Annotated in this window: 53 protein-coding genes and 8 pseudogenes; 26 read left to right on the plus strand and 35 right to left on the minus strand. The window is 40.3% G+C overall.

Annotated elements, in window-relative coordinates:
- The first annotated feature begins 1,804 nt into the window (after positions 1-1,804).
- From IPM95_14440 to IPM95_14500, 13 genes are all read left to right on the plus strand, one after another.
- Positions 1,805-2,041: a hypothetical protein gene (locus IPM95_14440; protein ID MBK9330461.1), complete on the plus strand. Its 237-nt coding sequence runs from the start codon at positions 1,805-1,807 to the stop codon at positions 2,039-2,041.
- Positions 2,042-2,703: 662 nt separating this feature from the next.
- A complete protein-coding gene (locus tag IPM95_14445; protein ID MBK9330462.1) occupies positions 2,704-2,874 on the plus strand; it encodes a hypothetical protein in 171 nt (56 codons plus the stop codon).
- Positions 2,875-3,050: 176 nt separating this feature from the next.
- Positions 3,051-3,269, plus strand: a complete 219-nt coding sequence (locus tag IPM95_14450; protein MBK9330463.1) for a DUF2851 family protein — start codon at positions 3,051-3,053, stop codon at positions 3,267-3,269.
- A gap of 133 nt (positions 3,270-3,402) precedes the next feature.
- Complete coding sequence (locus IPM95_14455) at positions 3,403-3,534, plus strand: DUF2851 family protein (GenBank protein ID MBK9330464.1); 132 nt, start codon at positions 3,403-3,405, stop codon at positions 3,532-3,534.
- Positions 3,535-3,540: 6 nt separating this feature from the next.
- On the plus strand, positions 3,541-3,717 hold the full coding sequence (locus IPM95_14460) for a DUF2851 family protein (protein ID MBK9330465.1): 177 nt from the start codon (positions 3,541-3,543) through the stop codon (positions 3,715-3,717).
- Between the two features lie 16 nt (positions 3,718-3,733).
- Complete coding sequence (locus IPM95_14465) at positions 3,734-4,324, plus strand: DUF2851 family protein (GenBank protein MBK9330466.1); 591 nt, start codon at positions 3,734-3,736, stop codon at positions 4,322-4,324.
- Positions 4,325-4,669: 345 nt separating this feature from the next.
- Positions 4,670-5,053, plus strand: a complete 384-nt coding sequence (locus tag IPM95_14470) for a RecX family transcriptional regulator (GenBank protein ID MBK9330467.1) — start codon at positions 4,670-4,672, stop codon at positions 5,051-5,053.
- Between the two features lie 82 nt (positions 5,054-5,135).
- Complete coding sequence (locus IPM95_14475; protein MBK9330468.1) at positions 5,136-5,522, plus strand: RidA family protein; 387 nt, start codon at positions 5,136-5,138, stop codon at positions 5,520-5,522.
- A gap of 139 nt (positions 5,523-5,661) precedes the next feature.
- A complete protein-coding gene (locus tag IPM95_14480) occupies positions 5,662-5,829 on the plus strand; it encodes a hypothetical protein (protein MBK9330469.1) in 168 nt (55 codons plus the stop codon).
- Between the two features lie 210 nt (positions 5,830-6,039).
- Positions 6,040-6,582, plus strand: coding sequence for a hypothetical protein (locus tag IPM95_14485; protein MBK9330470.1), 543 nt, complete (start codon positions 6,040-6,042; stop codon positions 6,580-6,582).
- Positions 6,583-6,609: 27 nt separating this feature from the next.
- Entirely contained in the window at positions 6,610-7,635 is a 1,026-nt protein-coding gene (locus tag IPM95_14490; GenBank protein MBK9330471.1) for an anion permease, read from the plus strand.
- Positions 7,617-7,967: an anion permease gene (locus IPM95_14495; GenBank protein ID MBK9330472.1), complete on the plus strand. Its 351-nt coding sequence runs from the start codon at positions 7,617-7,619 to the stop codon at positions 7,965-7,967. Before IPM95_14490 ends, IPM95_14495 begins: the two co-directional genes overlap by 19 nt.
- Before the next feature lie 234 nt (positions 7,968-8,201).
- Complete coding sequence (locus IPM95_14500) at positions 8,202-8,801, plus strand: hypothetical protein (protein ID MBK9330473.1); 600 nt, start codon at positions 8,202-8,204, stop codon at positions 8,799-8,801.
- Here IPM95_14500 and IPM95_14505 read toward each other — a convergent pair.
- The 5 genes and pseudogenes from IPM95_14505 to recG form a co-directional block, all read right to left on the minus strand.
- Positions 8,790-9,776, minus strand: coding sequence for a hypothetical protein (locus tag IPM95_14505; protein MBK9330474.1), 987 nt, complete (start codon positions 9,774-9,776; stop codon positions 8,790-8,792). The genes IPM95_14500 and IPM95_14505 overlap by 12 nt on opposite strands.
- Before the next feature lie 142 nt (positions 9,777-9,918).
- Positions 9,919-10,371: a GNAT family N-acetyltransferase gene (locus IPM95_14510; GenBank protein ID MBK9330475.1), complete on the minus strand. Its 453-nt coding sequence runs from the start codon at positions 10,369-10,371 to the stop codon at positions 9,919-9,921.
- Between the two features lie 548 nt (positions 10,372-10,919).
- Complete coding sequence (locus IPM95_14515; protein MBK9330476.1) at positions 10,920-11,312, minus strand: hypothetical protein; 393 nt, start codon at positions 11,310-11,312, stop codon at positions 10,920-10,922.
- Between the two features lie 74 nt (positions 11,313-11,386).
- Entirely contained in the window at positions 11,387-11,785 is a 399-nt protein-coding gene (locus IPM95_14520) for a hypothetical protein (protein ID MBK9330477.1), read from the minus strand.
- Positions 11,786-11,914: 129 nt separating this feature from the next.
- Positions 11,915-14,031, minus strand: a pseudogene (gene recG / locus IPM95_14525) (ATP-dependent DNA helicase RecG).
- A gap of 308 nt (positions 14,032-14,339) precedes the next feature.
- On the opposite strand from recG, the gene IPM95_14530 reads away from it, so the two are divergent.
- The gene (locus IPM95_14530; protein ID MBK9330478.1) at positions 14,340-15,761 is read left to right on the plus strand and encodes an amidase; all 1,422 of its coding nucleotides are present in this window, start codon (positions 14,340-14,342) and stop codon (positions 15,759-15,761) included.
- Positions 15,762-15,776: 15 nt separating this feature from the next.
- Here IPM95_14530 and IPM95_14535 read toward each other — a convergent pair whose 3' ends face one another.
- The 6 genes and pseudogenes from IPM95_14535 to mutY form a co-directional block, all read right to left on the minus strand.
- Positions 15,777-16,211, minus strand: a complete 435-nt coding sequence (locus IPM95_14535) for a hypothetical protein (GenBank protein ID MBK9330479.1) — start codon at positions 16,209-16,211, stop codon at positions 15,777-15,779.
- A 37-nt stretch (positions 16,212-16,248) separates the two neighbouring features.
- Positions 16,249-16,884, minus strand: a complete 636-nt coding sequence (gene gldD, locus IPM95_14540) for a gliding motility lipoprotein GldD (GenBank protein ID MBK9330480.1) — start codon at positions 16,882-16,884, stop codon at positions 16,249-16,251.
- A gap of 27 nt (positions 16,885-16,911) precedes the next feature.
- Positions 16,912-17,067: a hypothetical protein gene (locus IPM95_14545; GenBank protein ID MBK9330481.1), complete on the minus strand. Its 156-nt coding sequence runs from the start codon at positions 17,065-17,067 to the stop codon at positions 16,912-16,914.
- 3 nt (positions 17,068-17,070) lie between these two features.
- Positions 17,071-17,961: a CBS domain-containing protein gene (locus IPM95_14550; protein ID MBK9330482.1), complete on the minus strand. Its 891-nt coding sequence runs from the start codon at positions 17,959-17,961 to the stop codon at positions 17,071-17,073.
- Between the two features lie 420 nt (positions 17,962-18,381).
- Positions 18,382-18,732: a single-stranded DNA-binding protein gene (locus IPM95_14555; protein MBK9330483.1), complete on the minus strand. Its 351-nt coding sequence runs from the start codon at positions 18,730-18,732 to the stop codon at positions 18,382-18,384.
- A gap of 60 nt (positions 18,733-18,792) precedes the next feature.
- Positions 18,793-19,811 (minus strand): annotated as a pseudogene (gene mutY, locus IPM95_14560) (A/G-specific adenine glycosylase).
- Between the two features lie 206 nt (positions 19,812-20,017).
- Here mutY and IPM95_14565 point away from each other — a divergent pair.
- The 5 genes and pseudogenes from IPM95_14565 (at position 20,018) to IPM95_14585 (ending at position 22,851) form a co-directional block, all read left to right on the plus strand.
- Positions 20,018-20,322, plus strand: a pseudogene (locus IPM95_14565) (integration host factor subunit beta).
- A gap of 13 nt (positions 20,323-20,335) precedes the next feature.
- Positions 20,336-20,674: a hypothetical protein gene (locus tag IPM95_14570; GenBank protein ID MBK9330484.1), complete on the plus strand. Its 339-nt coding sequence runs from the start codon at positions 20,336-20,338 to the stop codon at positions 20,672-20,674.
- Positions 20,661-20,933, plus strand: a complete 273-nt coding sequence (locus tag IPM95_14575; protein ID MBK9330485.1) for a hypothetical protein — start codon at positions 20,661-20,663, stop codon at positions 20,931-20,933. The genes IPM95_14570 and IPM95_14575 overlap by 14 nt, the downstream gene beginning before the upstream one ends.
- Positions 20,921-21,172 (plus strand): tetratricopeptide repeat protein, encoded by a 252-nt coding sequence (locus IPM95_14580; GenBank protein MBK9330486.1) that lies wholly within the window; start codon positions 20,921-20,923, stop codon positions 21,170-21,172. Before IPM95_14575 ends, IPM95_14580 begins: the two co-directional genes overlap by 13 nt.
- Positions 21,173-21,316: 144 nt before the next feature.
- Positions 21,317-22,851: pseudogene (locus IPM95_14585) on the plus strand (ribonuclease E/G).
- 87 nt (positions 22,852-22,938) lie between these two features.
- Here the strand turns inward: IPM95_14585 and frr are convergent.
- On the minus strand, positions 22,939-23,502 hold the full coding sequence (gene frr, locus IPM95_14590; GenBank protein ID MBK9330487.1) for a ribosome recycling factor: 564 nt from the start codon (positions 23,500-23,502) through the stop codon (positions 22,939-22,941).
- A 137-nt stretch (positions 23,503-23,639) separates the two neighbouring features.
- Between frr and IPM95_14595 the strand changes: the two genes are divergently transcribed.
- The 3 genes from IPM95_14595 to IPM95_14605 all read left to right on the plus strand — a co-directional run bounded on the left by IPM95_14595 (position 23,640) and on the right by IPM95_14605 (position 25,685).
- Positions 23,640-24,146 carry a hypothetical protein gene (locus IPM95_14595; protein MBK9330488.1) on the plus strand — a complete coding sequence of 169 codons (507 nt, stop codon included), beginning with the start codon at positions 23,640-23,642 and terminating at the stop codon, positions 24,144-24,146.
- Positions 24,147-24,166: 20 nt separating this feature from the next.
- Positions 24,167-24,349: a hypothetical protein gene (locus tag IPM95_14600; GenBank protein MBK9330489.1), complete on the plus strand. Its 183-nt coding sequence runs from the start codon at positions 24,167-24,169 to the stop codon at positions 24,347-24,349.
- 118 nt (positions 24,350-24,467) lie between these two features.
- Entirely contained in the window at positions 24,468-25,685 is a 1,218-nt protein-coding gene (locus IPM95_14605; protein MBK9330490.1) for a T9SS type A sorting domain-containing protein, read from the plus strand.
- A gap of 145 nt (positions 25,686-25,830) precedes the next feature.
- Here IPM95_14605 and IPM95_14610 read toward each other — a convergent pair whose 3' ends face one another.
- From IPM95_14610 to IPM95_14685, 16 genes and pseudogenes are all read right to left on the minus strand, one after another.
- Complete coding sequence (locus tag IPM95_14610) at positions 25,831-26,541, minus strand: UMP kinase (GenBank protein ID MBK9330491.1); 711 nt, start codon at positions 26,539-26,541, stop codon at positions 25,831-25,833.
- A 124-nt stretch (positions 26,542-26,665) separates the two neighbouring features.
- Positions 26,666-27,286, minus strand: a complete 621-nt coding sequence (locus IPM95_14615) for a hypothetical protein (GenBank protein ID MBK9330492.1) — start codon at positions 27,284-27,286, stop codon at positions 26,666-26,668.
- Between the two features lie 64 nt (positions 27,287-27,350).
- Positions 27,351-28,190 carry an elongation factor Ts gene (locus IPM95_14620; GenBank protein MBK9330493.1) on the minus strand — a complete coding sequence of 280 codons (840 nt, stop codon included), beginning with the start codon at positions 28,188-28,190 and terminating at the stop codon, positions 27,351-27,353.
- Between the two features lie 99 nt (positions 28,191-28,289).
- Positions 28,290-29,052, minus strand: a pseudogene (gene rpsB, locus IPM95_14625) (30S ribosomal protein S2).
- Between the two features lie 30 nt (positions 29,053-29,082).
- Positions 29,083-29,475 (minus strand): 30S ribosomal protein S9, encoded by a 393-nt coding sequence (rpsI, locus tag IPM95_14630; protein MBK9330494.1) that lies wholly within the window; start codon positions 29,473-29,475, stop codon positions 29,083-29,085.
- 7 nt (positions 29,476-29,482) lie between these two features.
- Positions 29,483-29,929 carry a 50S ribosomal protein L13 gene (rplM, locus tag IPM95_14635; GenBank protein ID MBK9330495.1) on the minus strand — a complete coding sequence of 149 codons (447 nt, stop codon included), beginning with the start codon at positions 29,927-29,929 and terminating at the stop codon, positions 29,483-29,485.
- A gap of 206 nt (positions 29,930-30,135) precedes the next feature.
- The gene (locus IPM95_14640; GenBank protein ID MBK9330496.1) at positions 30,136-30,828 is read right to left on the minus strand and encodes a zinc metallopeptidase; all 693 of its coding nucleotides are present in this window, start codon (positions 30,826-30,828) and stop codon (positions 30,136-30,138) included.
- Positions 30,829-30,905: 77 nt separating this feature from the next.
- The gene (locus IPM95_14645; GenBank protein MBK9330497.1) at positions 30,906-32,705 is read right to left on the minus strand and encodes a tetratricopeptide repeat protein; all 1,800 of its coding nucleotides are present in this window, start codon (positions 32,703-32,705) and stop codon (positions 30,906-30,908) included.
- 36 nt (positions 32,706-32,741) lie between these two features.
- Positions 32,742-33,119 carry a VanZ family protein gene (vanZ, locus tag IPM95_14650; GenBank protein MBK9330498.1) on the minus strand — a complete coding sequence of 126 codons (378 nt, stop codon included), beginning with the start codon at positions 33,117-33,119 and terminating at the stop codon, positions 32,742-32,744.
- Between the two features lie 61 nt (positions 33,120-33,180).
- Positions 33,181-33,558, minus strand: coding sequence for a glycine cleavage system protein GcvH (gene gcvH / locus IPM95_14655; protein MBK9330499.1), 378 nt, complete (start codon positions 33,556-33,558; stop codon positions 33,181-33,183).
- A gap of 115 nt (positions 33,559-33,673) precedes the next feature.
- On the minus strand, positions 33,674-41,005 hold the full coding sequence (sprA, locus tag IPM95_14660) for a cell surface protein SprA (protein ID MBK9330500.1): 7,332 nt from the start codon (positions 41,003-41,005) through the stop codon (positions 33,674-33,676).
- Between the two features lie 83 nt (positions 41,006-41,088).
- A complete protein-coding gene (ruvA, locus tag IPM95_14665) occupies positions 41,089-41,685 on the minus strand; it encodes a Holliday junction branch migration protein RuvA (GenBank protein MBK9330501.1) in 597 nt (198 codons plus the stop codon).
- A gap of 161 nt (positions 41,686-41,846) precedes the next feature.
- Entirely contained in the window at positions 41,847-43,742 is a 1,896-nt protein-coding gene (locus IPM95_14670; GenBank protein MBK9330502.1) for a transglycosylase SLT domain-containing protein, read from the minus strand.
- 102 nt (positions 43,743-43,844) lie between these two features.
- Positions 43,845-45,269, minus strand: coding sequence for an Asp-tRNA(Asn)/Glu-tRNA(Gln) amidotransferase subunit GatA (gene gatA / locus IPM95_14675; protein MBK9330503.1), 1,425 nt, complete (start codon positions 45,267-45,269; stop codon positions 43,845-43,847).
- Between the two features lie 17 nt (positions 45,270-45,286).
- Entirely contained in the window at positions 45,287-45,487 is a 201-nt protein-coding gene (locus IPM95_14680; GenBank protein ID MBK9330504.1) for a twin-arginine translocase TatA/TatE family subunit, read from the minus strand.
- A gap of 96 nt (positions 45,488-45,583) precedes the next feature.
- The gene (locus tag IPM95_14685) at positions 45,584-45,970 is read right to left on the minus strand and encodes an RNA-binding S4 domain-containing protein (GenBank protein MBK9330505.1); all 387 of its coding nucleotides are present in this window, start codon (positions 45,968-45,970) and stop codon (positions 45,584-45,586) included.
- 173 nt (positions 45,971-46,143) lie between these two features.
- Here IPM95_14685 and IPM95_14690 point away from each other — a divergent pair, with 173 nt between their 5' ends.
- Positions 46,144-46,479 (plus strand): hypothetical protein, encoded by a 336-nt coding sequence (locus tag IPM95_14690; protein ID MBK9330506.1) that lies wholly within the window; start codon positions 46,144-46,146, stop codon positions 46,477-46,479.
- A 5-nt stretch (positions 46,480-46,484) separates the two neighbouring features.
- On the opposite strand, the gene IPM95_14695 is transcribed toward IPM95_14690, so the two are convergent.
- On the minus strand, positions 46,485-47,633 hold the full coding sequence (locus IPM95_14695; GenBank protein MBK9330507.1) for a cysteine desulfurase: 1,149 nt from the start codon (positions 47,631-47,633) through the stop codon (positions 46,485-46,487).
- A 140-nt stretch (positions 47,634-47,773) separates the two neighbouring features.
- On the minus strand, positions 47,774-48,319 hold the full coding sequence (locus IPM95_14700) for a lipocalin family protein (protein ID MBK9330508.1): 546 nt from the start codon (positions 48,317-48,319) through the stop codon (positions 47,774-47,776).
- Between the two features lie 119 nt (positions 48,320-48,438).
- Here IPM95_14700 and mce point away from each other — a divergent pair.
- Positions 48,439-48,842 (plus strand): annotated as a pseudogene (gene mce / locus IPM95_14705) (methylmalonyl-CoA epimerase).
- A gap of 115 nt (positions 48,843-48,957) precedes the next feature.
- On the opposite strand, the gene IPM95_14710 reads toward mce, so the two are convergent.
- Both IPM95_14710 and IPM95_14715 read right to left on the minus strand, forming a co-directional pair.
- Complete coding sequence (locus IPM95_14710) at positions 48,958-49,407, minus strand: hypothetical protein (protein ID MBK9330509.1); 450 nt, start codon at positions 49,405-49,407, stop codon at positions 48,958-48,960.
- Between the two features lie 120 nt (positions 49,408-49,527).
- The gene (locus IPM95_14715) at positions 49,528-50,025 is read right to left on the minus strand and encodes a sterol desaturase family protein (GenBank protein ID MBK9330510.1); all 498 of its coding nucleotides are present in this window, start codon (positions 50,023-50,025) and stop codon (positions 49,528-49,530) included.
- 351 nt (positions 50,026-50,376) lie between these two features.
- Between IPM95_14715 and IPM95_14720 the strand changes: the two genes are divergently transcribed.
- Together IPM95_14720 and IPM95_14725 are read left to right on the plus strand one after the other, a co-directional pair.
- Positions 50,377-50,643 (plus strand): hypothetical protein, encoded by a 267-nt coding sequence (locus IPM95_14720; GenBank protein MBK9330511.1) that lies wholly within the window; start codon positions 50,377-50,379, stop codon positions 50,641-50,643.
- A 256-nt stretch (positions 50,644-50,899) separates the two neighbouring features.
- Positions 50,900-51,085, plus strand: coding sequence for a hypothetical protein (locus tag IPM95_14725; protein MBK9330512.1), 186 nt, complete (start codon positions 50,900-50,902; stop codon positions 51,083-51,085).
- Between the two features lie 218 nt (positions 51,086-51,303).
- On the opposite strand, the pseudogene obgE reads toward IPM95_14725, so the two are convergent.
- The 3 genes and pseudogenes from obgE to IPM95_14740 form a co-directional block, all read right to left on the minus strand.
- Positions 51,304-52,170 (minus strand): annotated as a pseudogene (obgE, locus tag IPM95_14730) (GTPase ObgE).
- A 207-nt stretch (positions 52,171-52,377) separates the two neighbouring features.
- Entirely contained in the window at positions 52,378-52,692 is a 315-nt protein-coding gene (locus tag IPM95_14735) for a hypothetical protein (GenBank protein ID MBK9330513.1), read from the minus strand.
- Between the two features lie 85 nt (positions 52,693-52,777).
- Positions 52,778-53,367, minus strand: a pseudogene (locus tag IPM95_14740) (adenylate kinase).
- Between the last annotated feature and the right edge of the window lie 74 nt (positions 53,368-53,441).

Genomic DNA, 53,441 nt, shown 5'->3' on the forward strand with positions numbered 1-53,441 from the left:
TTAAAATCAGACCACAGATTCAATATCGTTATATTGCAAGCGCAGTTCAGGAATACCACATACTTTCGATTTTAATTTAAGTCTAATAATTTATGATAGAGTTAATATTGGTGGTCAATATCGAACAAGTTTTGGAAACAAAAGTAACGGAATCAAATTAATAAACCCTGATTCATTTTCAGGCAATGATAGAAGAGGGCCGACTAAACAATCCTATGATAGGTTATGCAAGGATTATACTTATTAACCAAATTAGGCAACTATAAATAATGGATGTCATGAAGTTATATTAGGTTATTATCTTGGATTTAATAAAAGAAAGTAATTACTCCAAGAGGTTTTTAGAATACTATAATACTTAAATTTTGGAAATTCAATTACCCAAAGCATACCAAACAAATAGAATTCTTGCTACATATGAATACCCAATCAAACTTTCAGAACTATCATACAAAGCTATTAGTTGCTTTCCTGTTACTAGTATCAGCAAATCAACCTAACGGACAAGATATTGAAGGAGACTTTTAACTGGGCAGTATCGGAGGATTCTCCAAAGTCGAAAAGTGGGATAAAGACCTAGTTTATCACGAAGCTATCTCCCGCTTCTTCAGCATATTTAAAAAAAGCATGATAGAAGACAAGGGCCAGACGCAATTTAGGAGACTGCTACAGACTAACTTCCAAATACGATAAAGCTTGAATATTGGTATAGGGCTGTGGAAAAGGTGGGTGGAAAACCAAAGTATAAACTTTTTATGGACAAATGTTACAAATGAATGGGAAATATGATGAAGCTGCAAAATGGCATACACAATACATAGGCAGGAAGCAATTACCAGAGGACAGAATGATCTACTAACGAGATGAAAGCATGTCTAGATTGAGGACAGCTTACATTCTAGAGATAGATATAGCGGTAAAAATTTAAGCCTAACTCACCTAAGCTGTGATTTTGCTCCGCTGGATTTGATAACGGATTAATTTACTCATCTTCGAGAGACAGTGCAAAAGCTGTAAGGAGAACACACTTGGACTGGTACCAATTTTGATATGTGGTTTGTAAAAGGAGAAAAACTAATTTGGAAACCACAAGAATGAAGGGCGATGCAGTAACTATTTATCACGAAGGTGTAGCTACATTTACACCTGATAACAAAAAGCACGTATACCAGAAATAATTATTTTGTTGGTAAGACAAATCTAGTACAGATAAGGTTATTAAATTTAAAATATTTGAATCAGAAGTTGAAGGGAATAAGTGTGAAAAATGACAAAAATTTCCTTACAATAACAATGAGGAGTAGGTGAGTCATTCTGCCCTGACACCTGATGGAAATACACTTTATTTCCTTGTAAGTGACATGCCAGGAGTGATATAGTGCAATGGATATTTATGTTTCTAAAAAGAAGGAGAGCAATTCGAGTATCCCAAAAATCTTGGTCCAGACATTAATACAGAGGGAAGAGAAATGTTCTTGTATGTTGATGCAGAAGGTGGAATTGTATTTTGCTATGATGGTCACGGAGGTTTTAGGTGGATTAGATAACTTTAGGGTTAATCAAAATTCTAAAACAGGAAAATGGGGGAAATCAAGCAGAAACATTACCATTCATCAATAAATAGAGCTATGGGAAGGATTTTGCTATGCATTCTTGGCAAGGATATGTTTTGGTTATTTTGCTTGATAGACCAGATGAAAAGGTTTAGATGATATATACAGTTTTAACGATGATGGTAACTATCTGGAAGGAATTCAGTTGTAGATGCAGAAACCGGAGAACCTATTTGCAAAGTAACGTTGTAATGATAGCAAAATTTGATGCTTCCGAAAGAGGTAGAACTACAATAGAATGTGATGGTGAATTTGAATTTAACAATGTTAGAAATACAGATTATTGCTTTGCGTTAAAAGAAGGATATAGTTCAAATGATAAAGTTTGTGCTACAACCAAAGGTGTTGTAACAGGTGGTAAAGTATTTGTGAAAATCCCGTATAACCAAGAAAAAGAGTATGCAATGAGCGCATTGGTTTTGGGGTAAAACACCCAAAGTAAAGCAGGAAGTAAATCTGTTGCAGATAAATCAGTAGATGATAAATCACCCGCAGATAAATCAGTAGACGATAAATCAGTAGACGATAAATCAGTAGACGATAAATCACCTGCGGATAAACCAGAAAGTTGATAAATCACCCAAATCTGTTGAAGATTGGCGATTTTAAAGCCATTAGCAAATGCAAAAATATTATTGTCAAGTCAATGCGAAGGATGGACTAAAGCTTTAACTACGGATGAGAACGGCAAAATTTGTGAAGTAGTTAGATGCGACTGTGATTACATAATTGTAGCGAATGCACAAGGTTTCCTTCCTGGTAGCACAACTGCAATTAAGATGATGGTGAATGTATTATAGACCGCAAGTGTGGCGTTAATCCAAAAGAAGTGGAAGTGATTTGGATAAAATTCCCGGTGGTGTCGATAAGACGGTGACGGTATACCTGAGGATTTGGTCCATCAATTGAATTGAAGATATTTATTATGACTTTGACAAATGGTACATCCGTACAGAAAGTGAAAGAGAGCTAGGCAAGCTTTTAGGTTTATGGAAGAGAATCCGGATGCAGTGGTAGAGATTGGTTCTCACACGGATGCAAGCGCACCATTTGAGTATAACATTAAATTATACAACGCCGTGCACAAAGCGTGGTAGACTGGCTGATTGCGCGAGGCGTAAAGAAGAGTCGTTTGAAACCGAAAGGATACGGAGAAACGCAACCGAGAAATGCGTGTACAGATGGTGTAACGTGTTCAGAATACGAACATCAGCGTAACCGTCGCACAGAGTTCAGAGGTTCGGCGGTAGCATCAACTTGAAATCCTAGGAAGATTCGACATGCAGGTAGACCCTTGCAAAGTTTGTCCATTCTAAAAAATAAAGAGAACTTAGTTTATGGAAGCCTTCTGATACGTCAGAAGGCTTTTTATTAAAAATATCTTTTTTTTTGGAATTTGACAACAAAATGTATCTCAATAGATAGAAAGATACTATTATGCAGGAACGTTTATTACATTTTATCTGGCAAAATAAATTATTCAATACTAAAGAACTAAAAACGGTTAAAGGAAATGAAGTACAGATTCTTGATTTTGGAAAATACAATAAAGATGGTGGCCCGGATTTCTGGAATGCCAAAGTAAAAATTGATAGAGGTTATTTTAGTTGGAAATATAGAACTACATATTTATGCTTCCGATTGGAAACGGCATAAACATCAATACGACAAAAATACAAAATGTAATTTTGCATGTCGTTTATTTTAATGATGACGAAACGTTACAGCTTCCAACTGTTCAGCTCAATGGACGCATTCCGGTTATATTGCTCGAAAATATGAATCTATGATGCTTTCCAAGCAAGAATTAATATGTGAGCAAATGCTCGACGTGGTAGATAATTTTTACATTGGAAATTGGAAAGAAAGGCTGGTGATCGAACGACTGGAACGAAAATCTGATGAGATTTTAGAAGCTTAAAAGAGCATAACAACGATTGGGAACAAACATCTTTATCAACTGTTAGCTAAATATTTTGGCAGCCATATAAATAAAGAACCTTTTGAAAACATAACGCGCTTACTGGATTATAAAATAGTATTGAAACACTCTAATGATAATTTTCAAGTCGAAGTATTGTTGTTTGGTGTTGCAGGATTTTAAATAAAGATTTGTTGAAATATATCCAAGAGAGCTGAAAGCAGAATATCAGTTTTTAAAACAAAATATAGGCTATCACAATTGCAGGAACACCAGTGGCAGTTTTTGCGTATGCGACCGGTTTCATTTCCAACAATCAGACTGGCCTGGTTTGCAAAAAGTGGTGCAACAAATGCCATTGTTAACCAAAATATTGAAGATGAAAGATGAAGATTTTTTCCTAGAGGATATAGAGGTTTCCGATTACTGGAGCCAACATTATGTATTTGATAAACTCAGTAAATTAAAATCAAAATCCATAGGTGATGACTTTAAATCAATTGTTAAAATAAATGTAGTAGCACCTATATTATATGCCTATGGAAAATGCTGTGGTGAAGAAAAATATAAAGACAAAGCATTTGATGTTTTATATAAAACAACAGCCGAAGTAAATAATAAAACAAAAAAATACACAAATCAGATTTGGCAACAGAATGCTGCATTTGACACACAGGCAGTAATAGAATTAAACGACAGTTATTGTACGGGAAAAAGATGTCTTGAATGTGCAATAGGATACAAAATTTTGCGCAATAGTAACAACGAACTTTTAGCAAATAATTGCTAACTTTAAAAAATGTTAGAGAAGCCACTGCAAATATTTCATTCAAAATCTCTGAGAGACTTCATAGAGATGCGTGTGTATGGCGTCTGTTCATATCTTGGAAGAAAATTATCTATGCCATCAAAGCGGGTTCGCCTTTTTTTTATTTATACTTCTTTTATTGCGTTAGGTTCACCGGTAATCATTTATTTGATTCTGACATTTGTATTGAATCTTCGCTATATGATTAATAATAAACGCAATCCTGTTTGGGATATATAAGCTGTTTAAGCGTGTATTTATTAAGTGCTAAAATGAAATCTAACCAGCTTTCCGAACCGCAAATTATACAGAAACTAGAATCGTTTTGTGCCTATCGCGAACGCTGCGAATCAGAAGTGCGTCAAAAAATTATATCAGCTGGCAGTAGAAGATTCGGATACGGATTTTTACCTGAATTATCTGAAAGAAAATAATTTCCTGAATGAAGAACGATTTGTAAGTGCCTTTGCTCGCGGAAAATTCAACATTAAGAGTTGGGGCAAGCGCAAGATTATGCAGGAACTGCAATCGAAAAGAATCGACTCCAAAAAAATCCAACAAAGCATCAACGCCATTGATGAAGGTGCTTATTTTCTGAGATTACAGGATATTCTCGAGAAAAAAAATAAGACGATTAAAGAACAAGATAACTTTAAAAAGAAACAAAAACTCATTCAGTATGCTTTGCAAAAGGCTATGAAATGCAATTGATTCAGGAAGCACTGAAAATTATGATAACTTAAAATCTGCATTTTATCTTGAATCTCTGCCAACTAAATTCTATTTTTAAATTATGCAAAGACAAACATATACAGAAGGCTCGCCATGGGAACCCATCGTTGGCTACGCAAGAGCCGTGAAAATTGGCAATATAATTGAAATTTCAGGCACCACTGCCAGCGTAAACGGTGAAGTGGTAGGAAAAGGTGATGTGTACGAACAAACGAAATGTATTTTACAAAAATTTGAAAAAGTATTGCAGGAATTCGGCGCATCAACGAAAGATGTGGTGCGAACGAGAATTTTCTGTACGGATATAGCTCAATGGGAAGCCATCGGAAAAGCACATGGAGAATTCTTCTCAGAAATTAAACCAACCACAGGAATGTACCAGATTTCTAAGCTTATTTCTGATGATTTGCTGGTAGAAATTGAAGCAACCGCCATTCTCAGCGAATAGTTGTAAATTATAATATAGTTTACTACCTTTATTTTTATGAAAAATAAAAATGCGCTTTGGTTGCTGTTGCTATTCTTTAGTTCAGTAATCATCATGTCTTGCCGTGAAGGCGTTGGCGCCCTGCCGACCAATACAATGATTGGAAAAAATTGAAGCAGCTCGCAAACAACAATTGAAAAGTCCGAACAATCCGAATAAAAAAGGCGGTAAAAAGGAAAGGCTAATGTGGTTGGCAACGGTGTTGTCCCAAAATAAAATTCATGCAGAAATATATTTTTCTCATTCCGCTTTTTTTGTTTGCCTGTAAAAAAGGAAGATAAAACGAGTCGGATTTCAGCACGTCAGCGCCATCTAAAATTGCCATATTTTCAGTGGATACTGTAAGCGGTATGCAAACACTCCAATACGAAATAAATTATTTCTATAACGATTCTACCGAAAATTCGACAGCATCATTGTTGGTGGAATAATAAATAGATTTGACTATTCGCGTTTAGCTACAGAAAATAAAATCCTATTGAATTTTACCGATTCTGCTTCAGGATATAACGAAATTATTTTTAATCCAAATTTTTATACATTAAACGAGTATAATGAAATTCCACCATCAGGAAGCACAGCAACCAATCTGCTTCAATACGACACCTACAAAAGAGTAACTAATTTTATCTACAGCAATTATCCGAGTGCAGGTAATTTTTCTCAAACATATTCCTATAACTTTGATTCTACGATTATACACACATTGCGTCCTTATGATGGTTGTGAAACAAATGATACTATTACGAATTCATTTTATGATATGAGTACAACTTTGCCATACTTGCTCTTTACAAATATCAATAACAACTGCGGTACTTTTGGATTAAATATATTAAGAGCATTGCCTTTGTCTAATTACAGCTATAAGTTACCTTACAAAATGGTGAATAATTTATTTGAAACAAGTTTTAGTTATACCGGTGATAGTAATTCCAGACTGGCAGAAGCCGTAGTGGTTTCACGACTTAGAATCAATAATCAGATTTTCCAGAAGTTGAAGATTGTAGTATCGTATTAATTTTTTGGTATTTATCTTTAATTGCAAATGGTAAAAAGCTACAAACATCAGGTATTTATTGTTATCAGCATACTGTTGTCTTTCGTGCTTTTTGCAGTAAATCCATTGCAACTGGATGTTAAAGCTGCAAAAGTTTTAGCGATTGCTTTTCTGGTTATTTTTCTATGGATTACAGAAGCCATACCAATGGCAGCTTCGGCATTGCTGCCTCTGATTTTATTTCCATTACTGAATATAATGCCGGTTAAAGAAGTTGCGAAATCTTATGGCGATCCGATAATATTTTTATTTATGGGTGGATTTTTTCTCGGACTCGCTATAGAAAAATGGAATTTACACAAACGCATAGCACTCAATATTGTCAGGCTTTCCGGTACCAACGGCAACAGTATCATACTCGGTTTTGTTATTGCCACCGGCACAATAAGTATGTGGCTCAGCAATACCGCTACTACCATGATGTTGTTTCCAATTGCGACTTCCGTTATTTTTGTAATTAAAGAAAATCATACACAAGGCAATCAGCAGAATTTCTCTATCGCTTTGATGTTGGTCATTGCCTATGCTTCCAACTTAGGCGGTATTGCTACTATTATCGGCACACCACCAAATGTTGCGTATGTTGGTTTTATAAAAGATAAACTTAATCACTCCATAGATTTTTTTGACTGGATGAAGTTGGTGATGCCTTTGTCTATTGTCTTGCTGCTGCTTTTGTATATTGTTACCACAAGATTTTTATATCCGAATAAAATGGAAAAAAGCGAAGCCACGGCAAACTACATAAAAGAAGAAATTAATAAACTCGGAAAAATGTCTGCTACCGAATGGCGTGTATTACTGATATTTTTATTTACCGCATTTTTATGGATTACACAAAGCATCTGGAATAAATTATTTCAGTTAAAATTAGATGATGCCATGATTGCGCTAATCGGAGCGGTACTGTTATTTGCAATTCCATCTTCCATAAAAAAGACGAAGCAGAAAATTCTGTTTATTTACCCATTTTACATTGGAACGATACCAAAAGAATGGCTTGGGGAATTTTGATTTTATTTGGCGGCGGACTTGCCCTGGCAAAAGGACTCGAAGAAGCTGGTTTAATTCAGCTATTAGGAAAAGTACTGGCACAAATTGCACCTGATAATTTGTTCTTGTTAATTCTGTTAATTACGACACTTTCTATTTTTATCAGCGAAGTAATGAGCAATGTAGCACAGGTAATAATTTTTGCACCGGTTGTGACAGCTCTAGCAATTTCCTTAAATATTCATCCCTGCTGCTGGGTATACCGATGTGCCTTGGAGCCAGTTGTGCAGGTATGTTGCCAATGGGAACGCCACCCAATGCCATTGCTTTTTCCAGCGGACATATTGCACTGAAAGACATGCTGAAAACAGGATTTGTAATGAATATAATTAGTATCCTGTTTATCAGCTTAGCTTGTTATTTCTTGTTGCCGTTAATGATGGAATTAAGATAATATACATCTTCATTAAACCTTTCTATTTTTTAAAAGTCTAACCTGTATAATTTACAGTACACATCCAATTTAAAGAATATGAAAACTAAGTCCTTACTATTATTACTTGTGCTCTTTTCCGGAATAACTTTGTTTGCTCAACAACACAAAGGAAAAGGACAAAAAAGCTACCGTTACTAAAACCACCAAAACGTATAAATCGCCTAAAACTAACAAGACCTACAAGTCAACGACGGTAAAGGTGAATAAGCCAAACAATAGCACAAAAATAGTTTCCGTAAACAGGTATCCGCGCAACAATGTAGTAGTAGTGAAGCCAAGAGTAGTGCATACAGTAAAGGTATTACCGGTTGGATATACTCAGGTCTTTTATGGCAAAAGAAATTACTATTGTCACGGTGGCTATTACTATCATTATCACAAAGGAATATACAGAACTATTGCGCCACCGTTCGGTTTTCGAATTGGATTTTTGCCGGTAGGGTATCGCACGGTTTACATCAATACGTTGCCGCACTATTATTACAGAGGCGTTTATTATCGTCAGGTAAATAATGAATACGAAGTGGTGGAACCTTCAGTAGGTACTGTTGTTCCGGAGCTTCCGGAAAACGATGTGGAAGTAGTTACTATCGACGGAGAAACCTATTATGAGTTTGATGATATCTTGTACAAACCTTTAGTAACAAAAGAAGGCGTGCAATATGAAGTCGTTGGAAGATTAGATGACTGATAGTTTTTTCAATCCTTCTATGTCTTTATAAAAATGCTGAAGTTCTTTTTCTTTTGTTGCCTGAATGGCTTTTAATGCCTGTTTGATTTGCACAGCCGCTTTTGTTTTATTGCCGGAAACGATATGTGCACGAGCAGCAGATTCATACGCATAAGCAGTATAAAAACCATCGGGTTTCTCGGTTTTACAAAGCTGAATATTTTCTTCTGCAAACAATAAAGCATTAGCACCATCACCAACATGTGCATAGGCTTTGGAGATTTGCCACAAACTAATTGAAGTGTGTGTACTCGTATGCGCAGGCACTTGCTGCCATAAATAAAACGAGGTATGCACCAGATTTAATAAACTGATTTTTTCCTTTTTAGTCAGCTTCTTTTTCTCCAGATATTTCCAGGCTTCATTAAAGGTTTGCTTAGCTTTTTGCTGCAGGATGGCGCTGGTTTTTTTGTCTTGCATATTTGTGGTTATAGTTTCTTTTTTATAAAATACCATTTCTTCTGTCCATTCTTTTTCTTTGTCGTGCATGCTCAGTTTTATGACTAATTTATTTTTGGTACGCTGATAGGTAAGTCCGCTGAAATAGGCTGTTTGATTTTCTGTTTTTATCAATTTAAAGGTAGTCCATTCTGCTTTTTCTTCCCAGCCGCTGAGGTCTGCACTGAAATGCTTCAGCTTTACGGACAGCGTGCTGTCGCTTTCCTGAATGATATTCATGTATTCGGTAAACTGCAATTTCCCTTTGTCATAAATTCTGCAAATGCCCTGCATGCTGTTGTCGGCGGCAGGCATCCAGAGTTCGTCGCAGTCACCACCAAAAGCAGTGCCTTTCCAGCGACCAACCATCCAGGATAATTTCGAAATATCCGTTTTTTGCTGTGTCATGCCGTCTTTAAGTTTTAAGACTTCCTGTGCCTGACCAACCTTGCAAAAAGTAAGCAAAAGACTGATGCAAATAATTATTTTGGTGTTCATAGGTGAAATTTAAGGAGAATTTTTCAGACTGTCAAACAGCCTTTTACTAAGTAGCATGTTTATTGCAATACTAAAAGCATGAAGTAAGCAGCACATAAATAGTAAAGAGTCAATCCAGAGAAAGCGTGAATCTCATATTCGATTATCCGATAATTTTTTGCATGCACACACTGTTCTCCACGTTCTCGTATTGTCCGTAATTAGGAATTATGGTGTAGCCTGATTTCTGATACAGATGAACGGCATCCGTTTGTTTTTTGCCGGTTTCTAAAACCGCTTCTTGGTAGTTCAGTTCGGCTGCCCAGTTTTCCAGTTCTTTTAAGATAAGGCCTGCAATACCTTTGCCGCGTGATTCCGGCACTACATACATGCGTTTTATTTCTACAGAATTTGTGTCGTATGCTTTAAATGCACCACAACCAAGTGGAACTGTATCTTCATAACAAACGACGGCGTTTCGCAGCGTATCTATCTTGTTATACTGCGCATAAAAGGCATGTTCATCGCCATCAATGATGCTGAGGTATTTATCCAAATGTGCCACTAGCTGCTGAAAGTCTGCATCGTCTGAAGTGGTTCTTTTTATAGTGAGCATGTTTAAAATTAGCAATTGATTGGAATATTTTATAAAAAATCAAATGCTACATGCTGTGCCAGCGCGGTGAAAACCAACAAATGTAAATGTGAAGAAATGCAGTAAAATCTGTAAAATTTTAAGTGGTTGAGTTAAAATTTTACCAGCGACCCATAAATTTTTATAATATGTAGTTAAAATTTTAGGTGATTAAGTTAAAGTTTTAGGTCTGACACCTAAAGTTTTAGGTCCGACACCTAAAATTTTAGCTTTTTTGCTACATAAGTGGGAATTTTCTATCGTATAGAGCACCAAAGTGGGAAAATGCTCAATTTGTTATTGACAGGCTTTGTAACCTGTCAACCAATGCACATCATGAAGACCGATGAGAAAAGAATATTAGTTGTTGTAAAGTAATTTTTGGAAAACAGTTGAAAAGTGATAATACTTTTCGTTGGCTGGAAATTATTTTTTAAAATCATTCCATATTAAGTTAAAAACTTATAATACAACGCGGCGAAGTCTAAGACGTTCGCCGAGCGATGCGATACTTCGATTATCTTGGGATATTATAATACTAGATAGCAAATAAAAATAATTGTTACAATTGTTGTTGTAAGAATAGACAATAATGAATATAGATTGGTGTTTTGGGTAAGTCTTCCATGTTTGTACATTTCACTGAATTTTTTATCAGTTATTCTTGCCTCAAATCTGCTTCTTTCCATCATTCTATATTCAATGAAGATTAAAAGAATTAAATTAAAAACTGGAATTAAAATACTGAAAATAGAGATTGTATTATAGACTTTAAATAATGCAAAATAACCTGCAATTAAAATATTGTTGAACGTAAATAGTTTATCGTGAATTCTATCAAAATGCTTTAGAGTATTCTTTATGCCCTCTTCTTCAATTTGTGACAACTTTTGATCTATTTGATCTATTTCTTTGTTTATCATATAATGTTATATACGTTAGATGGCTGCAAATTGTGCAATTTTCATGTGTTTGTGTTCTGTTGTATTAATATGGTTTATTTTTTTTTCTTAAAGGTGTATTTAGTGTAGTTTTTTAATTCTTTTTGATCTTGCATTTCATATCCATTTGAAGACATAAAATTTAGAAAGTCAGTTGAATTCTTAAACTCTATTGAATTTCCATTTTTATCAATAATACGCAATGTTACTAATTTGAAATTTTCAAAAGGTTGTGGTTTTATCAAATCTTTTTCTGCCTTAAAATACTCACCATTTTTATATGATTGCAATTCTATTTCAAAATAATCAGAGTTTAATAGATATGTAGAATCTATTGTATTCATTTCTTTATTAATTTCAGTCGTTGTTGAAATGTTGATGTGAATTTCAGATTTTTTATTGCAAGAAATAATCAAAACGATTAAATATGGAATAATTTTTTTAAAGTCTTTCATTTTGGTTTAAGGTTTATTTATATGATTTATTTTAGTAGTCGCTTGTGTTTTGTTTGTAAAGTATTAATATTCTATTTAAAGCTTATTATTTGATTTATTAATTAATAAAGATAATAAAAACCCAAGCACCTAACTAATATTCCTCCAAATACTATTGCTATTCTTTTGGTGTTGTAAATAATATTTCAGTGCAGCATTTTCCGGTTTTTCTAAAGTGGCATCTTCTTCCAGTAAAGCAATCGCGGCTTTTCTGGCTTCTTCTATAATCGGTCCGTCGGTGGCAAGGTTGGCAATCTTCAAATCTACATTGCCGCTTTGCTGCGTGCCTTCCATATTGCCGGGTCCGCGCAACTGCAAATCCACTTCGGCAATTTTAAAACCATCGTTGGTATCTACCATCGTTTTTATACGCGTCTTGCCGTCTGCACTAATCTTATGCGTCGTCATTAAAATGCAATACGATTGTTCCGCGCCGCGTCCAACTCTGCCGCGCAACTGGTGCAGTTGCGACAAACCGAAACGTTCCGCGTTTTCTATAATCATCACACTGGCATTCGGCACATTCACGCCTACTTCAATCACCGTAGTAGCCACCATAATCTGCGTTTCGCCTTTCACAAAACGCTGCATTTCAAAATCTTTATTTTCAGATTTCATTTTTCCATGCACTATACTTACGTTGTACTGCGGCAACGGAAAGGCACGTGATATACTTTCAAAGCCGTTTTGTAAATCCACCAAATCTAATTTCTCACTTTCTTCAATCAACGGATATACGATATAAATTTGCCGACCTAGTTTTATTTCATCACGCATAAAATCAAACACACCAATGCGCTGTGTTTCGTAGCGATGCACGGTTTTAATCGGTTTTCTTCCTGGCGGCAATTCATCCAATACAGAAACATCCAAATCGCCGTACAACGTCATAGCCAACGTGCGTGGAATCGGTGTTGCCGTCATGACTAAAATATGTGGTGCAACGGTATTTTTCTTCCAGAGTTTTGCGCGTTGTGCCACACCAAAACGATGTTGTTCATCAATCACCACAATGCCCAAATTTTTAAAGATGACATTGTCTTCCAGCAAAGCATGCGTGCCGAGTAAAATATGAATTTTGCCTTCTGCCAAATCCGCCAGCAGTTCTTTGCGGTGTTTGGATTTGGAAGAACCTGTCAGCAGTTCAATGCGCACGCCGATTTTTTCACATAGTTCTTTAAGACCAGCATAATGTTGTTGTGCTAAAATTTCTGTCGGTGCCATCAATGCCGCCTGATAATTGTTGTCAATTGCCATCAGCATCGTTAGCAAGGCCACAATGGTTTTTCCGGAACCCACATCGCCTTGCAGCAAACGATTCATTTGTTTGTTGGACAAGGTATCTTTTCGTATTTCTTTCAGCACGCGTTTCTGCGCATTCGTCAGTTCAAACGGTAAAGCCTGTTCGTAAAAGTTTTTAAAATAATGATCTACTTTTTTCAAAGAAGATACCGGCTTCCCGTTTTCTGATAATTTTAATTGCAGTAAATTTAATTGTATCAGAAATAATTCTTCAAACTTCAGGCGTTTTACGGCTGCGGTTTGCAAGGCTAAAGTTGAAGGCAAATGAATATTTTTGATGGCTTCATACCGGCTCATCAGTTGATATTTGGACAAGATGTCTTTCGGCAGATTTTCAGAAATATGTTCCGGTTTCAGTTGCGCCAGCAAGGTCATCATCAGTTTGGAAATGCCTTTGCTGTCCAGACTTCTGGTCTTCATTTTTCCGAAGTGTTGTACATGGCACGAAAGGTGCCGGCTTCTTCCGATGTGTAAGCAGACAGCGGTTCCAGGTCAGGATGTGTGATGTTGAGTTTGCCGTTAAACCAGCTCGGTTTGCCGTATAACACGTATGTTTCTTTGGTATTCAGACTCTTCACCAGCCATTTCACGCCTTGAAACCAAACCAATTCTATTTCTCCGTCAGTATCATAAAAAACAGCAGTCAGACGTCTTGCTCTGCCTTCGCCGAGTTCGCGAATGTCTTTTAGTTTTCCTTTTAGTTGTATAAATGTTTGTGTGTTGTCGATATGTTGTGTGGAATAAAACTGTGTACGGTCGATATAACGATACGGATACAGTTTCAGTAAATCACCGAAGGTAAAAATTTCCAGTTCTTTTTTAAGAATGTCTGCACGCTCCGGGCCAACGCCTTTCAGATACTCGATTGGAGTAACCAGAAATGATTTTGTTGCGGTAGATTGCATCGAAACAAAGATAATTAATTAGCTGATGTGTGAATTTTAAAAGAATAAAAAAGTATTGGAATTTTTAAAACACATAGACACATAGTTTTAGTAAAAAAGAGCAAATCAGACCATACAATGCTGTCCGCCTGACAAGAAAATATAGAAGTAAGCTTCGCTTACCTATGTTTGTTTATGAACGATCGTTTAGGTTTCTACTAACCATTTAGCTTTCATCTCGATGTTTCTATGTGTTTTGTTTTTTGACAGCATTCATTTTTATGCAAAAGCTAATCTTTTCTTACAAATTAGTTTTGTAGATTTAAAGCATGGGAAAAAGAATCAACGCCTTTACCGATGATGCACTCGGTACAATGGATGCAACTGAATTAGCAGCTGCAATTTCAACAAAAAAAATATCCGTAAAAGAAGTAACCGAAGCAGCCATTGCACGTGCGGAAAAAGTAAATCCAACCTTAGGTGCTATCGCTATTAAGATGTACGATGATGCACGTAACAACGATAAACTAAATCAAGATGGACCATTTTATGGTGTTCCTACTTTTGTAAAAGATAATGATTTTATTAAAGGATATCCGGTGCAGAAAGGTACCGGTGCATTTGTTTCCAAAGTTGCGAAGAAAAACAGTAAATATGTCAATCAGTTTTTTTCTTCCGGTGTGAACTGTATCGGCAAAACGACCATGCCTGAGTTCGGGTTTATTTGCAGTACAGAAAATGAAAAATGGCATGTCACCAGAAATCCATGGAATACAGATTATACAACGGGTGGCTCATCATCTGGTTCTGCTGCCATGGTGGCTAGTGGTGTGGTGCCGATTGCCACAGCTAATGATGGCGCTGGTTCTACTCGTATTCCGGCATCTTGTTGTGGTTTGGTTGGGTTGAAGCCAACACGTAAACGTTTGTTTTATATGGAAGGCACGGAAACCTTGCCGGTGAATATTGTGTATCAGGGTGTGCTTACACGCAGTGTACGCGATACCGCTGCTTTTTATGCTGCTGCGGAAAAATTTCATTACAATAGCAGATTGCCAAGAATAGGACATGTACAAAATCCATTGAACAGAAAGTTAAAAATTGCCTTCTTTGAAAATTTACCGGAAGGCAAACAAGGTCACATGGATCAAGATACCTTTCGCGTGCAGTTGGAAACCGCGAAATTATTAGAATCCTTAGGTCATTCAGTTGAGATGATAAAAGTACCTTTGGATATTGAGTCACTCACCTTGCATTATTTGACCTACTATGGTTTTTTATCGTACATGTCTATCAATTTCGGAAGACTGACACATGGTGCAGCTGTAGACAAATCTGTGTTGGAACCATTTACATTAGGCTTGGCAGAAACATTTGCCAAACGAAAAACAAAATTATTAAGCAGCATAAGCACGTTGGTGCGTTCTGCAAAAAGTACAGAAGATAAATTAGAGAAAGATTATGATATCATCATGACGGCAGTAACGACCAAGCGTACGCCGGAAATTGGTTATTTCTCACCTTTATTAGATTACAAAGAAATCGCCTGGCGTGGTGCTGATTTTGCATCCTTTCTGCCTTTGTTCAATATATCAGGTTCGCCTGCTATTTCATTGCCATTAGGAACAGCGTCCAACGATATGCCTGTAGGTGTGCAGTTTGTGGCACCTTTCGGACAAGATGCGTTACTGCTTGAGTTGGCTTTGCAATTAGAAACGGCACAACCGTGGAAGTTTATTTACGATAAGTAGAGAATAAATATCTTACTAAAATTCCTTATAGCTATTCTGTTTTTTCGATTTTTTAAAACCAACAACTGTCATAGGAATGCCTGTAATTAAACATGCGGTACTTGGTGTGTATCCCATAATCCCAACTAAAGCGGCAGCAAAATCACCGATGTGATGATTGGAATAATTATCTGATACGCCATAAATAATTACGAAAGGTGTAGTGGTTAAAATACCAGCGCCACCTAAACTGGTAAATATTAGACCGGTTATTTTTAGTCGTTTTGCACGTTTTAAAATAGCGTCAATATCAGTTTTATCTTTTTTAAAATAGGTTTCAGAAATGGTAAGATTGACTTTTGATGCCATAATTTTTTTATTGTTGGCTGAAAAATCAAATACATTACTTTGCTGCGCTTTTATAGATATACTAAAAAATAACAATATGATAGATGCAATATATTTATTCATAATGCAAATGTAAAAAATAATTACTAAAATTATTGTCTTATTTCCACTGCAATGTTTCTATGATATGCTGAACGTCTTCTCTGAAATATTTTACTGCCGGTGCAATAGAATCGGCATTTGGTGAAGCAAAAAAATACAGTGAGCCACGAAGAAAATGTTGTGAACTGTCTGTAACATAAAACTGTACGGCGCTGGCAGCATTGCCACCTACATCATAGACAATTCCGCTTACGTTCTTGTTTTTTCCGCGAACGGGTGTCTCATCAATATAATCCGCTTTCACGGTATGCTTGAACGTCAGCTTGTAGCTGTCGCGGATGAGTTTATCCAGCGTATTGTTCTGGTCAATGGAGGTATAGCTTAAATAGATTTTCCCTTGGTAGTCCGGATAAATGATATTGAACCAGCAGGGGTGCGCATTGATTTCTTCCGGGTTGGACGAATCTTTCTGTATCTGGCCGTAATCGGCATATTCAAACGTGAAAGGACAAACGGTATTGCTGTAGGAGGTATATGTCCGTTCCTTCGGGAATTCTATCCGGAAATAAGCAGTACGTTTCGGGGTGTAGTTTTCCCTGCAGGATGTTACAGTTAATGTAACAATTAAGCAATGTAAGAATATAATGATGTTTCGCTGTTTCGTGGAAAGGATATTTCGTTTTATTTGTTTCATTGTTTCATTGCTACATTGTTACATTATTTAATTAATCGTAATCTTTACGCGTATCACTCTCGTCTTATCTGCTTCTAAAATCAAAAAAGTGAACTGTTCGAATTTCAGCACATCCCCTTCCACCGGAATTTCGGAATTTAATTCAAGAACCAAACCTGCTAAAGAATCCGCATCGCCGCTCACTTTTCAAAGGAATTTCCGGGAATTTCCAATACCTTGCAAACATCGTTTCAAGGCGGTTCTTCCTTCAAAAATGAAGTTATAGTTGTCAATCTTCTTGTAGTCAATTTCACTGGCATCATCAAATTCATCCTTGATATCGCCGATAACCTCTTCGAGCACGTCTTCCAGTGTCACAATGCCCGAACTGCCGCCGTATTCATCCACAACAATTGCCATGTGTACCCGCTTGGTCTGGAAGTCTTCGAGCAGATCGTCTATTTTTTTAGTTTCCGGAACAAAGAAAGCCTGTTTTATTAACTGCAGCCATTGGAAATTCTTATCTGCATCAATATAATTCAATAAATCTTTTGCGTAAATGATACCCACCACTTTATCGAAGTTGTCTTCCACTACCGGAATACGGGAGTAGCCCGACTCACTGACGGTGTTCAGCAATTCCTCGAAGGTAGCGTCTTTATCTACCGCCACCACATCCATACGGGAACGCATAATTTGCGTCACTGCTATGTTTCCGAATTTCACGATACTCTTCAGGATTTTGGTATCATTCCTGTCTGAGTCATTCTTATCCAGGGAATTAGTGATGTCTATCGCTTCATCGATATCCTTAGCCGTAACAATATTTCTAACGCCTTCCAATCGTTTTCGAAAAATTTGAAGTGAGAGCAAGGACTTTTTAATCAAAGGTGCAAAAGAGTTTATCAAAGTCGCTAAAGTTTGAATGGTGTATTTGGAAACTTTATAATGGTTTTGCGTGGCATACAGCTTCGGTATCACTTCGGCAAACAAAACGATGATAAATGTTTCAAATGAAATCTTAATAATAAATAAAAAGGTCTCGTGTGATTCTGCAAATTCCTGTTTCAGTAATATCTCTAGTATGTTTTCAAACATTACAACAACCGCGAGCGTAAATAATGTGGTAGTCAGAACAAAAGTTGCAAGAAACCGTCTGGCTTTTTTATGAAGTCTAATATCAGGATATCAGTGTTATTGGTCTCCTTTCCAGTTCCTGAATTTCATGGTGTTTAAATAAGAAGATGGCGACTTCAACAGCGCACATCATGGCGGTAAATACCAATAAAATAAAAATTCCAATCACTTCATAAACCAATGTAACGTCAAATGGGTTGAAGATATCACTCCACGGCAGCTGTAAGCAGGAAATTCAGTAAAAAGGTATGGGTATGCCGTCGTCCAATATTTTATAATTTCTTTAACCCATTTAGAATGGTAAATCATCATCAAAACTCGGTTCCGTCAACGAGCCGGGAGTAGTGGATGAATCTGTCTCTGACTTATGTTCTGTCCCTGTCACCGGAGGGCGGATGATGGATCTTTCTTATCCAGCAACTGAAAATTCTCTACGACAATTTCAGTGGTGTATCGTTTGTTGCCCTCCTTGTCTTCCCAGGAGCGGGTTCTTAGTTTACCTTCAATAAAAACATTGGAGCCTTTCTTTAATATGCGTTCCGCCCGTTCCGCCACGCCGCGCCACATGACAATATTATGCCATTCCGTCTGTTCGGTATAAGTGCCATCCTGGTTTTTGTAGGATTCGTTGGTAGCTAATGGGAAATTACAAACTGTGGTCGTCGCATTAATCTTTCTAACTTCGGGGTCTTTGCCCAGTCGACCAATTAGAATAACTTTATTAACACTCATAGTTTTACAATTAGTTTACAAATATACGTATTTTGATGTCTGTCAATGATATTCGTTAATCTAAGATAAAAAATTTAATCTATCTGCCAAATAAGAACGGATAATTTTTGGATAAGCGTACTCAAATATGGATTTTTTGGCAATCCTGAGATAGGATTCATCCGGCTTCGGCAGCTTATTCAGCCTGATTTCACAGAAATAAGCGTTAATGTGTTGATGGGAGAGGGTTTGACGGTAGGTAAATGTTGGCCCATGGTCGACGGTCGATAGCCCGCCGTGTTTTTTTAATACGGAATTAGATGGAAACTGCGGGCTGTGGTCTGCGGGCTGTGCACTTTCCTCCATCGGAAACTCAAACAGCCCTTTCCAGATGTCCTTGTCCGTTCTTTGGCGGATGAATATGTTTTTGGCGTCGTGGAGGACGAAATAATGGAAATGCCGGTCTTTTTTAAACAGTTTCTTGGATTTGACAGGCAACAGGCGGATGGCATCCGATGCCAATGCCCTGCATTCCGAACTGAACGGACATTGCCCGCACAGTGGCTGCTGCGGTTTGCATATCAGTGCGCCGAAATCCATCAATGCCTGGTTGTGCAGTGCCGGATTCTTCCTGTCCAACAGCTTGTCCGCCAATGCTTCAAATTGCTGTTTTCCCGGAGTCGTGTCAATGGGTGTCTCAATGCCGAAAACCCTGGATAATACCCTGTAAACATTGCCGTCCACCACCGCGTGCGGCAGACCGTAGGCAAACGAAGCGATGGCCGCCGCCGTGTATCTCCCTATTCCTTTTAAGTCAAGGATGGCTTGATAGCCGGAAGGGAACTTTCCGTTGTGTTCATCCACAATCTGAAGGGCGGCGCTGTGCAGGTTTCTGGCGCGCGAATAATAGCCCAGCCCTTCCCACAGTTTCAGTACTTCGTCCAGCGGCGCAGATGCCAGTTTTCTGACGGTCGGATATTTTTTGATAAATGCCAGATAATAGGTTTTCCTTGTTCTACGCGGGTCTGCTGCAGGATGATTTCCGACAGCCATATTTTGTAGGCATCCTTTGTCTTCTTCCAAGGCAGATTTCGGTGCATGGGTCGTACCATTCGAGAGTTTCCGGGAGAACGATTTCATTTACGGGGTAAAAATAAAACTTTTAAATGAATCCAACCTCGAGGGTTGAAATCCAACCCTCGAGAACGGAAAAGATACTTAATATTAAAAAAACCCTAATTTCGTGTATATTAGTAAGTTAGTTAGAAATAATTTTGCATTTTTGTAATCCAATTAAACATGAACCATGAGAAAAGCAGACATTATCACCACCATTTCTGAGAAAACAGGGGTGCCTAAAGTAGACGTATTAGTAGCTGTGGAAGCCTTCTTTAAAGAAGTAAAAGACACCCGGCCGCCGGTGAAAATCTGTATGTGCGCGGTTTTGGCAGTTTTATCGTAAAAACGCGTAAAGCAAAAATCGGACGTAATATCAAGAAAAATATCGCCATTGAGATTCCGGAGCACCAGATTCCGGCATTCAAACCATCAAAAGTCTTTGTGGAGCAGATCAAGGAATCCAGTGCCAGGCGTCTAAAAGACAGCGAATAGTTAATTTACGACAGTGCAGAAGGGACAGATAGCATTAGGTGTAGGTACAATAATTTTAGCATTAGCACTTTATTTTGGCGGCAAAACTGTTGTTAAAAAAGAACAAACAGCAACAGTTAGCACTGGTTCGTTTTCTTTTGAGCAATATGAAGAGCAACAAACTGCAAAATTATTGCCTGCAGAAAAATCACAGTTAGCTGCTATTACCGAAGCTTTGAAAGCAGTAAAACCTGCAGATACCGCTACCTTTAAAAAGCTATACCTGCAAACTTCCGATTTCTGGAAAAATCTGAATAATCCGGCTTTGGGTGCTTATTATTTCTATCAATTTGCCAAAGTTGAAGTGGACTAAAGTAGCTATGGAAAATGCCGGTGATGTGCTTGTAAGTGCATATAAATCAACGGAAGACTCTGTTATTTTAAATAATTTAATTACCTTTGCGCTCCGTTCTTACGAAGATGCCGTTCTAAAAGATGGCAGTGATGTTGAATTGAAGATAAAACTGGCGGATGTATATGTACAGGGTTCGCAGGAACCGATGAAAGGAATCGGTCTATTGCGCCGGCTCTGGACAGCCTTCCGGACAACATTCCGGTCTTGTTGGCATTAGGCAGGTTATCCATTCAGTCCGGACAATACGACAAAGCGAAAGAGCGTTTGCAGAAAGTGCGGAAGTTGTCGCCGCAAAATACGGAAGCCATGTATTTTCTGGCCATAACCGAAGCGCAGTTAGGACATACGGAGGAAGCCATCAGGATGTTTGGAAATGTGCAAAGAGTTGGTAGGAACAAAGATTTTGATAAAGAAATAGACGAAGTCGTCAAAAATTTAAAAAGTAAAAAAGTTTAACTATGCCTTGCGGAAAAAAGAAAGCTTCACAAAATCGCGACGCACAAAAGAAAGAAAAGACTGAGAAAGAACCGTCACAAGAAGAAATAAGTCACAAGCCGTGAATAAAGAATACTTGCGGCTCACAACTAATAAACTAAACACATGATAAAAGAATTAGTGATACATGCTAATTCCAAAGGTGTTGAAATTGCGCTTCTTGAAAACAAAAAATTAGTCGAATTTCATCTGGATGCTTATGACAAAGAAGGTTTTGCAGCAGGAGATATTTACCTGGGAAGGGTAAAGAAAATAAATCCGGGATTAAATGCAGCCTTTATCGATATCGGGCATGAAAAAGATGCTTTCTACACTATTCAGATTTAAGTCCATATGTCCGTTCTGTCCGGAAGTTCAGTTCGGATGCGTTCAGGGGCGAGCAATCACACTTATTGGATACCTTTGAGTTTCAGACTACCATTCAGAAGAACGGGCAGATGGTGGATGCTTTGGAGAAAGGCGATATCCTTATTTTCCAGATTTCCAAAGAAGCCATCTCTACGAAAGGGCCGCGTCTGACCTGCGAATTATCCATTCCGGGAAGGTACGTGGTGCTGGTGCCGTTCACCAATACGGTCGGCATTTCCAAAAAAATTGATAAGCCGGAAGAACGAGACCGACTGCATGACATCATGCATCAGATTAAGCCGAAAAATTTCGGCTTCGTTGTTCGGACAAACGCGGAAGGTGTTGGAAAGGATGAACTGAAACACGATGTGCAGAACCTGATGAACAAGTGGAGAATCATGACGGAAATGCGCTACCAGAATCCGCCAAAGCTGCTGAAGGAGATGAACAAGACATTCTCCATCGTACGTGATTTGATGAACGACAGCTTTTCTAAAATCATTACCGATAATCCTACCTTACATGGCGATTTAAAGGCCTATATCAAAGAACATGCGCCGGAACAATCTTCCATCCTGAATAGATACGACGACAAAACGCCTTTGTTCGAAACGTTTGACATCAGCCGCCAGATAAAAACGGCTTTCGGAAAAACCGTCACCTTAAAAAGCGGCGCTTATGTCATCCTGGAGCATACGGAAGCGCTGCACGTCATTGACGTGAACAGCGGGCCTAAGGTGAAAAGAGATGTGGAACAGGATACGCATGCCTTTAACATCAATGTGGAGGCGGCACAGGAAATTTCGCGTCAGCTCCGCCTGCGTGATATCGGCGGTATCATCGTGATAGACTTTATTGATATGAAGTCGTCGGAATATAAGCATAAGCTGTACGAGGCGATGCTGGAAGCGATGAAACCCGACAAGGCGAAACATGTCATACTGCCGGTGAGTAAATTCGGGCTGATGGAAATCACCCGCCAACGGATGAAAGAACAAGTCAGTATTGATACCCGGGAGCCGTTGCTGCACGGCAACAGCAAATATAAAGTGGACCAGCCGCTGCAGATTATCGATAATATCGAAACGGAACTGATGCACCTGAAAACGCACGATGCTAAAAATTTTCTGCTTTATGTGCATCCGTTTATCTATGCCTATATGAAAAAGGATACCTTCTCGTTCCGGATGAACTGGTATTCGAAGATCAAGAAATGGGTTCGGTTAATCCAGGATTCCTCTCTGCATCTGGCAGAATACAAACTGGTGACGAAGGAAGGCGAAAAGGTATAATTGTCCACGTATCCTATGTTTGCAGAAGACGAATTTGAACTGTAGGATTTTAAATTTAAGTGGAAGTGTCTGTCAATAGCAGAAAATCTATATCGTCATAATCTCTTCTTCTTTCAGCTGCAGCATCTTGTCCACTTTGGCAATATGGTCGTTGGTTAACGTCTGGATGGTCTCTTCCGCATCTTTGCCAATGTCCTCGCTTAATCCGTCTTTCACCAATCCTTTAATCATTTCATTGCCGTCTTTGCGGGCGTTGCGTATAACGATTTTGGTCTGCTCACCGTGGTGTTTGGCTTGTTTTACCAGGTCGCGGCGGCGTTCTTCCGTCATTGGTGGTACGGACAATCGGATATTCTCTCCGTCGTTTTGCGGGGTAATGCCGATATTGCTTTGGAAGATGGCGCGTTCCACATCGCCGATGATTTTCCGTTCGAAGGGCTGTACCAACAATGTCCTCGCATCCAGTAATTTGATGCCAGCCACCTGGTTGATGGGAGTGGGCATGCCGTAGTATTCCACCATGATTCCCTGCAGCATATCAGGACTGGCTTTGCCGGCCCGCACCTTGCGTAGTTCGTCCTCCAGGTGTTTCAGACCTTTGTGCATGGAGTCCTTCGTTTCGTCGAGTATCATTTGTACTTCTTCTTCCATCGTTGTGCAATTTATGCTGGCAAAGATAAAATAAATAGTGGACAGTTAGCAGATGACAGTTGTCAAAATATGCAGCGCTGTTTTATAATTTCTTTAGTATTTGTATCATACAATAAAATTGTATAAATTTGATAACGATGAATCAGTTCTTAAAAGCAATAACGCTGTGGTTGTTATTTTTTCCGAACATTAGTAGGATACACGCGCAACAACTGTCATTAGTGCATTGTATGGATGGCGGCAGGTCGGAAATATTGCGTTCATTTGATGTTTTGCCTACCAGAGAATATTTGATGGACATCCGTTCAAACTCGAAATCGGCTTACTTTGAAAGGGATAATGTGGATTCTTTATCGTATTACTTCGGTACAAACTGGCTGGTAAAACTGGATGCCGACGGAGATACCTTGTGGGGTAAACGTCTCGCACATACAGAAAAAGCCTTACATACTGAATATTTTCCTTCATGGTTTGGTCTTATTCATTTCACAGTTTTTGGATATCCTCTTACCGATAATTTATACAGCGTACTTGATGATGAGATTATTCTGCATTACAATTTTTTGAATCCATACAGTTGGAATCCCCGTATGGAGTCATTAATGATTCGCTTAGAAACAACATTCTGGCATTTGGCATATTGAGGAGTGATAACGGAGCAGAGATGGTTGAACCGTTCCCGATAGATACGCTGACTTATTTTCCAAAGGATACATCAGTCGATATTGGACATTGTTTTGTAAACAAATTAAATGACAGCATTTACCAGATGGCAGTAATATATTCTAAAACACATCCCTATGCTTTTGAGTATGAGGGATGGGACTTAAGAATTTTACCGGATTAATATCAATTCGAAATCAGTAATCAAACGAAGTTATCCGGGGTATAACTATAAAATTTTCAAGACTAATGAGCACTTCTACCTATTAGAAACATCCGCTACCGGAGTCAACTTTTCAATGTTGTCTGAAGAAGCCGCTATTGTGCGTTCAACTTTTGAATATGGCGAATCAAACGATATACTTGATTTGCTGACAGTATTGGAGAATGGGAATTTAGTACTGGGTGGCGTAATCAATATCAATTCAAGCGATACCACGTTTCGGTATGCCATCGTATTGTACACAATTAATAAAGATGACCTGACCTATTCCGTACAAACTTTTATAAACCATCCGGATGCCCAGTATGTCAGCATGCAGATTAGTCCGGTAATGAATACGGTTAATCTTTACCCCTGGGATTTTAATTTGAGTAATTATCCCCAGACAGACCAAAAATCAACTTATTTTCTGATGACTGAATATATCACAGATATAGATACATTTTACAGTGCTAAATATTTATATAAAATGAAAGAGAGTACGGGGGAGATGGAGTGGTCTCATGCCATTGAAAATATAGAAGCGGTTTTGGCAATTGAATTAGAAGATGGGGTATTATTGCAGGAATACAATTTGAATGGAGATGGGCTTACTATTCCTGCGTATAGGAATGTATTTGAAAAAATGAATGCGTCCGGAACGCTTGTATGGTCATCCGTATTGCCTGATACCATCATTTTGGATAGTATTGTTTATTTCAGTAAAGAGATGGCTATGCCCAATGTGAAATTAAATTACGGTGATAAAATCGTGTTTAAAGCTGATTATATTGATACCACCAACAATAACAGCTATAATACCACCCCTTTCTATTTTATCTTGTCTTTAGCTGATGGAAAGGTGGAACGTATAAAGTTGCCATCAGGGTTCACCTCTAACGATTATAATCCCGGGACACAATACTTAAAGGATATCGTGTTTTTTAATAATACGTCTGACGAATTATTTATACTGACTGAGCGAAATAATCAATGTACAGATTCCTCTATGGGTGATATTGTCATTTACAAATATCAGGATATCCTGAATAATACGGTTAACAAGCCCTTGTCATCAGCGCAGGATATTACGATTTACCCCAATCCGGCTAATACGTCAATTGCGGTACGATTCAACGTACAAGGGAGAACAGAGAATGCATTTTATGTGATTTACGATTTTACCGGAAAGAATATAACATCCGGAAAATTAAATCCGGCAGAAACAATTGTCAATATTTCAAATATCCCGGCTGGGATGTATTTGCTACAAATAAACAGCGACAGGATGACCGAAACAAAAAGTTTCAAATCATAAAATAAAGAAAAAGAGAATTGAGTAGATACTTAAAATCTCACTACTTAATGCTAATTACTCACTATTAAATCAAGTTTTCTCCTCCTTCCTCGTCGAAAGGACACAGTGTACTCAAAAAATCCTAAACCTCAAATCCCCAAATCTCTTAACTCACCAACGTCCCAATCTTTTCACCTTGCAGGATGCGCAGGATATTGCCTCTTTCCTTGATGTTGAAGACGATGATAGGCATATGATTTTCCTTGCAGAGTGCAAAAGCCGTCTGGTCCATGACGCGCAGATTCTTTATCAGCACATCATCAAAGGAGATGGCTTCGTATTTGGTGGCATTCGGGTCTTTCTTCGGATCAGCCGAATAGATGCCGTCCACGCTGGTGCCCTTTAGAATGACATCCGCTTCAATCTCGTTGGCACGCAATGCCGCAGCCGTGTCGGTGGTAAAATACGGGTTGCCGGTACCGGCCGCCATGATGATGCATCTGCCTTTTTCCAGGTGACGCACGGCTCTTCTGCGGATATAGGGTTCACAAACCTGTGAGATGTTCAGAGCAGATAACAAACGGGTATAGATGCCGCGCGACTCAACGGCTCCCTGCAGCGCCATACCATTGATGATGGTGGCCAGCATGCCCATGTAGTCACCCTGTGAGCGTTCGATGCCGATATTGCCGGCCTGCAGGCCGCGGAAAATGTTGCCGCCGCCAATCACCACGCCTACCTGATAGCCGGCCTTAATCACTTCCACTATCTCATCGGCAAACAATCCGAGTGTGTCCGCCTTGATACCGAATTGCTGGTCGCCCATCAGGGCCTCGCCGCTAAGTTTGAGTAGTACTCGTTTGATAGGTTTGTTCATGGCAGGTGTTTTATAATAAGGTGTAATCTGTTAATTCAATGCTTTCATAACGATTCCCTGTATCAATCAGATTGCCGGAGCCATCTGTGAAATCTACATTAAAGCTATTGTTGATTTTTTCTAACTAATCCTTTTGTGAGAAGAATTCGGTAGTTTCAATAGATTGCGGGAAGAACTTCCTTAAATAGTTTAATTGATATTTACAGCATTGAAAGGTGCCTTTGGGCGTTGTGATTGTTGCTTCACCCAAATTCTTTTTCTCTATTTTAACCAGATCATTTTCCCTGTAAATCCAGTTGTCGGTATTAAAGCTCAAAATGACGGATATTGTTGAGTCAGGTTCTGCTATTTTTCCCAATTCCAGTATTCCGTCCTCATAGGAAGCTGGTTTTCTAACACGTAATAACTGAGAGATAAAACCCGGTTCACTTATATATTGTACAAAGGAAGAATTCTCATTGATACACAAAGCAAAAGATCTGTATGGATTCTTATTAGAATAACACTCTATTTTTTGCATAGTTTTTCCATCATAGATGGTATCTTTTACAACCGACAGATGAATGGTATCATAGGTGGTCGTATCACGAATGGTATTGTAGTCTGAAAGGATTGTTTGTACGTATGTCCAGGAATTTCCTGCTTTACAAGGAAATGAAGTCAGGTTACAGTTTGCCGTTGTACTTTTCTTGCAGGAAAAAAGCAGTAAAGAAACAAATGACAGAACAGCAAACTTTTTACTCATAGATACTATACAACATTAAATTTAAGCAAAAAAAAAGAGAGAATAAAATTCCCTCTTTTACTATTTACGAAAGTGTTACTCGCTTGAACGATAACACCGTCAAATCTTTGTCCACAGATTTCAGATATTGATCGACCGTCTTGCTGCCGTCTTTTACAAATGCCTGCGGCAATAAGGTATTTTCTTTCAGCATGGTGTTCACCGCGCCTTCCGCTATTTTATCCAGGATGTTTTCCGGTTTGCCAGCTGCAATCGCTTTTTCGCGGGCAATCGCTTTTTCTCTTTCTTTCAGCTCCTCCGATACGCCGCTCGCATCCACCGCTACCGGGTTCATCGCCGCGATTTGCATCGCCACGTCTTTACCTGCTGTAGCTATATCCTCATTCAGCGCTTTGTTCAGCTGAACCAATACGCCCATTCTGTATCCCATGTGGATGTAGGATACGACTCCTTCGCCTTCCACCACTTCGTATTTTTTCAATTCGATCTTTTCGCCGATTTTCGCTAAGGTATCCAGCAATTTATCCTGGATGGAAACACCGTCCAACTGAGCGTTCTGTAAATCTTCCAGCGTTTTAATTCTGTTGGTTAATGCTACCTCTGCAATGGATTTTGCCAGATTGATGAAGTCTTCATTTTTTGCAACGAAGTCCGTTTCAGAACTTAAGTTTACGGCACAGCCGAATTTTCCGTCCTCACTGGTTAAGGCGACAACAACACCTTCATTGGCTTCTCTGTCGGCACGGTTGGCGGCTATCTTGGCGCCTTTTTTTCTTAAATAATCGATTGCTGCTTCAAAATCACCGTTGGTTTCTGTCAATGCTTTTTTGCAATCCATGATACCGGCACCGGTTTCTTGTCTTAATTTATTTACTTCTGCTGCTGTGATAGTTACAGTTGACATGTTTAATTTAATTTGAGAATGAATGAATGCGAGAATGAATGAATGTTATTTCAATTAAACTCCTTTTACTTTTTAATTTATCCTTTTTAGTCCGATAAACTATTCCGCTGCTTCTGTTTCTACAGATGCTTTAGCGTCCGCTTCCGCTTTCGTTTCCGCTTCTTCCTTGTCTTTTTTGCGCTCTGCCAAACCTTCTTTGATCGCTTCTACCAGGTAGTTCGTGATTAGCTGGATGGATTTGGTGGCATCGTCGTTCGCCGGGATGGCGAAATCTACTTTCGTAGGGTCGCTGTTGGTATCCACCACACCGATGGTTTTGATGCCTAAGTTTTTTAGCTTCCGCCAGAGCGATGTGCTCGTGCGTGATGTCCACTAAGAACAGTGCAGCCTGGATACGGGGCAGGTTTTCGATACCGCCTAATACCTTGTCCAGCTTTTGCTGCTGACGGCCCAGCATCAGTCTTTCTTTCTTGGTGATGTTGTTCAATGCGCCATCGCCTAACATCTTTTCGATGTTTTGTTTTTTCTTAATGGATTTGCGGATAGTGACAAAATTTGTCAGCATACCACCTAACCAGCGCTCTGTAACGAAAGGCATGTTTACCTGTTTGGCAGCTTCCTGTACAATTTCTTTCGCCTGTTTTTTGGTAGCGACAAATAATATTTTTCTGCCGGATTTGGCGATGGAGCGAAGTGCGGCTGCAGCTTCTTCCAGTTTCTCCTGCGTCTTGTTCAAGTCGATGATGTGGATACCCTTACGTTCCATAAAGATGTACGGTAACATTTTAGGATTCCATTTTTTCTTTAAATGTCCGAAGTGTACTCCGGCATCCAACATTTCTTGCTGAGATAATTTAGACATTGCCATATGATTCTTATAAATTTTTGAAGATTAACGTTTACTGAACTGGAAGCTTTTACGGGCTTTTTTCTTACCGAATTTCTTGCGCTCCACCATACGTGAGTCACGAGTCATCAGGTTTTCTGCCTTTAAGGCAGGTTTCACCGTTTCATCGTTTTTCACCAAAGCACGGGCAATACCCAACGAGATGGCTTCTGCCTGTCCTTTGATGCCGCCGCCTTTTACATTGACGGTAATATCAAATTTGGAAGCAGCATCCAGCACGTTCAGCGGCTTCAATGCCCTGTCTACCAGCTGTTTTAATGCGATGTATTCCTTGATGTCTTTGCCATTAACGATAATGGTGCCTTTGCCGCTTTTTAAATAAACACGAGCAACTGCCGTTTTACGACGTCCTAATCCGTTGATTGTTTCCTTTGCCATTTATATTTTATTTGAATTTTAAAACTTCCGGTTTTTGTGCTGCATGCGGATGATCCGTTCCTGCAAACACGTGTAATTTTTTGAACATTGCTCTTCCTAAGCGGGTGCGCGGCAACATGTGGCTGATGGCGTTTTCCAGAACGAATTCCGGTTTTTTAACAAACGCTTCTTTTGGTGTCATGAAACGCTGTCCGCCCGGATAGCCGGTATGGCGGATATACACTTTATCCGTTAATTTTTTACCGGATAGATGTATTTTCTCCGCATTGATGATGATGACATGGTCACCGGTATCGATGTTCGGAGAATAAGAAGGTTTGTTTTTACCTTGTAAAATTTTGGCAATTTCAGAGCTGAGGCGTCCAAGTGTCTGGTTTTCAGCATCTACAATATACCATTTACGCACGATGTCTTTCGGCGTAGCTGTCTTGGTTCTGTAAGATAATGTATTCACTTTATTGAAATTTTCTGTTTTTTCCTTAAAATTGGACTGCAAAGGTAGTTTTTAGTAGTTGAATTACCAACTTTTACCCTCAATATTTTATATTGATTTAACACAACTCCTTGAAAATGAGCTTTTCGATGGACAAACTTTTTTTATGAAAAAGGGCAGGGTGGGCTATTTAGCCCACCCTGCCCTTTTATCAAAATATGGATTTATCAGTCTCTTCTTCGCACACCTGCAAAAATGGAGATATAATATAATAGCGTAACCAGGGAGCCTAATGCGGCTACCACATAGGTGGAAGCTGCCCATTTTAAGCCGTTTTTTGCTTTGTCGTATTCGTCACCCTGCAAAATCATGGTGGAGTCCAGCCATTTTAAGGCACGCGAGGAAGCATCGAATTCTACCGGTAAGGTGATGAAGCTAAACAGCGTGGTCAATGCGAATAAGATAATACCTGCCAGCAACACCCACGGAACGGTGCCTTTGGTGAACATCAATACGGCGAATCCGCCTAAGATCACCCATTGTACCCATTGGGAAGAAACCTGAACGACAGGTACCAACTTAGAACGCATGGTCAGCCAGCTGTATGCCGTTGCGTGCTGTACGGCGTGTCCGCATTCGTGTGCCGCAACCGAAGCTGCTGCCACATTGGATTGGGCATATACCCAGTCGCTCAGGTTGACCGTTTTGTCCAGCGGATTGTAATGGTCTGTCAATGCGCCGGGAACGGAAACCACTTTTACGTCAAATATTCCGTTATCGCGCAGCATTTTTTCAGCCACTTCCTTGCCGGTCAGATTGATCGGTATCTGTGAGTATTGTTTGAATCTGCGCTGCATGGTAAAACTCACCAACCAGCTAACGCCCATGATAATTATCGATATTAAATAAATTCCGTTCATCGTGTAATTTTATTTTTTTGATGTAACAAAGATACCGCAAAAATAGTTCCGAACCTGAATTTGCCAAAAAGGCAGATTTAAGTGTCACCTCTGAGTTTCCTGTAACGTTTTCTGGCTTCAATGGCGAAGGTGCTGTCCTTGTATTCAACAATGATTTTCTCGTAATATTGTTTTGCCTTCTCTTCGTTGTTCAGGAATTTCTGGTTCATCTCGCCGAGATAAAAAATGGCATTGTCGGCTAAAATATCGTCTCCGTAAAAAGATACTATCTTTTCCAGGTATTCCGCGGCTTTATCATAATGCTGCCTGTCCCGTTCGATTTTATATTTCAGATAGAGGATGTCATCCTGCAGGGCGGTGCCGCTGTAATTCTTAGTGATATCATTCAGCGTGTCTTCTGCCTCATCCAGTTTATTCTGGTAGCGCAACAAGTCTGACTTCGCGAATTTCAGCAACGCATAGTCAATGGTGTCGGTATTGAGGTTGTCTAAAATAAAGACGGATAAATCAATGGCATCATTGGATATGAATTCGGAGGTATTGGCCTTAATGATCTTCAATTGTGTCTGCGCCCACTCAAAATCACCTTTGTAATAGGCTAGCTTGGCATTTCTGAATTTAGCTTCTTCGCCCAGCGGATTCCCCTTCTGCTCTTTTTCCACCTGTGTATACAGCAATAAGCTTTCCCAGGGCTGGTCTGCAATCAGGTAGTAATCGCCTAAGTACATTTTTGCTTTTGCCAGCAGGTCTTTCGGAGCGCGGCTGTTTTCCGTCACAGGAATAACATGAGCGATGGCGGAATCTATATCATGTAAGTATAAGGCTTCTAATTGTGCCAGCTCCAGTATGGCATAGGTGGTGGTGTATTCGTTCTTGAAGGTACTGATGAAATTCTGATAGGTTTGTTTTAAAGAGAATAATTGCTCGTTGCTGTAGTTGGGGGAATTGACCAATTTATCCCTTTTAACATTAATGAGTTCCAGATTCGCACTGACATACCACGGGTAATTAGCACCTTTGTTAATTACATACTGATAACCCTTAATGGCAGCGTCGAAATCTTTCTGTTCAGCCGCGGTTTTAGAAATGCGCATGAGGTTTTCCCCGTCTTCCCTTCTCAGCAGGTCCAGGGATTTGGCCTGTAAAACGGCACCATCAAAATCATTACGCTGCATGTACAGCCAAACCAGCAGGTCCTGATAGACAAAGAGTGTCTTGTTAGCCTGGATGCGGAACAGCAGCTCTTTTTCCAAAGCATCTTTTGTCTTCTCATCCACCAGAGCCTTTTGTAATCCGTTTTCAATGGATGATAAATCAGTTGCCTGATAAGGAGCTTCGTCCAGATAGGCATTAATCATGCCGGTAATGTCATTTTTTAGAAACAGCAAATTCGCCAGATCTAAATTGAAAGCGGATCTGTCTTTCAGTATATCTTTTGCTTTCAGGTAGGTTTTCTGGGCGTAATCCAATTGTTTCAGCCGGATAAATTTTTCTGCTATCTGACCGATGGTGTATCTGTCAGGTTTCAGTTCTTTAATGGTTTTGGAAAACTGTTTTTCCGCATCCGGCTCTCTGTTCTGTTTTAGGTATAAATCAGCCAAATCCAGGATGTATAAGGGATTGCTGCCGGATTGTTTGTATTGTTGTTTGATGGTTTTCTCGGCCTTTTCGAAATCCTTCAGCTGTATCAATACACTCAGGTAGGCTTCATAATATTCAGTAGGGTTTTCACGATATAACTCAGCGTAATACTCAGCTGCTTTTGCGATTTCACCGTTTTGCAGAAACTGCCTTGCTAAAAATGCATCATAATCACCATCCTGGGCAATGGCGTGGACAGATAAAAAAACAGAAAGCAGGAAGGCGGTTTTTTTCACGAATTAAACATATCAAAAATAGTGCAGAAAATAAAGTTAATTAGTCTTATGTTTTGATTGTGACACCAGGATGCCCGTTAACACACCCAATCCATTTGCCGCAATATCCCATAAATCAAAACTTCTGTCCCGGATAAACGCAGTTCCCTGAATGTATTCGATGATTACACCCTGAGTGAGGCAGAGGAATGCAGCGGCGACAAGATGGGATGGCTTTACAGACTGTTGTTTGAAGGCGTGAATGATCAGCAGAAACAAAATAAGATATAAAATGACATGGACGATTTTGTCAAAATGGATTTTATCCAGCCAGTCTTCTTTTGGCAATGTGCTGCCGGGAATGAAACACAGAAAAAAAATAAATGCCGACCATAAAACAGCCGGCAAATAATTGTAAAGTATTTTCTTGTTCATTGGATTACTGCGTTGCGGAAGAGATCGCTTCGTATCTTGCGATCGAGATGCTCCGTCCGGCTTATCCGATTAATGCCTGATAAGCAGCAGCATCCAATAACGTTGCAATTTCATCCGGGTTGCTGATTCTTATTTTTATCATCCAGCCTTCACCGTACGGGTCTGAGTTGACCAGTTCCGGTTTGTCTTTCAGCACTTCGTTGAATTCAATCACTTCGCCACCAACAGGCATAAACAGATCAGAAACTGTCTTGACCGCTTCAACGGTGCCAAAGATGGCATCTTTTACAACCGTATCACCGACAGAGTCAATGTCGACATAAATAATATCGCCCAGTTCTTTTTGCGCAAATTCCGTGATGCCGATGACAGCGGTTTCGCCATCCGCACGCAGCCATTCGTGTTCTTTGGAGTACTTTAATTCAGCAGGAAAATTCATTTTTACGTATTTTTTACGAATGTAAGATTTTTATTACAAATCTTGTGCATTACGATTGAAATATCGGAATGTTTTCTGTCAGCGTTCAGGATTATCGGTTTCCCTGAAACTGTGATTAAGGGGTCAGTGAGAACCTGAAGGTGATACCACCTCTGTGCGAACTGGTAGGGTAGGAAGCTAAAGTGGCAGGAATCGTTTTTCTAAAGTCATAAAAAAGCCGGACATTCAGCTTGTTATTGATGATATAGTCGATTGTGGCGGCCAGCGAGATTGTTTTTTGCCCTCTTGTCGGCTCTGCAATATTTTGGTCCAAACGGTAGTTTACGGTCTTGTCGTCCCGGTAAGAGAAGTCAGCCCGCAGATTGATATCGTTGTTAAGCGTAATGCGTTTCCCTCTTATTTTAAACGGCAGTTTGAATTTCGCCAGTTTGTACCCAACAGCGGCAACATACTCGGTGGAGCGTGTTTCCGTCAGTCGGTAATCGAGCAAACTCAATCCGAGTGTACGGGATTTTTTAAATTCAAAATTCGTGATTAAGCTGTTTTTCCAGGCAATTTCCACACCCAACAGCGGAGAGAGTTGTTCCGTGATCGTAACCTGCGGAATCGTGTAATAAGAAAAGTAGTTACCTGACAAGGAGTCAATCTCCTGTGGCACTACATAAAGGTCTTCGTTAAAATAACCGGGCGTTCCGACATATTTCAAATTGGTGAGATAGGATCCTATACTGAAGGTTGAGTTGTATCCGTGTGTGATGTTAAATGAGGTAAATAATTTTTTACCCCATTTAGTTTTAGCAATACCATTATAAGATACTCTCCAGTTTGGCAGCGGAATGGTTTTCAGGGGGTTTAGGCGGACTTTATTCGGATCTTTTCCTGTATAGGCCGCAATTAATGCAGGTACCAGAACATCCTGCGAGAACGGTCCGTATCCCTCTTTAAAATTAGGAAGTTGTATGCTGTCGTTAATGTAGATGCCGGTAGAGTTTGGATTCAACGCGCCGAATTTCTGTGAATATATTTCTCGCAATTCCTGGAATTTATAGAATGCATTGCTGAAGTTGTTTTTATCTACCTTCCCGAAAATTGTATTCAGCATTAAAAATGACATGGACATATTACCGGTGACCTGTGGGGTCAGATGCTGAAACGGTCCGTTTGCGGATGTTTTCTTAAAAAATTCTGAAAATGTTTCCCCTTCTGTTTTTTGCATGGAGATGTCAACACGAAAATCCCTGAAAGGCTCCAAGGTGACGCGGAGGTTGAATGATTTCTGAGTAGTCTGAATAAACTGATAATTCATGGTGGTATCAGAAGAGATCAGGCCTTTTGCGGCAATCCTGTTGAGCCAGTTCGTATCTTTCTGAGCACCGAATAAAAATCCGGCACCCGGGGCCTTGTTTTTAAAGTCCTGGCCAAATAACAGCGGTGTCGGCATAAAACCCGGCAATAAAGTAGTATTCTTCACATCGTAGCTGAAAGATGCCCGTTGAAGCATTAAGAGCGGACGGATGACCGGATCTAATGTCGGATTGGCGGGTTCCAGCAACCTGCGTTTGTCCACCTTCAATTGCCATAAGTCATTCTTCAGTCTTTTTTTATCTTCTATCAGCCTTTTGATATCATCTTTTGTTTTCGAGGTATCTTTCTGGGCAATCTCTATGTCTTCTATTTTCTTCTCAATCTCTTCCTTTTTCTGGATGATCTTTGTTTTTGCCTGACTGTTCAGCTCTTCATATTTTGAATAGGCGTCCGCATACTCCTGTTTCGTTTTTCTCAGATCCGGTTGCGTATAGGGTTTTAAAAACTTAGCCTTTTGGTATAAACTTTTGAAATTCACATCAGCCGTTATCTGATAATCCTGCCCGTTTCGGAGGGTGTTACCCAAACTCTTTAAAGCCAATGGTGCTGCCACCCAGGAGTAGGTGGCACTGTAACGGGCTTTGACACTCATCCAGTCGAGAGATGGAAATAACTGCAGCGGCAGATTGTAAGATGCATTAAAGATATGCTCGTAATTTATATTTCTGCCAAATTTCCAGAAGTTCCGCCAAACGGAATCACGTTTAGCTTTGGTGTCTAACGCTCCTGCCGGCTCGTCAATCCGTGCTTTGTTGGTAGCCGTGAAATCTACATTGATCGATTTGGTGATATTGTATTTGATACTCCAGAATCGGTCCAGGGTAAAGTATTTGTCAAATGTCGGCTGAATCACCAATCCGTCATTTCCGATATCCCTGATTTTAGAGTAGGCGTACTGTCTGTTGATATCTGTCCGGAAAGTGACATTATTGGGTTTCAGGCTCAGATTGAATTCCTTGACTGGCCTGAGATGGATATTGTTGTTTTTCAATTTCTTGAACGGCTGCCAGGATAATGGCTTGGGCGAAAAATTCCAGCCAAGGGAACCTCTGTGCACGGTTATCACCTCTTTTTCTATGACCGGATTGCGTCGGTCTGTTTGCGTAAAGGCATATGACAGGTTGAAATTTTCCACATCATACACACGTGGTTGTTTATCCGGGTTGGTTCTTACTTTCTGCAGATTGGTGACATTAATGCTTTTGATGGTTGTTACATCCTGTGCAACGTATCTGGCAGAATCTTTCAATTCTTTCTTACGCTCTTTCGATAAATTCGGATCTGCATCTATAGTGCTGAATTTATCCTTTAATTTAACGTCCAGTTCGTAGGGATCGTATTGTGGTGTACTGATTGTTTGAGAGAACTGGGTATAAACCGGAATTTTCAAACCCGCTTTTTCAGGCAATAAATTACCCAATTGCAGATTTGCAGCGATGTCATATTGGAAATAGTTATCCCTGTAACGCTGATTCAGTCTTTGTTCCAGGTCACCATAGCCGATGGTATGCATATTGCCCGCAATAACCAGATTTCCCAGATTTCCGAGTTGTAAATCAACCCTGCCCATCGCAGCCCATCCGCTCTGTTCGTCAAATCCGGACATCCGCAGCTCATTGACCCATATCTCTGCACATTTCGACAAACCGTCATCCGTGGCATCATTCTCACCTATAATCCTTTTTGGGTTTTTAATTCCAATCATAAAGACCGAAGCAACTCCCAGGTCCGGATTTCCCTTAATGCTTATTTTTGACCCATTGCCAAGAGTGACATCATACGGAAGTATCAGGGAGGCATTGCTTTGATTGCGAACTTGTTTTACCTTGGTAAGCGAATCCAGTAAGATATTCATCTGGTTGGAGTCCGGCCATATTAATCTTCTGTCAGCATCGGACTGAGGATTGTAACTGCCCGGCAAGGTTACTTTCAGCGGAAGTTCATATTCATAATAATTATCCGTGAAATCGGAGCCTATCCGTATGAAAGCACTGACATCGTTATCTTTTATCGGGAATGAACTTCCTTTGTCGCCGGGGAAATTCTCCGCATGTGTAAATAACTTGATTCTTTTGTAATTGCGTAAATCAAGGTTAGTTACCCGGTAAACGGCACGTGCATCACCGTCTTTCAATTCACATACCTGCAAACTCATGGACTGCTCGTTCTGTAAGGCGTTGTTGTAACCGCTGATATTCTGTTCCCGGTTTATGCCGGGCGGAATGGCGTAAGGAATCGGGCTCCTGCTGGAGTTTTCTTCCACACTTACGGAGGAGATGTTAAAGTCTGTGTTGGAAACATCATCACCCGGCAGTTCTTCGCCCGGATTGGCCAGTGATAAATCATAGCGTCTCCATTGGTTTCTTACGAGGGAAAACTGGGCAAAGCGCAATGTTACCGGCTGCTCAAAATCCGCCAGTAATAAACGGACAAAGCGGATAGAACGAAAATCGGAAATATTGCCGACCCTTTGCTCATATTCTTTAATTGGTATCTTGATCTGATACCAGTATGCGGAGTCATTTGAATTTAAGGGTACAGCCACTTTATCTGCAACAAAAGGGGAATTAGCCAGACTTGATTCGTCGAAAGCCACCCTATACTGAAAGAATTCTTCGGTTTCGTTGAGGGTATTATCGTTATTCAAATCTTCATTATCAGGTTGTGTCTTCGAATTTCCGTTTACATTTCCACCCACCAGGTTGTTGGAAGAGTTTCCCTGTGTGTTGGAAAAGTCTTTATAGCGCGTGATTACATTATCATTTGCCAAAAACCTCGAGTCTCTGTGAAAGATATAATCGTCATTGGAAGGGTCTGTATTGGCTTTTGTTAATATATCCGGATTGGTAACAATGGTTGCCAGTCTGGAAATAAAATCGGCATAGAAATTCTTTTCGGCGTCATCATCCAATCCGTCTAATCCTACGTCCTGTTTTGTTATTACATCCGGATCTGCATCAAATTGATTGGTTAAGGCATTCTGAATGGTTGGTGTAACACCCCAGGAGGATGTATCTACCGTGGTTGCCGCATTGGGACGCGGTAATCCGTTCTCATACTGTTTACGGGAGTCTTTTAAAATATCCTCCGATAAATTTCCGAGTTGCAAATACAGGTTCCCTTTTCTATTGCCGCCAGGGAATTTAAACGGATCCAGTACCCAGAACTGAATGAATTCAATATTGGCAGCCTCAAAATCGCTGGTGGTTTCAATGGTGCGCATGATACCGCCCCATCTCGTTTCCGGATTATTGAGTTTGCCGCTTGCCGATACCCCTCTGGAGTAGGGAGTAGGTGTTGTTTCAAAGTTATACGGACCTCTTTCGTCCGGGAAATAAGATAAATCCAATGTGAAAAGCGGAGGGTTGTTGATGGTGGCGTTTTCCCGGTTGCGGAATACATCGCGTTCAAAATACTGACGGGTATATATATTGTCTTTAGTAGCCTGTGCGGTGGCATCATCCAACGGATTACTGCCCAATGCTCCCTGAAAGACAGGGTCGATAGAATACCACGATAACTTAGCCCTGTTAAATCCGTAGGCTAAGCTGTCACTCAGCCGGGCTTCCGGGAATTTTTCTGCACCGAATCTGTCAGGCATGCCTTTTGGTGCGGATGCCAGTGACCAGGTCAAAAAACTCCCTCTTAAATCAAAATTGGTACTGGCTCCTTCGAAATCATCCACATAGACGGTACCGGCATTGTCTATATTAATTGCTTTAGAATGTCCAGGCATAAAATGTGCCGCCTCCGCAGATACGGATATTTTAGAGGCAGTGGTTAAATCCTGAGCGGTTATCTTGTTAAAGGCTCTTGACAATCCTTTTGACTCCGTGGAATAATTTATATCCAGCCCTATAACATTGTTTTTGACAGGATCATCGTTGAAGTTTACTTTTTGTGTAAACGGCCTTTCTGCCAAATGAAGGTGGGTGAAACCAATGGTAAAGTTTTTGTTGACACTGTAATCCAGACGCGTGCCCATGAGAGTTTTATTGACAACGCCGAATAGTACATTGTTTTCAAATTTTATATCAATAGGAACACCCGCGTTCAGGACACCCTGGTTCACTATTATTACTTCACCAATACCATAGTTGACGGTGTAATCCACATTTTCAGTCAGCAAATTACCACCGGCGCTAACGCTTACAGAACCTTGGGGTAAATTAAATGCACCCGGCAATCTGAATGTACTGTTGTCGGTACCGCGATAGGACCCTTTCATTAAAAAGCGGTTAAACTCCGGAAATTGAGTGGCCGCCGTTTTGGTCGTGTCATACAGATACCGGTATACATAATTGGAAGCAATGGCAGGATCTCCGATGGCATTGCCTAAAGAACTGCCAAATGGTTCCAGTACGGGAAAGTATATTTTACCGTTTCTGGGACTGATGGTTACATTTGGAATAAAGTCAAATCGTCCGTCCGGTTGCGGATCGAGCTGATTGTTCACATTATCCAGGTTCAGCGCCCTGATTAACTGCAATCCGGATATATTACCCCCGTCGGGAAGATAGCGTTTCTGCCCGCCTCCCGGATCTATATAGTAAATATCAAAAAAGAATTGTTCCGGGCTGATATTATAAGCATTTAATGAATAAACGTTCTTCATCATCAGATCCCATATGGGTTCTGTTGTACGAACGGATGTCGCTTTCAATAATTTTAATACTAAAATCTGGTCTTTTGTTTTCGTCGTGTCGGCTAAAGGAGGGAGGTCAGTTGCAAACTCACCCATCTGGTATACTTTTCCGTTAACGGTGTATTGTATGGCGACCCCCAATACTTCATCCGGACGCAATTGCTGGTTTAAGGAGATATAACCTAACTGCGGATTAAAGTAGTATTCCGTCGCAGCTAATTTTCGTGCACTTGTTTTTTCAAAATCATCGACAGAGCGCAACCCGTTGCTTTCCAGAAAACTGATACACCTGCTCGGGTCTCGGAAATTAATGGCATTGGCGCTGTTCGTGACTATATTATATAAATTATTGGAGTTGCTTTCAGGGTATGCATTGGTGTTTCCATTCAGCAAAGAAGGATTATATACTTTGCTGATTTCTCCCAAATCCTGAAATGCCACTATCTCTCTGACGTTTTCAGTCTGACGTGTTTTATTGGTCACCCATACTTCTATACGGTTGATAACGGTCTGAGCGCCCACAAAAGGCAGGCGGCTTAGGCTTTGTTCATAGGTATCTCTGAAGTATTGTGCTATAAAAAAGTGCCGGTTGTCTTCGTATTCATCCGCCTTGATCGAGAATTTCTTGGTTTGGGCGCCGTTTTCAATCCTGACACTTTCTGTTTTTGATTTTTGTTGTGATAAGATGTTGGTGATGGTCAGTCGTCCGAATTTCAACTGGGATTTCATCCCGAAGAGATTCTGAGGCCCTTTGATGAGGGCACTTCGTAAAGGAAGGCTAACATTACCGAATTCCAATGCCTGGATGATATCATCTTCCTTTCCCTTGTAGGCTAATTTTAACTGGTTTTCAAAGGAAAATCCAGATTTGGTGTTATAGTTGATGCCCAATTTTATTTTGTCACCAACGGAAGCCTGCAGCCCGAGCTGGATGTTCATGTCAAAATCAAAATTGACCGTTCTGCGTTGATTTTGGAGCAGGACGGGGTTATCTGTTCGTTGTGAATTAACCCCAACCGTAACATCTACGTTGCCCTGGGGTTTAATTTCGATTTTGGTGCCGCCTAAAAAACGGTTAAACAACTCGGGACCCTGATACAGGAAAGGCTGTTTGCTTTTTCGTTCTGCAAGGTCAATAGCCCTGGAACGCTGCTGGAAATACGTTTGTTCGGATTGCTGTTTCGAATATTCGAGGTATTCATCATACGTCATGTATGTCGGGGCCTTGTAATACGTGTCTCCGATTTTCTCATACACGATAAACTTGTTTGTTTTAGGGTCGTATTCCACCTTCTGGGTGATGATTTTGGGGTCTTTTAAATCGATGGTGGAGGAAGGCTTCGTACTGTAAAAGTCGGTATTTCTGTCCTGTAAAGGAAAGCGAAGACCGGATTTGGAAGTATCAGATTGGGTAAAACCCTTCAGGTTGCTACACACTAAAGCAAAAAATACAATCCTACTTATATAAGTACTATAAAATCTTTTTCTCACTAACAATTATAAGTGTGTGTGCTACAAATCTACAAATTTTTTAAGCTTAATTTTATCAATTCCTCTACGGACTGAACAGGATGGCTTTCTTTTAAAGCCTTTTGTATTGCCTTCTCCGCCTGTATTTTTTGAAAGCCGAGCATATTCAGGGCTGCTAAAGCTTCATCGTTCATCACGGCATGACTGCCGGATGCTGCCTTCATTTCCATACCATCCTGCATGGGTTCTCTTTTCAGCTTATCTTTTAATTCCAAAATCAACCGTTGGGCGGATTTAGGCCCAATTCCCTTTATTGATTGTATTAAACGTACATTTTCCTGTGTTATTGCCCTTTGGAATTCCTGTGTTGACATGGATGATAATACGAGTCTGGCTGTGTTCGGACCTATGCCGGAAACGGAAATCAGGTGCAGGAACATGCTCTTTTCATCTTCGGTGTAGAACCCAAAAAGCAGATGGGCATCTTCCCGAACCACGAGGTGGATAAAAAGTCTTATATTATCCGTATGCTCTATCTGAGAAAAAGTAGATAAGGAGATATGGATGAAATAACCCACACCATTGCAATCCAGATATACATGAGTGGGTGTTTTATAAGTGATTTTTCCGGTCAGGTAAGCGTACATAGAATATGGTTGTTCTGTCGGGTGTCTTGATTTCGACAAAAATATCAAAAATAATATAGAAAGTTAATATTTTATCGCTCATTTATGCAGCAGTGTGACATGCTTATCTTGTAAAATAATAAATTGGGTTATGGTGCAGGATGAAGGATGGTATTTTTACGTTACTTGCATTCTATTCTTTGCACTTTTATTTTATCTCCTTTGTGCAGGAGGGGAGTTTTTTTATAGCTGTTCCACTGCATCAAATCCTGCACAGTTACGTCGTCATATTTTTGTGCGATCACCCAAAGGTTTTCACCGGATTTTATGGTGTGTATCTCAAAGCAATCTTTTCGTTTTGCCAAAATTTTCACCGGATTGATTTTATCCACCAATGGAGTGCTGTCACTAGCCAGTTGTTTGTTTTTTATCGCTTCCGCTTCTTCCTGCGTTTGAATGCGGCTGCTCAGTAAGTCCTTAATCCGGTTGCTTAAATAGTTAAAGCGTACAAATTTTTTGAAATCATTTTCATGCACATAAATGAGCAATTCATCATTTACATCGATAAAATTACCGTTTAGCTCATTCCATCTTCGTATTTCTTTTACTTTGCAGTGAAACCAAGATGCAACATACCCCAGATTATCTCCGCCTTTTACCGTGTAAACCACTACTTTGTAGGTCTCATCATCTTCTTTTACGAATTCAGGATTTATGATTTTAGCGGCGGGCGTCTTTTCTTTCGTTTTAAGTTCTGATGCATCTTTTTTCATTTTTTCAGGAAGCGCATTTGCCTTATGGTCGGTGGTTTTATTCCGGGCTTCTTTTTCCGGGCTTTTTTGAGAGGTAACCGTCTCCTCTTTTGGGTTTAGTATTTTTGATTTTAGTTTTTGATAAAGAGAAGTTGTTTCTTCTTCCTTTTTCTCCGACCCGGCATTTTTTTTGGCAACCGGTTTCTGACCTTTCACAACGGGTTGAGAGCTGAACTCCTCTTTCATAGCCGGTTGAAGTTCATCCAGACATGCTGTGGCAGGCATCTCTTTAGGTGAACTTTCCGGTTTGACTACTTTCGGAACCACCAGTTTTTGGGCAGTGGTGACATCTTCCGCTTTTACATACAGAGAATCCTGATACTGATTAAACATAATTATCTTTGATGAAGGTAGGTTTAAGGTAAAGTCAGCAGGGATGAGGGTTGTAAGTAATGAAGGGTTTTCATCAATGATAACCTGGCGTGGCAAATTCAGCAGGCTTTCTAAATCGTTCACCGTAATTTTCTCTCTCACGGTGACGCGTTGCGTTGTTTCCCGTTCAATGCCAAGCGGGATGATCCCGTATTGCTGAGCATATTTCATGGCATATACGGTAGCAATAAAAGATGGGACGTAGGCACGGGTTTCTGCAGGCAGGTAAGGTCTGATATCCCAGAAGTTGGTAGAACCTCCCGCTTTCTTAATGGCCTTGTTTACATTCCCAGGTCCGCAATTGTAGGAGGCAATGGCAAGGTGCCAGTTTCCATAGAGGTCATACATTTCTTTCAGATACCGTGCAGCTCCTTCACAGGCTCTGTAAGGGTCACGCCGTTCATCGACACGTTTGGATATGTTTAAATCATAGCGCAAAGCGGTGCTGTACATAAACTGCCATGGACCGCTGGCACCCTTGGGCGAAACGGCAAACGGGTTTAAGGCAGACTCCACCACGGCAAGATATTTCATTTCATCCGGCACACCGTATTCGGATAATATGGGCTCAAAGACAGGGAAAAACTTTTTCGCCCTGCCCAGCATCTTTGAAATATGGGTTTTTCTTTTAGTATTATAGGAAATGTAAGTTTGGACATGTTCATTATAATCGAGCGGAATGATATGCTGGATTTTTTTCAGCCGAACGGAAATTTGTGCACTGAGTACGATGGGATCGGGGTCATCTCTGAGCAATTGCTCTTCAGTGGGAATAACTAAGTCGCTGGAAGCATCTTTGTATTGAGATGGCGGAGAAGATTGTGACTTGCCGCTGAAAAAGGGCAAGCAAAAAGCAAAGGACAGGAATATGGGTAAGATTTTTCTGACGCACATTTTTGCAAGATAGGGAAAATGCCTTTTTATTTCCGGCAGATACTGATTTTTTAGATTTATTTAAGAAAACAGGGGTAATTGTAAGAAAATCAGATGGTTAATTTATCTGCCGGACATCATTTCCCGCGCAAAACTCAATAGCTTTTCTTCCTGCCACCTTCCCGCCATGAACTGAATGCCGATAGGCAAACCGCTCGTCGTCCTGCTTAATGGTAAAGAAATCCCGGGTATGCCGGCAATATTTGCCTGAACGGTAAATATATCACCCAGAAAAGAGGTGATAGGGTCAGACACTTCGCCGATTTTGTAGGCAGGCGTGGGTGTGGTGGGACAGAGGATGAAATCGTAATCTTCCAGTGTCTGATATGTTCTTTCTGCCACGATTCGGCGTACCTTCTGAGCTTTGGAATAATAGGCATCGTAGTAACCGGCACTCAATACGAAGGCTCCGCTCATAATTCGCCGTTGCACCTCTTTGCCAAAACCCTGTGAGCGGGTGAGTTTATAGGTTTGCTCCAAATCCTGAGCTTCCCGGGCATGAAAGCCGTATTTCACTCCGTCAAAACGGGAGAGATTGGAGGATGCCTCAGCGGTGGTTAGCACATAATATGCCGGAACGATATAACCCAGTTCATTAAAGGTTATGGCATCCACCTGATGTCCGTAGTTTTTTAGTTGTTCAATAATATCTAAGCATGATTGACGGACATCTTTATCTATACCTTCATGTTCGATGGCATTCTCGTAATAGGCAATTTTATATTTTTTATCTGACCTTATAGCTGTTGAATAGGTTGGTACTGTTTGATGTGAACAGGTTGCGTCATACTTGTCGTCGCCCGCAATCACTTCCAATATTAAGGCGGCGTCTTCCACATTATGGGTTAATGGGCCGATCTGGTCGAAAGAGGAACCGTAGGCAATCAGTCCATAACGGGAAACTCTGCCGTAAGTAGGTTTTAAGCCTACAATGCCGCAAAAGGCAGCAGGCTGCCGGATGGAACCACCGGTATCGGAGCCTAATGCCGCCATGCAAAGATCAGCTGCGACGGCTGCCGCAGAACCGCCGGAAGAGCCGCCGGAAACCCTTGTTAAGTCAACGGGATTTTTAACCGGTCCGAAAAAGGAATTTTCATTGCTGCCGCCCATGGCAAATTCATCACAGTTGGTACGTCCGATGATAATGGCATCTTCCACTATTAATCTTTCGATTACCGTGGCAGAATAAGGTGAAACAAATCCCTCCAGAATATGAGAAGCGGCGGTAGCGCAGTGATTCTTATAAACGATATTGTCCTTGATGGCTATGATTAACCCGAATAATTTACCCAACGGCAGTTGCCGGGCTATTTTTGCATCAATTTTCTCAGCGGTGGCTAATGCATCCGTTTCAAATACTTCTAAGAAAGCATTTATTTCCTGGCTTGCATGTATGTTGGTCAGATATTGTGAAGTGATTTCCCTGGCTGTAATCTTTTTATCATGTAAATCTTCTTGCAGCTTCTTCAGAGATCTGTACACTTCCACTATAGGCAAATTTAAGATTATTTGTTTTCCGGCAGTTTCTTAGGGTCTTCTTCTTTTATCCCTTTCTCAAATTCATCCTGTAAGTTCGCTTTAGCGGCATTAAACTCGCGAATTCCTTTACCAACGCCACGCATGAGTTCCGGAATTTTTTTTCCGCCAAAGAGCAGTACAACTATCGCCAAGATGAACCATAATTCCGGTCCGTGCATTCCAAACATAAGCTATTATTTACTACAAAAGTACTACTTTTTACTGTAAAATGCTTGTTAAACCCGTTTGGATATATGTTATCAATATTTAAACATTGAACCACCTCACCCATCAATATCCTTGAATCTATCGATATCCCGACGGTCTTTCTTGGTTGGCCTGCCGACGCCTTTGTCCCTCACTTCGTAAAAAACGGACGGGAAAAGCAGTTTGTTTCTTTCTTCCGGTGGAGTCAGGTCTTCAAGGCAGGCAGCAGCTATGACTGCACCCACCCTTTTTTCAATCAGTTTCAATGCTTTATATACCCATTTTTCACCTTGTCTGCTAATGTGTATGGTTTGACCGACTTTAATCAGGAAAGCAGGTTTTACAGCAACTCCGTCTATCTTTATTTTACCCGCATTGCAGGCATCAGTTGCCAGCGTTCTGGTTTTATATATCCGAACCGCCCACAGCCATTTATCGATCCTCACTTTTTCCACATCGGTCATTTTTGGTAAGATATTTGCTATTGGGTTAATGTATGATACAAATTTTATAATTTTACACTGAATACAAGATATGAAAAAGTTGATTTTTATTTTAATCTTCTTAACGGTTGCGTTCCAATTGTACTCTGGAAAACCACCTAAATTGCCCAAGCCTAAGAAACCGGGGGAGTGGATTGAACCTGCCAAAACCGAAAAATATAAATGGTAACTGGAGCTGGATAGAAACAGATTGCTGCGGATTAAGGCATGGTGTATCTACTCCTTCAAGTACCAGTGATAATATTGAATTGGAAGTTAAGGCAGATAATACCTTTTATGAAACACATACGAAGAAGAATACCCTGCCAAGAGGGGGCGTATATACGCTGTTCAAGGATAATACGGACGATATGATACAGTTTAATGATGAGCGTCCGGCTAAATATTTTTTGTCCTCAGATGGTGATACGCTTGTCTTTAGCTGGAAGTATTTAGAGCTCCAGACTGAAAAGTATGTCAGAAAAAAATAATACTGCTATCTTGATTTGGAAGTATGCTCTCTGATAACTGATTCCATTATCTTCAGCACTTCGTCTATTTCTTCGTTTGTGTTGTATTTTCCCATGCTGAAACGGATGGATTTTTCTGCCTCTTCTTTGTTTAATCCCATTGCTGTCAGTACATGTGAAGGGAGATTTTCAGCAGAAGTGCATGCCGAACCGGTGGCTACCGCTAATTTATTTTTGGTATAACGGATGATATCCACCGCTTTCATTGGGAATGTAATATTGGAAGTATTCGGAAGGCGTTCAGACTCTTTGCCGTTTATGTTAATTTGATTCCCGAATTTTTGGACAAGTCCTTTTTCCAGGTAATCTCGGCTGATTTGCATATTATTATCCAATCGGATGTTGCTGCATGCTTTTCCCAGCCCGACGATTCCCGGAATATTCAGGGTGCCGCTTCGTAAGCCACGCTCATGCCCGCCGCCATGCAATAAAGGTTCCAGGCTTACACGCGGGTTTTTCCTTCTTACATATAATGCACCGATGCCTTTGGGACCATATAGTTTATGTGCCGACAAACATAGCAGGTCGATTCCATCTTTCTGCACATCAACGGGTATCTTACCGATGGCTTGGGTCGCATCACAGAAGAAGATAGAATTTTTCCGGTGAACTATTTTGGATATTGCCGGAATATCCTGCAAGACACCGGTCTCGTTATTGGCATACATAACACAAACCAGAACAGTTTTGTCGGTGATGGAATGTTCGAGCGCGACTAAATCTATCTTACCATTCCTGTCAACAGGAAGATAGGTAATGACCGCTCCTTTCTTTTCCAGAAAATAACAGGTATCTAAAACAGCCTTATGTTCAGTCATAACGGTTACGATGTGATTCCCTTTTGTCTGGTATAGGTTATATACTCCTTTAATGGCCATGTTAATGGCTTCCGTAGAACCGGACGTGAAGATGATTTCCTGCGCTTCGCAGTTAATCGTTCTGGCAATGCTTGTTCGGGCAGTTTCTACAGCATCTTTTGCCTGTGTACCGATCAGGTGTGTTGTACTGGCAGCATTCCCAAACTTTTCCGAGAAATAGGGCAGCATCGTATGCAATACTTCCTCATCCACCGGTGTTGTTGCATTATAATCCAGGTATAAGATGTGCTTCGGCATATACTCCATGTTGATTCAAAAATAGTTATTTGGACGGGTTTAATGAAAACAAAATTTGAGAAGGCCGCATTCGTTCAGCCAAAATAAAAAATGCCACGATACTATCGTGGCAATGAAAAAGGGGGTATTGGAGTATGATTTTACCAGCAGTCTTGTACCGTTCTTTTAATCAGTGCGGTATTGATGCCAAAGGCTGCCCATCTGTTGATGATATCCTGTACCAGGGTTTCATCCATTTGCGGTGTACGGCTCAGAATCCAGAAAGTCGTTTTGGTAGGGTCGGAGACAACTGCGTAGGAATAATCATCTGCGATTTCTACAATCCAGTAATTGGAGTTTGCCGGCTCCGCTCCGAAGAATGCTACTTTCAGTTTTGTGTTGCCAGAGTTTGCTTCCACGGTGGCGCGGCCCTCTATTTGCGACGGACGTCCATCTGCACCGACTTGTTTGTTCAGCACTTTAATGGATCCGTCCGGATTAGAGGAGTACTCTGCCGTAATGCATTTAGCACCCAGTGAAAATATCTGGGGTAATGATGCGATTTCGTACCATTTGCCAGTGTATCTGGACAGGTCAATGGTAGTGGGTGTCGTTGTGATAGGCGTCAGGTTGGTAGGCAGACAGCCGCTGATGAATACCGCAGCTAGTATCAGTAAGCTGGATTTGATGGATAAGTTCTTTTTCATTGAGTTTGTTTTATTTACTATAACAGGGCATTTATTATTTTGTTTAATAAAAATCAAAAATAATTAAACAAAAAAAAGAAACCAAAAATAAAAGGCATTTTAGTATTTTCATGTCTGATATGAAAAAGATAGACCACATCGGCATTGCGGTAAAGAATGTTGAACAGTCCAATGATTTGTTTTCCAGACTCTTCAACAAGAAGCCTTTTCATCACGAATTTCTGGAAAGTCAGCAACTGAAGTTTTCTTTTTTGCACTGGAGGATACCAAGGTGGAATTGCTGGAACCTGTATCTGAAAAAAGCACTATCCACAAATTTCTGCAAACGCGCGGAGAGGGTATCCATCATGTGGCATTTGATGTCGAGGATATTTATGCGGAAATGGATAGACTTATAAGCGAAGGCTTTCAGCCGTTGACAGAGAAGCCGTATTTAGGAGCATTGAATAAATTAGTCTGTTTTTTTCATCCTAAGACCACAAACGGTGTGTTGGTGGAACTATGCCAGAAACAGAATGGATAGATAGGGTTAGATTTTTTAAAGAAAAGCTATATCACATACTTTTCATCCTTGCTTCTTATATAAAACAAATGAACGATTACAGCAGGCCCGTTTGGAAATGACCATTTCTTTTAGTTTAATGGTGATTGAAAATATTCTTTAATTCCAATACACAGGAGGTTCCGTGTTTGTAGAAATATAGTAAAAGAATAAGAAAGGCGGTACTAAAATAACTTATTTTCACCGCCATTGTTTTCAGCAGGTGCCTGTTATGTATGTTCAGTGTGTACCATACCAGAAAGTAAGCGGTTATCAGGATTGAAATAACCAATACAATGTAAAACCAGTTGTTGAAGCTTATATAATATAAGGAATTCAGTCCTGCAATAGCCAATAGCAGTCGGAAGTATTCCGCATACTTCACCCATTGTTTTTGCTCCAATATAGCACTGCAGATGATGGTTGAAAGCATCAGTACGGCAAACGCCAATACCCGAAAGAAAACGGATAATTTTTCGAAGTGATATAAATATGCAGATAAGCCGATAATGATAAAGGCAAACTGCACCAGAATGTAAATATTCAATCCTCTGCTTGCAGCCTGTACATCGTATTTGGGTTGTGATGTATCCGGTTCTGATACTGTCTGGCCTCCCAGATAATCAGGCCTCCAGCCGGCAAAGGAAAATCAGTTTCAGTTTGTCTTTCATTCCTTTAAATTGTTTGCCGACTGATACATTTCTGCGTAGTAATGTACATTCGCCCAGGCCGGATTCAGCTGTTCAGAGGTTTGGTAATACCTATAGGTAGGTTCTTCTTCCTCTTCATGAAACGTGCCAAACAGTTTATCCCAGATAATAAACATGCCGGCGTGATTCTTGTCGATGTATTTTGGATTGACACCATGGTGTACACGGTGATGTGCCGGTGAATTGAATACTGCTTCAAACCATTTCGGCATGCGCTCCACGGCTTTTGTGTGTATCCAGAACTGATAGAAAGAATTGAGGCCGGCAACAATGCTCAATGTCAATATATCCACTCCTAGAAAGGCAATCGGCAAAAGAAAAAATACAAGCAGGCTGTGTATCCACGATTGGCGCACGCAACAGTAAGGTTGTATTCTTCGCTCTTGATGATGCACGATATGTGCGCCCCAGAAAAGATTGATTTCATGCCCGAAACGATGTGCCCAGTAAAACAGAAATCAAACAATACAAAAACAATGGCATAAGCCCAGAATCCCGAAAGATGAACCAGTGCAAAGTGTTCATTTACCCAAATGTATGCACCGAGCATCAGTCCGGTTGTCAATAATTTAAACAACAAATGGCTGACACCCGCATTCAGGTTGACAGTGCATCATTCAGTCCGGTAATACTCGGATGTTTGCGTCTCGTCGCAAAATATTCTACCAGAATCAGAGTAAGAAGACAGGAATGGCTAATACCGTACTCAGGTGTTCCATATTAAATTTCTTATTTGATTTAAATTTAACTTAAGTTTGGTTGTTAAACAACGGAGATACCTATTTTAACAATAGTTTATACAACCTATGGGCATACTGCAGAAAATAACAGACCGTATAAAGGCATACATAGTGGTGAGGGCGTCACGGGGTAAAATGATTGATATTGTGGAAGTGCGAACCAAGGAAATTGGATTGACCAAGGTGGTTACCGAAACGGACATCCGCATACAAAATTCCTTTTTTCTTCCCATTACGATTGTTTCCATTCAAACTGATTTGCTAAATCGAGATGGATTAAAAGTAGGAAGGATGAGTTATACCCGGCCGAAAAATAAAAGGCAACAGCCATGAGCTGCTGACCACAACATCGGAAATCAGTATCATCACTTCCATCTTTCAGGCGATTTCGAGGCTGCTGTCACAGTATATCCTGATGCAGAGCGTAGGAACGGCGCAGGTCAAATTTTTGTGGTGGATCATTGAAATTCCGGTCAACGATTCATTTGAAATTCATCCGGAAAATTAAAAATCCTGAAAGAAGAAACGGAAGAAGAGCTGGAATCGCGTAAACATCAAGAAGCGGAATGGAAGAAGGAAATACCGCGAGATGAAAGAAAAAGGAAAGTGGCGCAGTGCCGAAAGGAAAGAGCGCCTCCTGAAACGCAGCTACGGTGATGATTATATTCCCAAAGAAGAGAGGACAAAGAAAGAAGCAAGATTTCCGGAAGAACAGGTGCTATCAGGATCACCTGACCAATTCAGTGACTGGATGAAAGCATCATTACGAAATTGAATGGAAAATCTGAATGTGGAACATCCGGTTATTCAGTGAAGGAAATGATATAGTATCAGGAAAACAGGAAGAGGTAAAAATGATAATAAATAATTAATCATTCATCATCTTCCACAGCATATCTTTCAGTGGCAAGAGATTTTCGGAAGTGAGGAAGAGAAGAATACATGCGGAATCTTCTTCGGCAGTTCTTTCGCTAGCATCTTTTCAGCTCATCATCAGCAAATCAGACTTGGAATGCCGATCACTCTGGGTTTATTGACCAATTCTTTATTATACAGCTTCAGCTCTTTCTCTAATATTTTATATTCTTTTTGATGTCGTTGCTGTCGGAAGGAATGATAAACAGCAAACAAGCATTGCGTTCTCTATGCCTCAAGAACCTTACACCCAGCCCTTTGCCGGCATGTGCGCCTTCGATGATACCCGGAATATCCGCCATGATAAAAGAGCGGTTGTCGCGATAAGCGACGACACCCAGATTGGGTACCAGTGTGGTGAACGGATAATTGGCGATTTCCGGTTTGGCGGCACTCACCACCGATAGCAACGTGGATTTTCCGGCATTCGGGAAGCCTACCAATCCGACATCTGCCAGTACTTTCAGTTCCAGGATTTTCCATCCTTCGCTGCCGGTTTCGCCCGGTTGTGCATAGCGTGGTGTCTGGTTAACAGCCGTTTTAAAGTGGTTGTTGCCCTGACCCGCCTCTTTCCGCCTTGCAGCCAAGATTACTTCCTGACCGTCTTCCAGATTTCCAACTTCTTTTCCCCGGTTTCTGCATCTTTGGCTATAGTCCCGAACGGTACTTCCAGTATGATATCTTCACCTGCTTTGCCGGACCGGAGGCCGCCTTCGCCGCCGTTGCCGTTGTCGGCATGTACGTGTTTTCGGTATTTTAAATGGAGTAAAGTCCAGAGTTGTTTGTTGCCGCGCAAAACAATATTTCCGCCTCCGCGCCGCCATCACCGCCATCCGGACCGCCTTTCGGCACATATTTTTCCCTGCGGAAATGCACCGAGCCGCCGCCGCCGTCACCGGAACGGACAAAAGTTTTACGTAATCCCAATAAAATTGTGCCTTCCATGTTGGTATCAATTGAAAAGGAACAAAGATAGCTTTTAATAAAGACCGAAAAGGGCTTAGAATATAAAGAATTCATTATCAGTGCTGACTAAGTTTTAAATCGTAAGTGCGTGACCGAATTTAACGTTGAAGTCTGAGCACCAGACTACGATATAACTGTAAGACGCCGTATTATTAGTACGGTAATAGAAATTGCCTTCAATTCCTTTTAAGGCCCCAAATCCATATATCCACCGGAAATCACATTGTCCAGTTCGTTCACCAGATACACATCCAGATTCGGACCATCATCAGTCTTAAAATTCTTAAATTCGTAAACAATTGAGTCTGATTTTGTCCAGATTAACAATTGCCCTGTTGTCGGATGAGCATCAGATTCAAAAGTTCTCGTAGAGAGCAGTGTAAAACCTGTAGCATCAAATGGGTCAGTTACCACGGTGCTGTTCGCATCTTTTTTGCAAGATGTTAAAACAATAGTTCCCAAAAATAGAATGAGAGTTGAAACAAGAATTGATTTGCGCATAAAGTTTCTTGCAAAAATCAAGATTAAATTGACTAATGTCAATAAGCAGATTGTTATTAAATGTTAGTTGATGTCGAGTCTTACATCAAAGTGGGCATGCGTTAGATGCTCTTTTTTTACCACGGTCTTCAGTGCTTCGAAAATCATCAATAGTGCCGACACCATCCAATTCGACTACCTTATCCGATTTTTTATAGTGATCTGCGACCTGAGCAGTTTCTTTTAAGTATACTTTAAACCGATTGCGAATGATTTCATCGTTCATGTCATCTGCCCTGCCGGAGGTCTTGCCCCGCTCCTTAATGCGTTTTACAATCTCATCTTCCGGAACTTCCAGTGCCAGCACCAAAGAAATGCTGGTGTTTTTTAAACCAATAATTTATCGAGCGCTTCCGCCTGTGGTTGTGTGCGGGGAAATCCGTCAAAAAATGAAACCTTCCACTTTTCTGCATATTCATCCAGCTTGTTGGAAAGCATGCCAATGGTGACTTCATCCGGAACCAGTTCGCCCTTGTCCATGTATTTTTTGGCTTCCAAGCCAAGTGGCGTCTCGTTTTAATTCAGAACGGAATAAATCGCCGGTGGAAATATGCAATAAATTAAATGCTTCCGCAATCTTACAGCCTGAGTGCCCTTGCCACTTCCCGGAGGACCAAATAAAATAAGATTGATCATTATAATTTAAAATTCTATGCTCAAAGATAACTAAAAGCAAACGCTCTGTTATTTCGATAAGATTAAGGAATTGT

It is taken from the genome of Sphingobacteriales bacterium, assembly GCA_016719635.1.
Taxonomy (GTDB): Bacteria; Bacteroidota; Bacteroidia; order Chitinophagales; family JADIYW01; genus JADJSS01.

Coding starts and splice junctions, on each gene's coding strand:
- IPM95_14680 (MBK9330504.1), bottom strand. CDS start 45,487: ATGTTTGGAATGCACGGACCGGAATTATGGTTCATCTTGGCGATAGTT.
- IPM95_14475 (MBK9330468.1), top strand. CDS start 5,136: ATGCAAAGACAAACATATACAGAAGGCTCGCCATGGGAACCCATCGTT.
- IPM95_14490 (MBK9330471.1), top strand. CDS start 6,610: ATGGTAAAAAGCTACAAACATCAGGTATTTATTGTTATCAGCATACTG.
- IPM95_14725 (MBK9330512.1), top strand. CDS start 50,900: ATGAAAGAAAAAGGAAAGTGGCGCAGTGCCGAAAGGAAAGAGCGCCTC.
- IPM95_14600 (MBK9330489.1), top strand. CDS start 24,167: ATGGTTGAACCGTTCCCGATAGATACGCTGACTTATTTTCCAAAGGAT.
- vanZ (MBK9330498.1), bottom strand. CDS start 33,119: ATGAACAAGAAAATACTTTACAATTATTTGCCGGCTGTTTTATGGTCG.
- IPM95_14670 (MBK9330502.1), bottom strand. CDS start 43,742: ATGTGCGTCAGAAAAATCTTACCCATATTCCTGTCCTTTGCTTTTTGC.
- IPM95_14550 (MBK9330482.1), bottom strand. CDS start 17,961: ATGTTTGAAAACATACTAGAGATATTACTGAAACAGGAATTTGCAGAA.
- rpsI (MBK9330494.1), bottom strand. CDS start 29,475: ATGGCAAAGGAAACAATCAACGGATTAGGACGTCGTAAAACGGCAGTT.
- IPM95_14510 (MBK9330475.1), bottom strand. CDS start 10,371: ATGCTCACTATAAAAAGAACCACTTCAGACGATGCAGACTTTCAGCAG.
- IPM95_14535 (MBK9330479.1), bottom strand. CDS start 16,211: ATGAATAAATATATTGCATCTATCATATTGTTATTTTTTAGTATATCT.
- IPM95_14620 (MBK9330493.1), bottom strand. CDS start 28,190: ATGTCAACTGTAACTATCACAGCAGCAGAAGTAAATAAATTAAGACAA.
- IPM95_14595 (MBK9330488.1), top strand. CDS start 23,640: ATGAATCAGTTCTTAAAAGCAATAACGCTGTGGTTGTTATTTTTTCCG.
- IPM95_14505 (MBK9330474.1), bottom strand. CDS start 9,776: ATGAACACCAAAATAATTATTTGCATCAGTCTTTTGCTTACTTTTTGC.
- IPM95_14695 (MBK9330507.1), bottom strand. CDS start 47,633: ATGCCGAAGCACATCTTATACCTGGATTATAATGCAACAACACCGGTG.
- IPM95_14520 (MBK9330477.1), bottom strand. CDS start 11,785: ATGAAAGACTTTAAAAAAATTATTCCATATTTAATCGTTTTGATTATT.
- IPM95_14735 (MBK9330513.1), bottom strand. CDS start 52,692: ATGCGCAAATCAATTCTTGTTTCAACTCTCATTCTATTTTTGGGAACT.
- IPM95_14700 (MBK9330508.1), bottom strand. CDS start 48,319: ATGAAAAAGAACTTATCCATCAAATCCAGCTTACTGATACTAGCTGCG.
- ruvA (MBK9330501.1), bottom strand. CDS start 41,685: ATGTACGCTTACCTGACCGGAAAAATCACTTATAAAACACCCACTCAT.
- IPM95_14440 (MBK9330461.1), top strand. CDS start 1,805: ATGATAGCAAAATTTGATGCTTCCGAAAGAGGTAGAACTACAATAGAA.
- IPM95_14495 (MBK9330472.1), top strand. CDS start 7,617: ATGGCTTGGGGAATTTTGATTTTATTTGGCGGCGGACTTGCCCTGGCA.
- IPM95_14450 (MBK9330463.1), top strand. CDS start 3,051: ATGCAGGAACGTTTATTACATTTTATCTGGCAAAATAAATTATTCAAT.
- gcvH (MBK9330499.1), bottom strand. CDS start 33,558: ATGAATTTTCCTGCTGAATTAAAGTACTCCAAAGAACACGAATGGCTG.
- IPM95_14610 (MBK9330491.1), bottom strand. CDS start 26,541: ATGAACAAACCTATCAAACGAGTACTACTCAAACTTAGCGGCGAGGCC.
- IPM95_14615 (MBK9330492.1), bottom strand. CDS start 27,286: ATGAGTAAAAAGTTTGCTGTTCTGTCATTTGTTTCTTTACTGCTTTTT.
- IPM95_14515 (MBK9330476.1), bottom strand. CDS start 11,312: ATGATAAACAAAGAAATAGATCAAATAGATCAAAAGTTGTCACAAATT.
- IPM95_14640 (MBK9330496.1), bottom strand. CDS start 30,828: ATGAACGGAATTTATTTAATATCGATAATTATCATGGGCGTTAGCTGG.
- IPM95_14530 (MBK9330478.1), top strand. CDS start 14,340: ATGGGAAAAAGAATCAACGCCTTTACCGATGATGCACTCGGTACAATG.
- IPM95_14685 (MBK9330505.1), bottom strand. CDS start 45,970: ATGACCGATGTGGAAAAAGTGAGGATCGATAAATGGCTGTGGGCGGTT.
- gldD (MBK9330480.1), bottom strand. CDS start 16,884: ATGAAACAAATAAAACGAAATATCCTTTCCACGAAACAGCGAAACATC.
- IPM95_14455 (MBK9330464.1), top strand. CDS start 3,403: ATGCTTTCCAAGCAAGAATTAATATGTGAGCAAATGCTCGACGTGGTA.
- IPM95_14720 (MBK9330511.1), top strand. CDS start 50,377: ATGGGCATACTGCAGAAAATAACAGACCGTATAAAGGCATACATAGTG.
- frr (MBK9330487.1), bottom strand. CDS start 23,502: ATGGAAGAAGAAGTACAAATGATACTCGACGAAACGAAGGACTCCATG.
- IPM95_14555 (MBK9330483.1), bottom strand. CDS start 18,732: ATGAGTGTTAATAAAGTTATTCTAATTGGTCGACTGGGCAAAGACCCC.